This window comes from Treponema primitia, from assembly GCF_046533075.1.
Classification (GTDB): domain Bacteria; phylum Spirochaetota; class Spirochaetia; order Treponematales; family Breznakiellaceae; genus Termitinema; species Termitinema primitia_B.
The window spans coordinates 1-49,576 of the sequence record NZ_JAJQRB010000038.1 but is presented as its reverse complement, the minus strand read 5'-3'; the positions used below and the strand labels follow the sequence as shown (position 1 = coordinate 49,576).

The following is a 49,576-nucleotide window of genomic DNA, read 5'->3' as shown; positions in this document are numbered from 1 at the left end:
AAAGAAGAAAAGAAAAAAAAGAGGGAAAAAAAAAAAATATTAAGCGGGGGGGGGGGGGGGGGGGGGGGGGGTAATAACACTGTTGTATTCATTATCTTATCAAGGACATTTTTCATGGCATGGTTTTTCATGGTTTCTCCTTTTGTAGGTTTATACGTTTGGCCCCCTAGGGAGGTCTGATTGGGCCGTTTGGGGGCCACACCGGTATATGATTGCCGATTTATGGGTACTTGTCAAGGTGAAGGAAAAATGAGGAACTTCCTCATTCCCCTTCGCCTTCTGCGCCTTCGCGGTCATATTGCACATACCTAAGTTCTGTCATATTTCCCCGGGAAAAAATATCCGGTAAAAATTCTTGTCCGCCGCCGCTTCCAGTTCCTCAGGATCGCCGCCCGGTGTGTCCGCTTCTTTCCGTATTCCCGCGGCGCCCCGCAGTATAACCGGCAGATCCGCCCAGCGCGAAAACGCCTTGCCCCGTAAGGGCTGGTAGGGGGCGTCGGTTTCCAGGAGCAAATGGTCCAGAGGCAGGGCGGCGCAGGAGCGTATCGCCTCTTTATGGTTCAGCAGGATAGGCGCGCCGAAGGAGAAATAGGCGTTTACCCCCCGGCGTAGTAGGGCCTCCCCCTCCCCCAGGGTTCCTGAGTAGGAGTGGAAGACCACTGCGGGCAGCTTTTTCAAGGCGCCGGTATGGGCAAAGACCTTATGCATAGCCCGGCGTACGTGGAGCACCATGGGCAGCCCGTACCGTAAGGCGGTTTCCAGGTGGGCCGCGAAAAGCTCATCCTGAACCGCCTCGGTGGCGCGGAACGCCTCGCTGTAGAGGTCGAAGCCGGTTTCCCCTATGGCGTTCAGCGCGGCCCCCGCAGCCAAGGTTCCCAGCAGATCCAAAAGCGGTGTGAAGGAACCGTTGTTCCCGGCTGCGGGTAACTGGGGGTGTACGGCAAAACAGAGGGCCATAGGAGCGGCGCCTTCCTGACGGGCGCCACGGGCAAGCTCCCGGTGGTACGCGAACTGTTCCCCGTTCCAGGCGCTGGCAGCGCAGGTAATTCCCAGACTACGGCGTTCATTTTCAGCGTCGGAGAAACGCCCGGCGAGATCGAAGGGATGGGCATGGGCATCGAAAGCCATGGGAGGAGTGTAATACGCAAAGTAAAAACAATGAAGGGATCATAATCCAGAGCAAAAACATTTACTATTTTTTAAGAAAAATTTGACCACTAAGGCAAAAAAGGCGAAAAAAGGGAAGGAAAAGAATGTATATCTTCTTTTCCTTCTGCGCCTTCGTCGCCTTGGCGGTTAAAATTATTCGTTTTTGACTAAAGCGTTTTACCACTTTCCGCCCTAAGTACCTGTAGAAGGTAGGTATGGAATGGTCTCAAAACAACGGTTAAACGCTGTGAGAGCTGAAAGATTAGCAAAAAGACTTTATCCGGAAGAAGAATGGGTACAAGAGTATGATGGGAAGTCCTTTGGGGTAAATCTATACATTGCAAAATCAAGAATTGTACAAGAGAAAAAAACAGACCTTGAAAAAGAAATTGTTCAGGCAAAATTACTTATCAGAATGGATAATAGTGTCTATTTGTTACCCGAACCGTCCAAAAATACTCTAAGGCAACCTGTAAGTAGGGCAGATGCTATAGTCAATGGCTTTATTATGGAATTCAAAACCATAACAGGAAGTATTGACAGGATAGAAAAAAACTTCAGAAAGTCCAGAAAGCAAAGTGATAATGTGTTCTTAAAAATTGAAAATCCGGAGATAACTATTGAAATGGTGAAAGACAAGCTTACCTCAACAATAAATGATAAAAACTATCATGGGGGGTATTTCGGGATGATATATATTTTTCTGGAAAAAACAAATAAATTTTATTATTACACAGTTGATATGTTTAAAAAATGACCGGGGGGACACTGGAATGCCCCCCCGTTAGCTACCGATTTTCCGCAAAAAGCGGTTCAGTAAGTGATTTAAACAATAACCCCGCCCAGGCATTTTGTCAAGGCAAATTGGTTGGAAATTTACGTAAATTTGAGGAAATTTTATAAAAATTTAACCGCTAAGGCAAAAAAGGCGAAAAAAGGGAAGGAAAAGAATGTATATCTTCTGCGCCTTCGTCGCCTTAGCGGTTAAAAATCTTCGTTTTTGACTAAAGCGTTTTACCGCTTTCCGCCCTAAGTACCTGGAGAAGGCAGCCAGATTGTTGAGTTAAAAGCCGTATCCGGTACACGCCAAACCTTGGGAACCGAGTTTAAGAAAGGTTATAGACAAGGGGCATACCTTATGCGGCGGTGTCCCGGCATACAAGGTCATTCGGTATCTATACGCCTCTTTTCCCACCTCTCAACCGGGAATGTTAAGGCAAAAATAGCCGGGGAACTAAAGAACCGCCTTGATCCAGGCTCTTTTATTTGTTATTTCGAAAATACAGGTGAGCTATATACATGGACCTATGAAGAATTGCGGGCTCTAATCGGTACCTAAAAAATCACCCAGCCCCGCATAAGCGGAACTGGGTTCGGCGGAAGAGGCTACAAAAGAACACGCTTGCGCGTGGGAGGCCTCCTCCGGTGGCATCTGTAATACTACTACATTTCCCCCGGTTTGTCAAATGTCACGGTACCAACCTTAAATTAACCACCCCGGAAAACCTTTATATTATACTTTACATCTGATAAATTTTGCATTATCCTATACTTAGGCATAGGAGAAATCATATTGAAGTTTACCAAGGAAATCGTTTCGGCGATAAATAATTTTATCATTGAAAATATTCCGGTCCATCAGCATGACATCCTTACGCTGGTGATGAAGCACTTCGGCCTCTCCAAGCCTACGGCGGCAAAGTATCTCAAGAGCCTGCTTGATGAGGGGGTCATTCAAAAAGAACGGAAGGGCCGGTATCCCAACTACCAACTGGTGTATACGGTGTTTGAATACTCCTATGACGTGGATGATTCCCTTGACGAGGATGTTCTGTGGCGGAAGGATATTTCCCCCCATTTGCAGGGCGTTGCGCCGAATGTCCGCCAAATCTGTCAATATGGGTTTACCGAGATGGTAAACAATGCCATCGAACATTCCGGATCAAAGAGGCTGACCATAACCCTGGACCTCAGTGCCCGGGACATTGCATTTACCATACGGGATTATGGCATAGGTATTTTTATCAAAATTAAAAATGATCTAGCCTTGGAAGACCCGAAACATTCCATTCTGGAACTGGCAAAGGGCAAGTTTACATCGGACCCATCGAAACATTCCGGGGAAGGTATCTTTTTTACATCCCGTGTTTTTGATGAATTTGCCATTCTTTCGGGAAATCTGACGTTTTTGGGACACACGGATGATGATTGGCTCTTCGATGATCTTCCGGGACGCGATATTGAGGGAACAGCAGTAATTATGCGTATACCGAAAAACACTTCCCTGCAAATTGCCGATGTATTCAATGAGTACACCGACCCCGATAAGCAGCCGGGCTTCCACAAGACCGCTATTCCGGTACAGTTGATGCAGTATGAAGGGGAATCTCTTATATCCCGTTCCCAGGCCAAACGGCTTATCACCCGGTTTGATCGTTTTTTAGAAGTAGTTCTGGATTTTTCCGGGGTAGCTATGATTGGTCAGGGCTTTGCGGATGAAATCTTCCGGGTCTTTGCCAATGCCCATCCCACGGTACATTTAACGCCGATACATTGCAGCGAGAATGTGAGGAACATGATCCGGCACGTTGGCGGGAAAGCGGAACAGGACAGGTAAACCCGCCCTTCACCCTCCCCTCTTTTTTCTATATAATCTCCCCCATGGCAAGCCTTCTTATCAAGGAAATTTTGGCGACCCCCCCGGCTTCCCAGGATGTGACGGTTCGGGGCTGGGTCAGGACAAAGCGGGACCTGAAAAATCTGGTCTTTGTGGAAGTGAACGACGGGTCCGGCTTCAACGGCATCCAGTGTACCTTTGACCGCGGCAGCGCCGGCAGCCTGGGGGAAGAGCTGGAAGCGGCCTTAGGGGCGGTGAATACCGGGTCCTCGGTGGAAATACGGGGCAAGCTGGCCCCATCCCCGGCTTCGGGGCAGGCGGTAGAAGTGGCCGCTTCGGATCTGAGTATCATCGGGGACGCGCCGGCGGAAAGTACGGGAAACATAGCCGCGTACCCCCTGCAAAAGAAGCGGCATTCCCTGGAATTTCTCCGGGAGATAGCCCACCTCCGGGCCAGGACCAATACCTTTGGCGCAGTAACCCGGGTGCGCAGCCGTCTGGGTTTTGCGGTGCACCAGTTCTTTCAGGAACGGGGTTTCCAGTACATCCAAACCCCTATCATCACCGCCAGCGACGCCGAAGGGGCGGGGGCCATGTTCCAGGTAACCACCCTGGACCTGGAAGCCCTGGCCAAATCCGGCAAGGCCCCGGACTATACTAAGGACTTTTTTGGCAAACGGAGTTACCTCACCGTTTCGGGCCAGTTGGAGGCGGAAACCTATGCCACCGCCCTGACCCGGGTCTATACCTTCGGCCCCACCTTCCGGGCGGAAAACTCGAACACCACCCGGCATTTGGCGGAATTCTGGATGATAGAGCCCGAAGCCGCCTTTGCCCACCTGGAAGACAATATGATCCTCGCGGAGGACTTCCTCAAATACCTCTTCAACGCCGTGCTCTCGGACTGTGCGGAAGACCTTGCCTTTTTCGATGCCCATGTCGAAAAGGGAATCATCGATACCCTCAAATCGGTCATCAATTCCAAGTTCACCCATATGAGCTACACCGATGCTATGGCGGAACTGGAAAAGGCCGGATCAAATGCGGCGTTCGAGTTCAAACCCTACTGGGGCTGTGACCTCCAGAGTGAACACGAAAAATTCCTCACCGAAAAAATTGTCAAAGGACCGGTGATCGTCACCGATTATCCCAAGGAGATTAAAGCCTTTTACATGAAGATGAACGATGACAATAAAACTGTGCGGGCCATGGACGTCCTGGTCCCCCGCCTGGGAGAGATCATCGGAGGGTCGGAACGGGAAGATAATCTGGACCGCTTGGAAAAAAGAATACGGGAGATGGGAATGGATACCGCCGATTACAGTTGGTACCTGGACCTCCGCCGTTACGGTACGGCCCCCCACTCGGGTTTCGGTATGGGCTTTGAGCGTCTCGTCCAATACGTTACCGGTATGGCCAATATCCGCGACGTAATCCCCTACCCCCGCGCCGTAGGCCAGGCGGAGTTTTAGTCGTTCTCCGCGTACCAGTGAGGGTGCAGGAAATCAAGCTGACAATCATCACCCGGATTCAGGCCTGCGGCCCTGCGGCCCTTCTGCACCCGTACCTCAGTGCCGCTTACATCTATGGCGTAATCAACAATTTCGCCTAAAAAAGCTTTTCGTTTAACATGCCCCGGAACACCGCCTTGGGAAACAAAATTGATCTCCGACGGGCGGCTCGCCAACACCAGATCCCGTTGTCCTCCCAGGGAAACATCGGGTAAATATTTAAAAGTAATGTCCCCACTCTCCCCTACCTTTATGCCCCTTTCGGTAACATGGGCCTGGATAAAATTGGAAAGGCCGATAAAACTGAATACAAACCTGTTCGCAGGTTCGTTATACACCTTGAGCGGGGTGTCAATCTGCTGAACAATACCGAGCTTCATAACCAAAATCCGATCCGAAAGGGCCATTGCCTCAGCCTGGTCGTGGGTAACATAGATAACCGTAAATCCGTAGGCTTTCTGCAAGTCTTTTATTTCAAAGCGCATTTCTTCCCGCAAATGGGGGTCCAAGCTTGAAAGCGGTTCGTCTAAAAGCAACACCCCCGGATTAATCGCCATCGCCCGGGCAAGGGCAACCCGCTGCTTCCCACCGCCGGAAAGATCAACCGGGCTTTTTTTTGCATCATCCCAGAGATTGGTATGCACAAGCGCCTCTTTTGTACGTTTTTCGATTTCCTGGGAGGAAAGCCTTTTTAAACGCAGGGGAAAGGCGACATTTTCAAAAACCGACATATGGGGCCAAATAGCGAAGGCCTGGAACACCATGCCAAAGTTTCGTTTTTCCGGGGGCAGGTAGTAACCCTTTGCCTTTGAACTCATTATTTTATCCCCCACATATATTTCGCCGTCATCAAGATCCTCAAATCCGGCTACCATTCTGAGGGTAGTAGTTTTACCGCAGCCTGAGGGGCCAAGCATGGAAAAGCACTCCCCCTCGTTAAGTTCAAGGTTCAATTTATTTACGGCAGTTACTTCGCCGAATTTCTTTGTAACATCAACCAGTCGTACATACCCCATACCATACCGCCTTTAGCCCTGAGATAGATGATCGCTGCCCAGGACTTTCTTAATAAATGTCTGCCCCAGCACAATAATAATAAGCGCAATTCCCGCAAGGGCTGCGGAATACACCGTTTCTCCGTCTTCGTTCAGGGTGTAAATTGCCACCCCGAGGGTCCTTGTCGCAGGCGAGTAGAGCATGACAGATACGGTAAGCTCCCGCAGAGCCGGAAGGAATATCAGGAAAAATGCCGAAATCATTCCGGGCCGCGCTAAGGGCAGCACAATATCACGCAAAGTCCGTCCCATGGTTGCGCCGCAGGCCCGGGCCGCCTCGGTAAGCGAATCATGAATCTGCTCAAGGGCGGCGGAATTTGCCTTGATTGAAAACGCCATGTAGCGCGCTATATAGGCCACAAGGATAATCCAGACCGTATTGTAAAGGTTGACGCCGAACTTACCGCTCCACGCCAAAATTACGCCGAGGGCAATAACAGAACCGGGCACCGAAAAGGGCAGCACCCCGAGGAATTCCAAAATACCCTTCCCGCGCACTTTCATTTTTACCAGCACGTAGGATATGATAACTCCGGCAAACATCGTGATAACCGCCGCAGAAAATCCTAAAAGCACCGAATTACGGATTGCATCCCTCGTTAAGCGCCAGCCGAAAAGCACATATTTATAATTGGCTAAACTCAAATTTGCGGCGGTAAACGGCAGACCGTAAGTTCTTAGTCCGCCCACCAGGAAAATTGTTACGGTTGGCAGTACGATGGTAAACAAAATATAGACAATACAGATTATCAAGAGAGGATAGCGCAACCCCCGCAGTTTTAGTTCCATTGGACGGAAACTCTTACCGCCGATTATCTGATACTTACCGCTTCCAAGCACCTTGTTCTGCAGCCATAAAATACAGGCCGCCGAAATTATCAGCACCGATGCCAGTACCGTCCCTGTTCTGATGGACTGCATACTGCCGGCGCTTGAATTTATCTTCTCGTAAATCATCGTAGGGATATTGTAGATGCCATGCTGTACCCCAAGAACCGCAACGGTACCGAAATGGGCCATGGAATAGAGCATTACCAAGAGAGCCCCCGCCAAAATGGAAGGGCGCACCAAGGGCAGGGTAATCTTTCGTGTTATCGTCAGAAGCCCGGCGCCTGAAATACGCGCGGACTCCTCAAGGGTCGGGTCCATCCGTTCCAGCGCGCCGGACACCTGAATGAACACGAATGGGAACAGATACATACTCTCCACGAACCACATGCCCTGATAAGAGTAAATATTAAAGATCGGCGCACTGAAATTGAGTACGTCCATAAAAAAGCGGTTGATATAGCCGGAGCGCGGATTCAGAAGCATCTTCCAGGCCAACGCCCCAATAAAGGAAGGGAACATAAAGGGTACAAGAAAAAGAACCTTCATTATCTTTTTGAAGGGCAAATCGGTACGGGTAACCAGCCACGCAAAGAAGGTACCAATGATTGTACTGAATAGGGTTGTTCCACTTGCTATGATAAGCGAATTCACAAGCGCATGATACGTATCGGGATTGGAAAAAACATTAATAATATCTTTTATGTTAAAACTTCCGCCGCCAAAAAACGCATTAACTAAAATTAAAAGCACCGGAAAAGCAACAAAAACTACCAGTATCGAAATCGAGAAAAAAAGGATAATTTCGGTTATTCCTATGGGCGGCTTTTTCAACATATTCGGCTGTATGGTACTCATGAAACTCCCTCCGTATGCAATTTTGTCTCGTCAAACCAGGTAACGGTGTTTAAATTCACGGCGCATTCATCACCTTCTTTCAAAATCAAATTCTCCTGCAGCGCATTGTGGGTATTCAACTGAGTACGGATAATCCGGGACTCCACATCGACAAGATAATCCATATCGGCGCCTAAAAAGCTGGCCCGGACTATCTTCCCTTTAAGGCCGGCTCCGGTACGGCTTATATTCACATCCGTGGGGCGGAACGCGGCGATCAGCTTTTCCGCATGGGCTGTCGGTTTGTTATTGGTAACGAACGGTTGCCCCCCCACCATAAGTTCGCCGCCGCTCTGTTCAACGGGCAGAAAATTTGAAACGCCCAAAAATTTGAACACAAAATCATTCGCAGGGTTTTCAAAAACATCGGCAGGGGAACCCACCTGCATTACATGGCCCTTGTGATCCATAATAGCGATTCTGTCCGAAAGTGCAAGGGCAATTTCCTGATCATGGGTAACATAAAAAATCGTAATTTTGAGTTTTTTTTGCAGTTCCTTTATTTCAAACCGCATTTCTTCACGCAGATTCGCATCAAGATTATTCAGCGGTTCATCAAGGAGCATGAGCGAAGGATTGGCAACCAGGGCCCGCCCCAGGGCAACGCGTTGCTGCTGTCCGCCTGACAGTTGGGAAGGCATGCGCTGTTCAAGTCCCGTGAGGTTTACCAATTCCACTATCTGCATGACCTTCTCTTTTATAAGCGCAGTTGTTTTCTTTGCTATTTTAAGGGGATACGCAATATTATCAAAGACCGACATATGGGGCCACACCGCATAATCCTGAAACACAACGCCTAAATCGCGCAGATTAGGCTGCACGGTCTCACCCGTCCCGCCGTCGGATACCAGCCTGTCGCCAATAAATATTTTGCCCTTTTCCGGCATTTCAAACCCGGCAATCATCCGCAAAAGCACGCTTTTACCGCAGCCGGAAGGGCCTAAGAGGGTAAAACATTCGCCGTCATTGATTGTCAGGTTTAAGCCCGTATACACATGATTACTGCCGTAAGATTTGTATAGATCTTCAAAACGTATTTCAGCCATAACACCCCCGTTTTTTTGATAAAAAGAGAAGCGCCCGCAGATTCAAAGCAGTTTTTTCAAACCTGCGGGCACAATCATTATTATTTTTGCATAATAGCCTTGAATGAAGCAATACGATCTTCACGTTCGGACATCATCGAGATGTAGTCAATTTTGATACTGTTCGCCACCGCATCATCCACTTTCGGCAAATTATATTTGCTGGGAACAGTAACATCCCGGCGGGTGGGCAGGGTGCCGTTATTGGCAATAATCTGCTGAGCCTCTTTTGTCAGCATAAAATCGACAAACTGCTGGGCCGCCGCAATGGACTGGGTGTCTTTCAAAATAGCGACCGGGCTTGGAATGAGCAGCACCTCCGGAGGATATGCAATAGCAAGGGTCGCCCCCTTATCAATCTTGTCAAAGGTAATGTAATCAACGCCTAAACAACCGGCAAGTTCTCCCGAAGCGGTATCGTCAATTACCTGCCCCGAACCTTTGCCAATCGTAGCGCCATTTGCGCGAATGTCCCTGAAAAAACTATCGCTGAACTTTTCTTTTAACAGAGCCACGCTTACAAAGGATGTGCCTGAAAGCGCGGGGTCGGCAATTGAAAAAGCGCCTTTAAATTCACTGCCCAAGAGATCGCGCCAAGAGGTGGGAGCCTTTGTTACCTGAGTGGTGTTATACACAATACCCAGGGTACCAAGACGCGCGGGAACAAAATAATCTTCGGCGCCCTCCAGCGGGTTCAGTATCTGATCAATCCCCTTAGGCTTGTATTGTATCAGAATACCATCGGCTTTCATTTTGAAAAAATCCGGCACCTCGCTGGTCCAGATGATATCCGCCATTATGCGCCCACTCTCACGCTCGGCGGCGATCTTTGCCATAAGCGATCCGGCGCCGGCCGACTGGTAGTCCATATCAACCCCGGGATTCTGCTTGACAAACTCCGCCTTAAGGTCGCTGATAAGCGATTCCTTCATTGAAGTATACACGATGAGTTTCCCGCTTACGCCTTGTGCGCCGCCGCCGCTGGCCACTTCGGCTTTCTTGCTGCATGCGCTCATCAGCGAAATTGCCGCAAGGGTAATCAGTATAGCTGACACAACCGCAGTACTTTTAGTCATTTTCATAAATTCCTCCATAAATTACATTAATAAAAGCATGATATACATACCGGGATCTGTCAAGGACGCGCAACACAGTAATTTTCACCTTTTTTTCTCCAAACCTCTTGTATTATTCATGAACCTTGTTATACTATTTGCTAGTGTTTCTGCCTCGTATTGTTTTTTTATTAGTACTTACCCTTGGGCTTTCCTCTTCTATACCCTCTTTGGAAGCGGAAGAGATGGTTCCGCCCAGTCCAGCCCAGGACGCGCCGGATATTGTATCCCTTTCCGCGGTACTTATGGACGCCGCCACCGGAACGGTGCTGTACGCGAAGAACGGAAACACGCCTATCCCTCCCGCCTCGCTGACAAAACTCATGACCATCCACATTGCCCTGCAGGAGGTTGACGCAGGCCGGGCTTCCCTGGACGAAATTGTGGAGCTTCCAAGCGAAAGCTGGGCGGTGAATCAGCCCCCCCGCTCAAGCCTGATGCACTTAGCCCAGGGGCAGATCGTAAGCCTGCGGGAACTGCTCCTGGGGCTGGCTATACCCTCGGGAAACGACGCCGCCGTGGCAGTGGCCCTGCGTTTCAGCCCCACGGTACCGGACTTTGTAAACCGCATGAACGCTGAGGCCCGGAGAATGGGTTTGACCTGGACCAGATTTGTGGAACCCTCGGGGATTTCCGAAGACAATATGACCACCGCCCTGGAATTCGCATCCTTTTGCAGGGAGTATATAAGCCTCCATCCGGACAGCCTCCGGGATTTTCATTCGGTCCTGGAATTTTCCTATCCCCGGGCCGTCAATGTGGCGCCCGAATACCGGAGACAGGTAGGTACCTGGCGTCAATACAATCACAATTACCTGCTCACCGACTTTGAGGGTGTGGACGGCCTTAAAACCGGGTACATCGACGAGGCAGGCTATAACATCGCCCTTACCGCCGCCCGGCTGGAAACCCGGTTTATCGCCCTAATCCTGGGCGCCCCCGCTTCTTGGGGCGGAGACCGGATCCGGGACGCCGACGGGAGGAAGCTCCTAAGCTGGGGTTTCGATCATTTTAAGACCCTGTATCCTCCGGAACCGGAGATTAATCCCGCCCGGATATGGAAGGGCGTATCCAAGTGGGAAGCGCCGATCCCCGCGGAATCCATCCCCTTTACCACGTTTATCGACCGCGGTGAAAACCTCAGCTGGGAAGTACGCTTTGAGGACCCCCTCATCGCGCCCCTTCCAAAGGGAAGCGCCTTGGGCAGCCTCATTTTAAGCGATGATAAGGGTGAACTCCGCCGCATCCCCCTGGTTAGCCCAAGGGAAATAGAACAGGGGAATATCTTTAAGCGCGGCTGGGATTCTGTACGGTTGTTTTTCCGGAGTGTCTTTTTTAAAAAAGCGGATTAGAATTCGCTGTCTTTTATCATCAAATCCAGTTCCAGTTCCAAGGTCTTGAGCGCGTCCTCCATCTCCCGGATACGCCGGATAGAGTACTGTACCCTTCTATCCCAGAGGCGATTACAGGCCTCGTTAACCACTTCCTTAAATGAGGATTTATCGGAAAGAATAGCCGTTTCACCACTGGGCTTATCCGTAGGATTCATATCTTTCATAGTATACCGCTCCCGCTGCAAAACCGCAAGGGTCATAGGGGGTAAATGTCAATAAGCAAGAATTGTTGCAAAGATCAATTTTTTTTCTTGACAAATATAGTATGATACATTTATCTTAAATAATTATTCGTAATTTTCGTAGGGTTAGAAAAAACAAAAACACAAAAATCTTGACAGAGAGATCTAATCCTGTTAAAGTAGGCAATAGTGGGACGTAGGATGTCGTATGCGTGTGAATGAATCTCGGCTCGCATAAAGAGGTTTTATGGTAGAAAACAAGCTCATTGAGGCAGTGGGTCTTTCCAAGGCTTTTGACGGCGTATCGGCTCTAAAAGAAGTCAATTTTGAATTAAAAGCTGCGGAAGTACATGCCCTGATGGGAGAAAACGGTGCAGGCAAATCTACGCTATCCAAGATTATTGCGGGAATTCTGACCGCAGATTCAGGTACGGTATCGGTAAGCGGCCGGCAGGTTAGGTTTCTTAATCCCCGTGAGGCGGTTGCACAGGGGGTTACAATCGTTTCGCAGGAATTCAGCTTGATACCGGACTTTTCGGTTGCCGAAAATATTTTTCTTGTTGATGATGCGTATTACAAAAAGGGTTTTATTTCCAATAAAAAAGCCATGATAAAAGATACCTATTCTCTTTTGAAGTTATTTGATATGGATACTTATATTGATCCCCATGTCCGTGTGGCGAATATCTCTGTCGCTCAGATGCAGGTTGTTGAAATTCTGAAGGCGATATCAAAAAAAGCAAAGGTCATCATACTTGATGAACCGACAGCTTCCCTGTCGTCCAATGAAATCAACCGCCTTTTTGATCTTGTGCGCAGATTAAAAACGGAAAATGTCGGGTTCATCATTGTGTCGCATAAAATTAACGAAATCTATGAAATATCGGACCGCATCACGGTTTTGCGCGATGGCAGTCTGGTACTGGGGGGCGTGGAGACTAAGGAGCTTGCCCAGGCAGATCTGATAAAAGCCATGGTCGGCAGGGAAGTAAACAATATCTACGGCGTAAAGCCGAAAACGGCAAAGGAATTCCTGAACAAAAAAGTTGTTTTTGAGGCAATTGATATCTGCGATAACAGGGATTATGTCAAAAACGTTTCCTTTCAGGCGCACGAAGGAGAAATTGTGGGAATTGCCGGCATGGTCGGGGCCGGCCGGACAGAGCTTGTGCGCAGCCTTTTCGGCGCGGACAAAAAATCTAACGGTAAAGTTCTTGTTAACGGCCGTGCCGTCAAATCAAATGAAATCCGCCAGTGTATGAAAAACAGGATAGGCTTTGTGCCGGAAGACAGAAAATTCGACGGCCTTTTTCAGGAGTTGAGTGTCTCCTTCAATATGTCCGTTACGGATTTAGTCATGAATACTGCCATGCTGGTTAACCGGAAAAAGCAGGAAAAAAAATGCAGACAAAAGGTGGGCGAACTCGGCATCCGGGTAAACAGTCTTGATGCGCCGGTAAAAAGCCTCAGCGGCGGAAATCAGCAAAAGGCGCTGCTGGCAAAATGGCTCCTGCTGGAACCGGATGTCCTTATTGTGGACGAACCCACGCGCGGCGTTGATGTCGGCGCAAAGGCGGAAATATATACCCTGCTGCGCGGATTAGCGGCGGCGGGTGTTACAATTATACTGGTATCTTCCGAGATTCCGGAAATTTTAGGCTTATCTAATCAGGTGCTTGTGATGCGTGAAGGCAGGGTTACCGGTAAACTTGACGCCATGGAAGCGAATGAAGAACTGATTGGGTATTATGCAACCGTTGGATAAGGAATAGAAATTATGGAACGACAAGGAATGCTGGGGCGCACACTACGGGAATACAGAAGCGAGATCGCCATGCTGGGAGTATTTCTGCTGTTTTTCGTTATTATGAGCCTCTCATCGGAATATTTTTTTACCACACGGAATCTTATGAATGTAATGTCCCAGGTATCTTCAAACGCCATGCTTGCAATCGGCATGACAATCGTTATCATAACATCGGGCATTGATCTTTCTGTTGGCGGAAATCTCGGACTTTCGGGAATGATAGGCTGCATGGTTATGGTGAGTACGCGTAATGTTTTTCTGGGGATTGCCACGATTCTGCTTGTGTCCTCCGCGGTTGGCCTTGTGAACGGCCTTCTTATCGGGTATTTAAAAATGCCCGCATTTATTGTAACCCTGGGGATTATGCAGGTTTGCCGCAGCCTTGACTATGTTATATCTAACGCAAATACGGCGTCCAAGTTTCCCGCTGCGTACAGTTTTCTGGGAAAAAGCAGGATAGCCGAATCCTTTCCCATTTATATCATTTTTATTCTTGGCATCTTCTGCATCTTTGGCTGGATAATGTCCAAATGCAAATTCGGACGTTTTCTCTATGCCATAGGCTCAAACGCGGAAGCGGCCCGGCTTTCCGGCATTAATGTTAAGTTCAATACCATGCTTGCCTATGTATGCTCCGGCCTCATGTGCGGTTTTGCCGCATGGATGATGACATCACGCCTTATGGCCTGCGACCCTACCTATGGCTCGGGCAACGAAATGGACGCAATTGCCGCAGCGGTCATCGGCGGCGTGAGTATGAGCGGCGGAAAGGGGAAGCTTGTGGGGACAGCCATTGGGGTTTTGCTGGTAGGATTCCTCCGCAATGCGCTGAATATCCTGGGAGTTAACCCGTTCTGGCAGGGGAGCGCCATAGGCGCAGTTATCATTATCGCCGTACTTGCAGAAAAACTTTCTAAGATTCAACTCGGGAAAAAGCGGCGCCTTATGGCGGCGTAAAAAAATATAACGGAGAAAAACATGAAAAAGTTACTGATTATTTTGTGTGTTTTCATAGCCATCATCATGGCAGGCTGTACGGGTAAGGGCTCGTCGTCCAAATCGGCTTCCGCCCAGCAGGCAGTTAAGGTGGCCTATTTGACGCCCTCACTGGATGTACCTTTCTGGCGTTATATGCGTCACGGAATAGAAGATGAGCTTAAAAAGCTGATTCCCGGTGTGGAGGTAACAACCTACGATTCCAAAGACTCGGCAAGCACACAGCTTTCCAACGCCCAGGACGCACTTACGAAACAGGTTAAAGCCATCGTCATATCGCCCACGGACAGCGCTTCATGCATCGCCGTTCTTGACCTGGCGAAAGAAGCGAAGGTTCCGGTTGTCATCTGTGATATAGGCGCGGATTCAGGCGTCTATGCTTCCTTCATTTCGACGGACAACGAAGCGGGAGCAAGGGAACTGGGAGCGTATATTGCATCGAAGCTGCCCGCGAACAGTGAGGTATCGCAGATAGCGCTGAACCAGGCCAGGATTAATGGGGTTCTGCGTAAAAACGGCTTTGCTTCAGCGGTATCGATAAACGGTATCAAGGATGTTGATTTCAAGCAAATGGAAAAGGTAAATCGTGAGGAAGGCGAGAAATTCGCCCAGGACCTTATCACGGCGCATCCTAACCTGAAAGCAATCTTCTGCCATTCGGAAGATCCCTCCATGGGCGCCCTTTCGGCCATCGAATCATCCCGGCGTACGGATATCCTGATAGCGGGTTTTGACTGTTCCCCCGAAGTTGTAGACGCCATACGCGCAGGCAAGATTGCTGCGACGGCGGCACAACAGCCGGTATTGATGGGCCGTTATGCCGCACAGTGCATCGACAAGCTCCTGAAGGGCCAGCCGGTTGATAGGGAAATCAAGCTGGGTACGCTGCTTGTTACGAAGGACAACATCAATGAAGTTTATAATACTTTGAAGGAAGTCGCTCTTTCAGAATAAACTATAATTAACTCCCCCGCCCTTCTGAGAGGGGCGGGTTTATACAAACCCCAGCCGGAACAGCGTGTTAGCCGTGCGCCAGAGGCATTGTTCCCGGTCGGCGCCGCTTATGGGAAGGGATGCATATTTTGCGATCTCCGTCGCCACGTTGGCGATTTCGTCGGCGGCAAAGAGTATACGGGCGGCTCCAAAAGTTTTAATAGCGTGAATAATATGGTGAGGCGCCGTCCAGGATGTTTCCAGATACACATTGGGACATTCGTGCGCGGCAAGGAACGCCTCATCGGCATAAATGAGCGTACCGGAATGCGCAATCGCACAGGGCACATCGGGAAATTGTTTGCAGCGCCGGATAACCAACGAAGGTAAGGACAGGGGCGCGCCGCCGCCGGTATGAACCATCATGGGTATATTCAATTCCCCGCAGATCCGCCACATCATTTCCGCCCGCGCATTCAAGGGTGAACAGCCAAAGGCCATGGGGTGCAGTTTCATGCCGACAAAGCCAAGTTCTTGTACGCAGCGTTTAGCCTCGTTGTAAAAGTCCGCCTCGTGCAAATAGGGTGTCATGGTAATCATGCCGAAGATCCGCCGCAGGTTGTCTTTGGCAAGAGCGGCGATCCTATCGTGATTTTCCTTAATCTCGTCCAGGTAGATGTGGCCGTACATTCCCTGCAGGATGGTAGCATCCACTTTGTTGGCGTCCATCATTGTCATAATTTCCGCTTCGGTTCGGACTTCCTCAAAAACAAGGTCAATTCCCAGATGCGCGTGAGCGTCAATAATCATGGCGATTTCCTCCATTTGGGGATTTCATTTTAGGGATTTCATTTCGCGTCTATGGTAATTGCCGCTTCGGAAATATCCCGGCCCTGGCCATCGGTAGTATCGTAAGCCCGGATAAAGGTAGCCATAGCGATAAACGCTAAAAGGATGAACACGAGTTTACGCATGGAGCCTCCCATTTCGGGTACGAAACATTTTTGTAATTTTTTGTGTAATTATCATTTTACCCCAAATCATCTTCATTTTATCCTTATTTATTAAGAAATTCAAGGGGATTAACGGGTTTACCGTTCTTGTATACCGCAAAATGGAGGTGGGGACCCGTACTGTAGCCGGTGCTGCCCACTTCCCCGATTTTCCCGCCCTGGTAGATATAGGATCCCTGGGTTACCGAGGTGGTATTCAGGTGAGCGTAGAGGGTTTGGAACCCGTTACTATGGGAGAGGATGATGTATTTGCCATAAACCGAATTCAGTCCCACCGTGGCGACCTTTCCATCCAGAGAAGCCTTGACGGGGGTACCCAATCCGGCAGCCAGATCCAGCGCCGCATGGTAACGCCGGGCGCCGCTGATGGGATCGTTCCGCCAGCCGTAGGGGGAACTAAGCGCTCCCCGGATGGGGTAAATAAAGAGTTCCCCCAGGGCAAGCCTGAGATCCTCGGTACGCATCCTGGCCCCGGGGATAAAGAGCTGCTGACCGGCGCTGATGGTATCATTCTGGATATCATTGGCGTCCAGGATCGCTTCCAAGGGTACCCCCATGCCGACGGAAATCTTGGAAAGACTGTCCCCCTGTTTTACCGTGTAGGGTATACCGTTCATATTCGGGATACGAATCGATTCTCCCTCCCGGAGCCGGCGGACATTGGAAATTCCGTTAGACGCAATGATGGCGTCCATGGAAATTGAGCGGGCTGCGGCGATCTTCGATACCGAATCCCCCCGCTGAACCGTGTAGCTTTCCCAGCGGAAATTCTCCGTCAGATCCAGGGGCATGAACTCAGAATCCTCGTCGGCAATCGAAATAGCCCCGGCGATCCCTGCATAGGAGGCAAGGTTTGCCCGCATGGCCGGATCAGCCCCGGGGGACAGGGCCATAACCGGAGAATTCTGCAGCCCCAGGATAAGGGCGGAAAAAAGGGCGATTCCCCCAAGTACGCAAACCGGGGCGGGAGAAGCCCAGAAGGTATTTTTCAGCCGGTTCGGAATTGGGAAAGACCAAGGCTTTGCCGCAGCCTTGGGTTTCACGATCCCTTCAAACCCATCGGACTCAGCCCTACGGCCCTTCAGAAAACCGGGAAACCGGGATTCCTGTTTTTTCCAAGATCGCTTAATATGGGCAGGGTTCTGCTTAATCGCATCGATATATTTATAGGGTTTATAGACCGCCGGACTTCTGAATTTTGGAAAAGAAATCAACGGATGATTCTGGCGGCGCTGAATAGATTGATCCATAACTATATACTGCATATATAGGTTTATCGACATAATTAAGTTGAAGTATTATACTTCCGTTAATTATGGTGAATCCCGGGAAGGCCGTTTTTTTGGCATGTATCGTTGCCCTGTTGATGAAGGTTCTATTGTTTGATTTTATGATTACCGATGGACAATCCATGATGCCCGCCATACGGCCGGGAACTATCCTGGTGGTTGTCCGGACCGCATACGGTATCCGTTTGCCATGGTCCGGGAAATACCTCCTGCGCTGGTCTAAGCCAAAGACCGGGGATGTGGTAGTATTTTTTACCCCCAAAGGCGCCGTGGCGGTAAAACGATGCGGCGCCCTGCTTGGGGAGGATACTTTTTTTGCCCTGGGTGATAATAACCGGGAATCCTATGATTCCCGTTTTTACGGTCCCGTTCCGGTGGATCACATTATAGGAAAGGTGTTAGGTATTAAATGAAAAACAGAAATGATAAACAGGGAAACCTTCCACCGGAGATACCCCACAAAAAACGGTTCATCATTTTTCTTTCCGTTTTTGCCTTCCTCAGTGTCGCTGTTCTGATACGTTACGCAGTACTCATGCTCCGGCCCGCCGATACGGAGAACACCGGTAACACAAAGCCCTTTGTGGAACGGGGGCCCATCCTGGACAGGAATGGCCGTATCCTGGCCCTCCAGACCCGGCTGGGCAATATCACGGTGTGGCGTCCCGATATTATCGATCGTGATGTTTTAAGCCGGGACCTGGCCCCGATACTGCAAATCCCCGCGGAAACCATCGATGCGCGTATTGAATCATCCTCCGCGGATTTTATCTACCTTAAAAAACAGGTGGAACAGTCCACCCTCCGGGAAATCGAAAACCTCAAAGCCGAAGGGCGGCTTCGGGGGGTCGGTGTGGAGGCCATTGTGGGCCGCATCTATCCGGAAAAACGGCTGGCAAGCCAGATCATCGGCTTTGTGGGAAATGAAAATAACAACGGCCTTGCGGGGATAGAATATGCCCTGGAATCGGAGCTTTCCCCCGCATCGGTCAAGGCCAAGGGCGGTTCGGGGAATCAGGTTTTTCTCACCATCGATTCCAACGTCCAGCATATTCTGGAAGAGATCGGCGAACGGATACGCCGGGAAAGCAGGGCTGAGGCGGTGATGTTTATGGCCATGGATCCCCGCACCGGGGACATCCTGGGCTCCGCTTCACTGCCAAACTTTGATCCCAACGATATAAACTCTTCGGACGATATTTCCCGGATGGATCGCCCCGCCATCTGGGCTTATGAGCCGGGCTCGGTCTTCAAGGTGTTTTCCATGTCTGCCCTGATGGAGTCCGGATCGGTCAACAGCGGTACTGTTTTTGTCTGCGACGGCCATTACGAGCGGATTAGCAACCGGGGGGAACGGGTGGTGATCAACTGTCTCGGCGCCCATGGAAGGGTAACTATCCGCGATATCATCATCAAGTCCTGTAACGCCGGGGCCGCCTATGCGGCGGATCGCCTGGGGGCGGATGCTTTTAACGAGCTGCTGCAAAACTACGGTTTCGGCGCCCGGACCGGCGCGGGAAACCCCGGGGAAACCGTGGGCTACCTCAGTCCCACAAGCCGCTGGTCGGAACGGTCCAAACCAACCATCGCCATGGGCCAGGAGATTGCCGTTTCCGCCCTGCAGATGGTCCAGGCCGCCTCCGCAGTGGCCAACGACGGGGTCCTGGTACCCCCCCGGATTGTCTCCCGTATCGTTTCGCCCAAGGGGGAGACCATACGCTCCTATGAGGCTCCGGAAGGCCGGGGTCAGAGCCGCCGTATCCTCAAGGCGGAAACTGCCCGGGCCATGCGCTCCTACATGGTGGACGTAACTTCCGACATCGGTACGGGCTGGCGGGCCAATATACGGGATCTGTCCCTGGCGGTAAAGACCGGTACCGCCCAGCTCATCGACCCAAAAACCAACGCCTATTCACCCACGGACTTTATCGCCAGTTGTATCGCCCTACTCCCCGCGGAGTCCCCTTCGCTGATCCTCTATCTGGCTATCATAAAGCCCAAGGGCGATTCCTACCTGGGGGGCCGCATTGCCGCTCCGCCCATCCGGGAAGCTGCGGAAGCTTTGGTGGATTACCTGGGCATACCACGGGGCCGGAACCCCCAGATCAGCCATCCCGGTTCCGTAAGCCTGCCCCTGCCTATCAGCCCCGTGGTGGATGCGGTGGTTCCCAACTTAGAAGGCTATTCCAAGCGGGAACTCCTCCCCATGCTCCTCCGGGAGGATCTCCACATTGAAATCTCCGGTGACGGCTGGGTCCGCCGTCAGGCGCCTCCCCCCGGAAGCCCCCTAAACAGTGATACGGTCATCATACTTGAACTTGAATAGTATTTGGGAAGCCAATCTCCGGATCATCGAAGCCCAATACCCCGGCTTGGCGGCACAGTTGCTGCAAGCTCCGGGGGAAACTCTTAGTGAAGGGGATATACTCGTTGAACCCGCCGCGTCCGGGGACCCCACACTCATTGTGCGGGGCATCCACATACACTCCCCCCGGGACCCGGTTCGGGAAGGCCGGCGGCTGGCCGAAAACCCGGACGGAGACGGCCCGCTCATAGCTCTGGGTTTTGGCCTGGGTTATGCCGCCGAAGCCGCCGCCCTGGCAGAGCCGGACCGCCCCATCATCGTGGTGGAACGCTATCCCCTCATCCTGAAAAAAGCCCTGGAGTACCGGGATCTCACTGCCTTTCTTACAAAGTACAAGATCCTGTTTGTACTGGGCGGAAACGGTGAAGCCCTAAACGCCGCGCTCCGGCTCCTGAAGGACAGCAAAATCGCCATAATCCGGAACCGCGCCCTGATCGGCCTGGATGCGGAGTGGTACGCCGGAGCCGAACAGCGGATAAAAACATGGTCCTCCCGGGAGGATGTGAACACCGCCACCCTCAGGCGCTTTGGAAAACGTTGGGTCCGGAACCTGGCGCTGAACCGGGAGGCTATTCGGGATCTGCCCGGGGTATCCCATCTGGCGGGCTGTCTCGCCCCCCTATCGGCGCCGGTACTCCTGGCCGCAGCAGGCCCCTCCCTGGACCGCATCGCCCCCCTGCTGCCGGAGCTTGCGGAACGGGCGGTAATAGTGGCGGTGGACACCTCCCAGCGTTTTCTCCTGGCCCATGGCGTGGCCCCGGACTTTACCGTGGTGGTGGACCCCCAGTACTGGAACGCCCGCCACCTGGACCGCGCCCCCGCCCCCACAACCTGCCTTATCGCCGAATCTGCGGTCTACCCGCCGGTGCTCCGGTGGAACCATCGGAACGCCGACGGTTCCCTACCCTTTGCCCGGGCCTTCCTCTGCGCCTCCCTGTTCCCCCTGGGCCGCTTTATCGAAGACCGGCTTGACCCAAAGGGCAGCCTGGGCGCCGGGGGCTCGGTGGCCACCACCGCCTGGGATTTCGCCCGTACCCTTGGAGGCAGCGGCATCTGGATAGCCGGCCTGGACCTATCCTTCCCAAACCTGAAAACCCATTTCCGCGGCGCCCTCTTTGAAACCCGTTCCCTCGCGGAATCCCTCCGTTTCAAGCCGGCGGAAACCTGGTCCGTCCATGCCCTCCGGGACGGCCATCCCTTCCGGGCCCCCTCCGCACGGGACGGCGAGGTCCTCACGGACAAGCGCCTATCCCTTTACTCATCCTGGTTTGAAAGCCAGTTCCGCCTCTACCCTGCGGCCAAAAGCCGCAGCCTCTCCCCGGACGGACTAGCCATCCCCGGTTTCCCGGTCAGCCCCGTGGAAGAACTCCTCGCCCTCCCCCCCCGCCGCGCGGAAATAAACCGGCTCCTCCAATCGGTCTTTGCAAAAATTGAGGGTGAATTTAATTCACCCGAGGAACGGGAAAAGCGGCTTGCCCGGTACGAAGGGGCCTGCAAAACCCTGACCCGGGGCTTGGAACGGATCAAAGCCCTGGCGGAAGAAGCGGCTGCCCTGGCGGGAAAAACAACTGCCAAGACGGCCGCCGACAGGGACCGGGTCTTGAAACGCCTGGGGGAGATAAACCGGCTGATCCTGGAAAGCGAGGTAAAAGACGTAGCGGGCTTCCTCTTCCCCCCCCTGGCCGAACTGGAAACAGGCCTGAGGACCCCCGAATCGGACCCCTACGGACGATACCTGGAACTATCCGCAAAGCTCTACCACTCACTGGCGGAAACCACAGATTACAATCTGGGGTATTTACGGTGAACAACGGCGTGCCTGGACATCGGCAATGATACTTATTTTGCCACGCAAGGACGCTAGGCATACCATCATAAACTTAAGAATTTTTAACCGCGAGGTCGCAGAAGGCGAAAAAAGATGAAGAAAAATTAAAGGAAAACACCCCCCTCTTTTCCCCTTCCTTCTGCTTTCTAATTGACCGCGCAAGCGGTCTCCTCTGCGCCTTCGTGGTTTTTTATTATTCTTAAGCTTATGATGTTGCGCCAGGCACAACATTTTAATAGGAGTCCAAAATTACCATCGCCCCGATGCTATTTATTAAACAATCCTATCTCATACCCAATAGTAAAAAGAACCTTGCTCCGTGAAATTTCCATATCCGGCATAAAGCGCCACTTCGTTGAATAATCATTCCACATACCCCAAGAGCCTTCACTGGGTTCAAATTGATGATTGGCTAAATCCTTGGCATAGCGTACATCAACAAATAATGCGCCAGGGCCTAAATGATAACCGACATCACCACCAACCATGATTCCATAATTCGTGCTTGATGGTTTAAAAATTCCTTTCCATTCACCTGCTTGTAATGTCCCATCGAACTGCAACTCCCCAAACGAAATACCTAAATAAGGGCCAATGAAACCGGAAAAAACAAATTTTTTCGGCCTAACTGTAAATTTTGCAAGAAGGGGTATCATGAATGAATTATAAGAAAACGTACCGCTGCTATACCGAGGATCATTACTAGTACTAATATTCCCCCCGTCTGTCGTTTCAACTACACCACCGCCGGTAGTATTTACCTTGGCTTCATCATGGGTATAGATAAATTCAACCCCTGCTCCAAACCAATTAGTTATTTGAACTGAAGCTGAAAAAGCCGCATTAAAACTATATGAAGCTGCGGGGTTAATAAAAGTAAGCGCGGAATCCGAAGAATCAACTTCATCATACGAGTTATAGCTGCCACCGGCTCTCAGTCCAAAATAAAACCATTTGTATTTCCACAATTCCTCAACTGGTTTCACGGAATCCCCATTAATAAGTGCAGATAACCTTTTGTCAAGTTTAATATCATATCTTTGTAAACCTTGAACCACTGCTGTCTCCACAGATAATGCTCGAATATTAAGGCGGTATCCATTAATTTCCGGTTTAATGCTGCCAACTATTATAATCTGTGCTCCAATTTTTTTTCCGATGGACTGGGCTGATTCATCGCTGACTTCACCGGACATCTGATAAGCAAGTTCCTGTTCAATCAATGTTATATTTTGACGATCCACCACGGTAAAGTTTCTATTATTGACTAAATATGTCGATAATTCATCTGAGATATAGTTAGCGAGAGTTTTGGAATCCGCTTCTATATTAACTACAAAAACTGTTGAACCCCGTGGTAGACTTTTGTCTAAATAGTCCGAGCTTTTCTGAAGCGCAGTATCTAAATCAACCGTCTGTGCATAAAGTCCCATAGAAGCCATCATAAATGTAAAAAATGCAAATGCAAATTTTTTCATAAATTCTCCTACCTTTAAGTACATGTATAAATTTTCATACACATTGCTAATAGTAAATATTTTATAAGTTTATTGGCTATTTGTGACAATGTCAAGCTAATAACATAATAAATTATTCTCTATTGGAATATAAGATTAAAATTCAAGGTAACGTATGACCGAGCATGAATTAAGGAAGATACTGAGCGCCAACTTGAAACGTTATCGTAACTATCACAAGTTCTCTCAAGCTGAATTGGCAGAAAAGCTTGATATATCGATCCCTTTTTTAAGCGATGTTGAAAACGGTAGAAAATGGATATCTCCATTAACACTGGTAAAATTCGCCGCCGCCTTGAAGATTGAACCCTATGAGCTGTTTAAACCGAAGGATTCCTTATCGCCAGATGTGGCAACCGTCCTCTCAAAGTGGAGCGATGAAGTTGCCGATGCGGTTACTCAAACCCTTGATAATATCCGGGGCCATTACCTTTCCCAAGGCGATATTCCGCCGAAAAAATGACCCTTTGCCCCTGCAACAATGCCTGGTACCCTTTTAGCTAGTGTCCCTCACGCGAGGGGCACTACCAGTAGCGGGGTAATCACTTTTTCTATGAAAACAAGGTGACATAAAAATGCCTGGCACCGTTTGAACGCCCGGACGGACTAGCCATCCCCGTCTTCCCGGTCAGACCCGTGGAAGAACTCCTACACCCTCCTCTCCCGCTACCACTCCCTGGCGGAAACCACCCAATACCACCTGGATATCCTTGCCCGGTAATACTAAGTGTAAAGGTTCAAAAAAATAAAGCCGATACTTAAGTAACCGGGGTTAGAACCTCAAATTAAAGACGGTGCGCAGCAGGCTTTATGCCTGGACGTCCAGGCGCATCGTCTTTTTTATTTTTAAACAGCGGTCTGCCAAATTGATAATTATTATACTTGACATTATTATAATCTAAAGTATAATAATTATAAGTATAATAATATGGAATATCCAATTACATTCATAGACCGGGAAGAGGAACTTCAGGCTCTTGACTGGGAATATAGGCGGCCGGCGGCATCCTTTGTGGTTCTCTATGGACGCCGGCGTATTGGGAAAACCGCCCTTATCCGGGAATTTCTCAAGGATAAGGAGGCGGTCTATTTCCTTGCCACCGAAGAGAGTGAAGACCAAAACCGGGACATGCTTAAAAATCTGATCGCCGGATTTACCGGGAATCCCCTGCTTGAAGGGGCGTCCGTAAAGGACTGGACCCTGATCTTTGAAGCATTGGCGGGCTTTGAAACGCCGGGGAAAAAGATCCTGGTCATTGATGAATTTCAGTACCTGGGCAAAACCAATCCCGCCTTTCCCTCCATAATGCAGAAAATATGGGACACCCTCCTGCTGAACCGGGATATCATGCTCATCCTCTGCGGTTCCCTGATATCCATGATGGAGAGTCAGACCCTCGCCTATACCAGCCCCCTCTACGGCAGGCGGACCGCCCAGATCAAACTCCGGCAAATCCCCTTCCGGTACTATGGCCAATTTTTCCAAGGAAAAAGCCGGGAAGAATCAGTTAAACTGTATGCCCTTACCGGGGGAGTTCCGCGGTATATCGAATTATTCCGGAGCCCGGGGGATATATTCGGCGCCATCAGAAAAAATATTCTTTCCCGGACCAGTTTCCTCTACGATGAACCGAATTTTCTGCTTCTCCGGGAACTGGGGCAGGTGGGTAGTTATTTTTCCATCATTAAAACTATTGCTGCGGGGAATCACAAGATGGGGGATATCGCAGCGAGTCTTGGACTAAAGCAGACCGGGCTTACCAAGTACCTCACCACCCTTATAAACCTGGATATACTGGAACGGGAGGTGCCGGTTACCGAAACCCAGCCGGAAAAGAGCAAGCGGGGTCTTTACCGCATCAAGGACAATTTTATTCTTTTTTGGTTCAAGTTCGTATACCCCGCCTTAAGCTACCTCGAATCCGGAAATGAAGCCCCGGTGATGGACCGTATCCGCGCCAATTTTATTGATGGCCATGTGAGCTATGTCTACGAAGCAATTTGCCGGGAAGAGTTTTTCTACCTTAATGCTCCGAATAAGTCATTCCGGTACAATAAAATTGGCCGCTGGTGGGACAAGAATCATGAAATAGATATGGTCGCCCTGGATACCGAGGGACAGGACATCCTCTTTGGGGAATGTAAATTCCGTAAATCGAAAACCGGGATCAACGTATTCCTTGAGCTCCTGGAAAAAGCCCGGAAGGTGGACTGGAAACAGGGTGAACGGCGGGAGCGGTATGCCCTGTTTTCCATAGGCGGATTTACGGAAGAACTAATAGCCTTCGCAAAGACCCGCGAAGATCTACTCCTATACCAATAAGACTGGGTATACTATAATCAGGTAAAGTGATGGAATACGAAGTCAAAGACCTGGCGCCGGAAAGTTTTTTCTCTCAGTCCGTGTACCTGCCGGACCGGCAGTTTGTCATTGCCGCGCCGGAGATGGCTATTACCGCCGCCATGAAAAGCATCCTTCAGGAATGGGGGTTCCGGACTGTCCTGAGCGAAGGGGAACCCAGGGAAGACTACTCTCCGGAAGAAATCCCCGCCGGGGGCTCGGCGCCCATAGCCCCCAAGGAAAGCGTCGATGCCGAACAGCTAAAGAAGGCTGAAGTTTTGTATATGAATTTTCAGCGCTATGTGGAATCCCTTTTTGCCCAGATGTCTCTGAATAATCCCCCTCAGCTTAATGAAATGGCGGAAAAAATTAAGGATCTCTGCGATGCCATCAGGAAGGATCGCCGGTATCTGCTGCGGGTGCTGAGAAACGCCGGCCCCGAGACGGAGCAAAACTATCTGACATCCCATACGGTTAGGTCCACCATCCTGGCCATCATCATCGGTTCCTACCTGAAACTTACCAGCCACCGGCTCATTGAAATGGGGGTGGCGGCCATGCTCCACGAAGCGGGGATGCTCAGGCTCCAATCCCGGGTCTATATGAACAAGGGCGCCCTGAGCCGGGATGAGCAAAAGGCCATCCTCTCCCACCCGATACTGGGATTTAATGTGCTCAAATCTTTTAACCTGCCCCTTTCGGTGACCATTGCCGCCCTGGAACACCATGAGCGGGAAAACGGCGAAGGATATCCCCGGCGGCTCACGGGTGATAAGATAAGCCTCTACTCTAAGATCATCGCCGTGGCCTGTACCTACGAGGCGCTGACCAATAACCGGCCCTATAAAGAAGCTAAGGATGGTTTTGCGGGAATGCTGGACCTCCTGAAGAACGAGGGTAAGCAGTACGATGATACGGTTATCCGGGCCCTGGTTTTTTCCCTTTCCATCTACCCTATCGGGCTCTACGTACTCCTTTCCAACGGTAAGAAAGGCCAGGTGGTGGATGTGAATCCGGAAAATCCCCGGTACCCCATGGTTCAGCTCCTGGGAGTTCAAACCCCGGACGGGAAAACAAAGATCCTGGAAACTTCCCAGGGCGGTATCCATATCGTCCGTCCCCTGGTCAGGGATGAACTGGGATGATGTTTTTAATTATTCTCCTGCTTCTTATCATAAGCGGCGTTTTTACCCTGGCGGAGAGCTCCCTCATTTCGTCCCGGAAAGCCCGGCTGCGATCCAAGGCCGATGGGGGAGATAAAAAATACCGGCTGGCCCTGAAGGCGGCGGAGAATCCCGAATCGCTGCTTTCCGCCCTCCGGATCGGAATCATCCTGGCAGATATTTTTGCAGGCGCCCTGAGCGGAATCCCGGCGGCCGGGATATTTGAAAAGTTTTTCCCCATGCTTACCGGGTCCGTCATCCCTGCATTAACTACAGCTTTACTATTTACCATCCTGTTAATTTTACTGCAAAGTTCCCTTGGAAAACCCATAGCCCGGGGTAAGCCGGAAATTATCCTTGTCCATATACTCCCGCTTATCCGCTTTCTCAGGGTTCTTTTTACCCCCCTGATCTTCCTCGGCTCCCGCCTTGAATCGGATCCCGTGACGGATCAGGGGATGACCGAAGATGAACTACGGATAGCGCTCCGGGAAGGGGAAAAGTCCGGTATTGTGGAAAGCGAAGAACGGACCATGGTGGAGGGGGTCTTCTATCTGGGGGATCGCCACGTGGGGGCCTTTATGACCCACCGCTCGGAGATCCAATGGCTGGACATCAATGCGGACGCAGAAAAGGTGCGGAGCATGGCGGTGGAATACCGGAAACAGCAATTTTTTCCTGTGGCATCCGGCGCTATCGATGAGATTGTCGGAGTGGTCTCGGTCCAGGACATATTTCTGACCTTCCTGGAAAACACCTGGGTAGGTCTGAAATCCCTCATGGTTCCCCCCCATTTTGTCCCGGAAACCATGTCATCCATCAAAGCCTTCGAAGCCTTTAAGCGCGGTGAATCCAATATCCTCTTTGTGATCGACGAATACGGCGGTTTTGCCGGGGTACTTTCGGTACGTGACCTTATCGAAGAAATCGTGGGCGAACTTTCCGCTTCGACCTCTGCGGATGACGATATTCTGGCCCAGGGTGACGGCGCCTATCTGGTCAGCGGCAGCGTCAACATTGATGATATCGCAGAAATACTACCCATTGCCGGGTTCCCGGCGACGCCGCAGGAATACCATACCCTGGCGGGTTTTATCCTGGAACTGGGGGGGGAGATTCCCCGTACCGGAGCGGTTTTTGAATGGAATGGGTATCGGTTTAAGGTGGTGGATATGGATGGGAACCGGATTGATAAGGTATTAATCGAACCCATAGGGTAAACGGGGTTTATATACCCTGTGTAAAAACGCCGGTGGGGGCGGGGAATCCCCACTGCGGGATGCCTGTAGAGTCTGCCTATGGAGCCCCGCAAGCGGGTCTCCTCCGGCAGGGAATTCCAGAATATCCCGCAGCGTGGATTCCCCGCCCCCACCGGCGCCTGTGCGCAGGGTTTAACTCCGTTCACCCTAACTACGCCTTACGAAATGACTCTACTCAGGAGAACCACACTCCGTTTACCCTACTTTATAAAACCAATATTTTTTATTAACTCCATAAGCTGTTTTGCTTTCAACATATTTAATTTATGTTGCAACGATTTATCTGCAACTTGATATGTTGATGTCCAAATCTTCTCAAAACCTCGCAAGCCTTCTACAGCCCAAACAGTTTCTCCTTTCGTGCGAGATGCACAAACAATAATATTGCATTTGTACTTGTTTGCCAACATTTTCAATTCTGTTTCTACCCCAGTGTTTGGATCACCTTGACTTCTGATACCGAAAATTATTCCATTGATTTCGACGACCAATATAAAATCATCAAATTCTGGAACCGTGTCTCCTTCATAACTCTGATAGATCGTCTTACGCCTTGGTTTATAATATTTGTCAAGTATTAACTTTGCAAATTCACGAATGGTTGCACTCTTGCCCTTATTAGCACTATGCCAAAGACATATAACTACCTTGTCCATATTCATCTCCTAGCGTTGCGTAAATATATCTTCCCCTTCTCCATCACCTGCTTGGTTTTTAGAAATAGTTCCGCCATTCTTTTTATAAACAGATCCACCAACTAAATATATACCGCCACCAACAAAGTCAGCAATATTTTCAGTTATCGTACCGCCGTCTATTGTACAGCCTGTTTTCTCTGCTGTCCTAACATAAATCCCAGCTCCATATTCTGCCTTATTACCTTTTATCGTTCCGGCTTTTATTGTTACTATACCACCACCACCAATATAAATTCCTCCTCCCGCTTTCGCGGAATTGTTTATTATTTCACCACCCGACATAGTAAATCCTGAACTACTATATATTCCACCACCTTGGGTACCTGACACATTATCAGATATTGTCCCGCCTCTCATTTCAAACACAACACCACTTGAACTTGCATCAATACCCCCACCTCTACTGTAGCTGGCATCACCTGTAGATCTATTCCCTGTAATAGTACCACTTATCATTAACAATTTACTATTATCTGCAAGCTTTATACCACCACCGGCGCTGTTTGTAATACTATTATTTGAAATTTCAGCGCCATCCAATGTCAATGTACCAAACCTAATATATATACCGCCACTGGAATTATTACAAATTTTTGTTCCCTGTCCCAAAACCACAGTACCACCCACTATATATAATCCAGTAGAACCATCTGAAATTTCAAGATTCAGAATTTTTACATTACATTGTTCCAACCACAAACCTGACAATATACCTCTTTCGCTGTCTGTACTGCCTGCTTTGCCTTGTAAAACGATTTCCGTATTACCGCTGTTCCCAATCGTTATCTCACCAGAAATCTTTCCAATTACAGTAATAGTTTTCACTGCGCCCCTTGATGCCAGTTCAAAAGCTTTTTGAACCGTTTTTAATGACGCATCTTCGGTTCTTCCATTATTCGTATCATCACCATCTGCCCGAACATAATACGAGCGGTTTACCTCTTGAGAAAAAACCGACACTATTGCCAACGATTGTAAAACAAAGGCAAACATAATCAAAAAACCTATCCTTTTCATAAAAGGTCTCCTTAATTTTTATATCCTACCGGATATATTTTTTGTCGTTTGGGGAACCGCATAGGTTTATGGCAATCCCCGTCGCTTTTGCGCCATCGATTTTCAGAAAATTCTTCAATTTTATGAAAATATATGTACGACCAAGACGATCATAAATGATTATAATGTATGTGTCAAGTGTCTCTACTTCAAAAAAAGAGACGCTAATAGAATACAAATTATGGATTTGGACCAGCTTTTTGTCTTTAATGTAAAGAAATGGCGCAAAAATAGAGGGTTTTCTCAAAAATCACTGGCAGAACGGTGTAATGCGGCCCATTCGTATATTCGGCAAATCGAAAGTGGGAGTGGACACCCTTCCTTTGCCTTTATCGGGAAGCTGGCCGATGCTCTGAATATTGAGGTCTACCAGTTATTTTACGATGAAACGGTGGCACATATCGAGAATCCTTCCCAAGCCGAGCATATTGAGTCAATAAAAACGGATTTTCTGGAAAAGATGGCCTACGAACTTGATTCCGTTATTGATAAACTGAAAAATTAAGGTAAAATATGCCTTATTTACTTAAAATCCCACCTCACAATTGGCATGTATCCTCTCGGTAAAGCCATGTGCCTTTCGAATGGTTCTCGGAAAGCACGCAATTAATCGAGGGACCTATCTGAGAGAAAAACCATGAGGCCTCCCAGTGGCTAAACTTGCCCCACAAATCAAAATAAATAGCCTTGATAAGCAAGCAGGATATTAAGCGTGCTGAGTCCCGTCCAGATGGTTTAACCCATGGAGGGCCTTCACACCTACTACAAATTCCGGCAGTATGCAATTCTACGGTTAGAATTTATAAGGTATAGGAGGATGAAAAAATCAAAATTTTTTTTACCAATTTTACCATATTTTATTCCCTTGGCAGGACCCCATACCTCGTTCTGTGTATTCCTGAAACTAAGCTAAGTGGTCCAACAGGAAGGTTACACTCCATTATGTGAAACAAAGGCCCCTATGGACCCCCTAAGCGGCTCGGGAACGCACTCACACTGCGTTATCGGGGGTGACAGTGGAGAAAATATCAGGAGGACCCTCTGGGGGTTCCTGATATTTTCTCCAGCTGGCAGGACCCCATACACAGTTTTAGTGCGTTCCCGGTAACCTATTCGGGGTCCATAGGGGGAGGCGCCTGTACCTTTCCTGCGTATAACTCTTTTGGATATACCACTATCCCCAGCTTCTTCTCCAGCTTGACCAGGGTTCGCATTTCACCTTCGTCTCCAAAGGTAGCCATGATGCCCTGTTTCCCGGCACGGGCAGTACGGCCAGCGCGGTGGATATAGGCATCGGGATCATGCAGGGTGTCCAGGGCGATTATGTGGGTTACATCCGGGATATCAAGGCCCCGGGCGGCAAGATCGCTGGCTACCAGAACCGAGGACCGGCCATGGCGGAAATCGTCCATGGCTTGTTTGCGCATCTTTTTGTCCATGTCTCCGTACAAGCCCAGGGCGGGAATGCCATGGTACTGAAGTTTGGAAACGATGTTCCCTACCTGGGCGCCCCGGGCGGTGAAAACCAGCGCCTTCTTGGGACGGAGGGCGGCTAAAAACGAACGGAGAAGCCCTATTTTGTCCCGTTCCTCGCAGTAAAACGCCCAGTGTTCTATCTTATCCCGGAGTATTTCATTTGCCCGGGTTTCTTCAACAGAAACACCCTCTCCCATGAGGGGGAGAAGCCGCTCACGGCATTTATCCGGCAGGGTGGCGGAACAGGCGATGGTCTGGGGACTCCCCCGTATCAGGGAGACCAGTTCCCGGGTTTCATCGTAAAGCTCATCCGCCGTAAGCCGGTCCGCTTCGTCGAAGACCAGGAAGCTCAGATTCCCCAAGCGCAGCTTTCCCATTTTCGCCAGCTGCAAAACACGCCCGGGATTCCCAACCAGCGCCCGGGGCTTGTCCTTTTTCAGGGTTTCTATCTGCCGGCTTAAAGCGGTGGCTCCGATAAGGAGGCTGACCTTAAAAGAGGCTGCGCCGGAAAGCAGAAACTCCGCTTCCTGTTTAATCTGGGCGCATAGCTCATAGGTGGGGGCCAGGATCAGTACACAAGAATCAGGCGCAGCGTTTTCCATCAGTTTCTGAAACAACGGAATTAAATACGCAAAGGTCTTCCCGGTTCCGGTGGGAGAGCTGAACAACACCCGCTCTCCCCGAATTAAGCGGGGGATCACCCGGCGCTGTATCTCCACGGGCGCCAAAATACTCCGCTCCTTTAACCTGCCCATAAAAAAGGGGCCCACCCCGAGCCCCGCAAACCCGCTATCTTCACTATTCATGCTTTACTCACTTCTTTCTATATTCTTCATACAAGGCTATCATGGAATCGATAAACCGCCCCACAGAATAGCTGCGGGATATTTCTTCGGAACGCTTACCCATACGGGCCCGGGCAGCGGGATCAGAAAGAACTTCCACCGCCTTTTCCCAGAGGAACTTATCATCCTTGATAGCCCAGCCATTATCGCCGTTTATAACCATATCATCAATACTGATATCCTCGGCAGCCACCACCGGGAGACCGGAGGCCATGGCCTCAATAAAGGTGATGGGATGTACCTCGCTGTGGGAGGCGCTCATGAACAGATCCGCTGCGGCGTAGATCAGTTTTATCTCATCCGGCCAGTGGAGATAGCCGGTAAAGACCAGCCCCCGGCTGATCCCCAGTTCATTGCCCTGGGCTTCCAGTTCCCGGTGATCCGGACCGTCCCCCACCAGAACCAGTTTAGCCTTAGGACGGCGGGCCAGGATCTCCTTGAAATTTTCCAGCAGAATAAAGACATTTTTTTCAATCCCAAGACGGCCCACAAAAACTATCATCTCATCATCCGGGGCAATGTTGAACCGCTTTCGCAGATCCGCTGCGCCCTGGTCTACCCCGGCGGACCGTTCCCAAAACTGACTTAACTCTATGCCGTTTGGCACGACCCGCACCGGCCGGTGGTATTTAATCTTTTCCAGATAGTTCTTTATCTTGTTCGAAGGAGCCACGATACAACGCTGGCTCCGGAGTATATGCCGGAGATAGGCGGAAAGGTTCTTCTTAAAAAACAGCTCCACCAACAGGGGGGCATAATAAATATAGTCCGGATAGTAGGTGTGGAGGGTATGAATCGAAGGGATACCCAGCCTCCGGCTCACCCGGCGGGAGGCCAGGTAAAGGCTGAATTCGGAATGGGTATGGATGATATCCAGATTCAGGGGCTTGGCAATATCGATGACCTGCTGTTCAATAAAAAACCCAACCCGGTGCTGGGGTTCGTTGGGGAACTGGAAGGAGGCGACCCGGAAAACCCCCTCCTCCGGCACGGCATTGGGATGTTGAACCGTAAATACATAGACCCGGTGGCCCCGGCGTTCCATTTCTGTCTTCAGGGCCCGCACCACCGTAACAACCCCGTTTACCTGAGGGGTATAGGTATCGCTGAAGATGCCAATATTCATAATCCTCTGCCTCCAATTACACCCTAGTATAGCACATAAAGGGATTTACCACCCGAACCCCCCGGATAATCTGGCCGTGGTTCATATCCTCAGAAAGGACGGTACCACAGTTAGCGGAGGAAGCGGCGGCGATGATGAGCCCATCCCAAAAAGAAATTTTGGAAAGGATACTGATATCAATACCTTGCTGAATAATATCAAAATCAAGCTGGACGATTTCCATGTCCCGTAAAGAATACAAAACGTCCTTTGCTGCAAGGGGTTCTATTTTCAATTTGGTGGTAATAGCATTGTAGACTTCCTGTAGAACCTGGGTTGATATAACCGGCTTTTGGGTATTCTGAATTTCCTCTAAAACCCGCCGGGCAGTTTTTTGCTTTTCCACTTCACGGCTGTCCAAATTATATACCAGGATATTAGAATCAACGAATATTTTTTCTACGGCAGATCTCACGATCATATAGTTCCCCCCGGTTCCATTTCCATCCATTGGAATTACCATGCGCCTCATCCGCAATCCTGAAGAATTCTTCAAAAATTCCGGTAGACGCAGGTTTTACCGTCCTTGCAAGCAAATCCCGAACCAGGGCATTAAAGGACATGTTGCGCCGCTTGGCATATTCCCGGCCCTGCGACAGGGTCTCCTCATCAATAGCCAGGGTGATATTTTTCATCGCTTCCAACCTCTATTACACATAATACGTGTATTTGTGCAATTTGTCAATCGCCTTCGCGGTTGGATTTTTCTTCCTGTCAATTGCCCCTTTCTCATTTAAGGCCTTTAGCATATAATGATAATAACCGGTAAGAGGTGATTAATGGCCTTCAGAAAGCATATCTTGGAAAATTTGGCCGAGGTCCTCTTTGTATTTTTTATATTCCTCATAATGGTTTTGCTGAGCTATTTTTTTGCCAGCTCCATAGTGGAACGGCATATTTCCCAGAACGCCGAGGGAATGACCGCCACTGCGGAGGAAAAACTGCAGGCCCGGCTTCAGAGCGCCCAGGCCAGTATAGTCCAAACCGCTATTTCAGTCGAAGGCCGGCTGGAAATCGGGCAGACCCCCGGGCAAATTGAGGACTACTTCTTTACCATTAGAAACAGGCTGGCGGAAAATCTGGAAATCCTGAATGGATTTATCGATTTCTACGGTTTTGTTTCCGGGGAATTTGTCTCCGGCACCCTGTGGAGGCCCGGGGAGAGCTATATACCCCAGGAGCGGCCCTGGTATATAGCCGCCATGGAACAGCCGGGAAAACCGTCCTTTACTGGGCCATACATTGATGCGCATACCGGCGTCATGGTGGTTAGCGCATCGGTGACCCTCCTGGACCGGGATGAAAAAATCCTGGGGGTAATTGCGGTAGATGTGCGGCTCTATGAAATTGCCGACTATGTGAGCTCCCTCCAGTTTTCCCGGGGGGGCTACGGGCTGCTGGTGGACCAGAATTTAACCGTTGTGGCCCACCCTAATAAACTTCTTGAAGGCCAAAGTCTGGAATCTCTGGGAGGAGACCACGTAGGCCTAATGGAAAAGATGCGGGAAAGCCCGGACAGCATATCCATGTATTCCATGCGGAACAGCGATGGGGTCCGGGTGATAGCCTTTTACCGGAAAATGTTTAACGGCTGGTATATCGGCATTTCCACTCCCCGGTCCAGTTATTTCCGGGATGTGTATATCATGGCATGCGTCCTTTCGGTGATTGGGTTCTTCATGATGGTCATCCTTTGTTTCTTCCTTATCCGTTTAAATATTGCAAAGAGCCGTTCGGATGAGGAAAACAAGGCCAAAGCCTCCTTCCTGTCCAAGATAAGCCATGAGATACGGACCCCCATACACTCCATCATGGGGATATCGGAGATAATCCTCCGAAAGGACATTTCCGAAGAGGTCTATGAGTATGTTTCGATCATCAAACATGCGGGGGACAAACTCCTCTCCTCCATCAATGATATTCTTGATTTTTCACGGATCGAATCCGGCCAGGTTAGTGTAGCCTCCCGGAAGTATCAAATCGCTTCCCTCATTAATGATGCGGTCAATGTGGTTTGCCTGCGCATGGCGGATAAACGGATCGACTTTTTTGTGAACATGGGCCGCGCTATCCCCGCAGAACTTTTCGGGGATGATGACCGGATCAGGCAAATCCTCAACAATCTCCTGGACAACGCGGTAAAGTATACCCAGAAGGGGTATATAGCCCTGGGTATACGGGGGGAAAGGCTTGAGCGCGGACGGCTAAAATTGATCTTTGCCATTGAGGATACGGGTATCGGCATTTTGCCCGGGGATATTGAGAACCTGTTCCGGGAATTCCTCCGGGTGGATGTGCGGGGCAATAAGATCGGCGCCAGGCAGGGACTTTCCATCGCCAATTCCTTTTGCCGGGATATGGGGGGCGCTATTACGGTGGAAAGCGAATACGGCAAGGGTTCCATCTTCACCGCTTCGGTGATCCAGACCTTTGAGGATGATCGGCCGGCAGCCCAGGTATCGGCCCCTGAAGCGAAGCGGGTGCTGGCGTTTGAGGAACGGCCCTACCATGCGGCATCCCTCACCGGGGCTTTCCGCAGCATAGGTATTGATCTGGCGTATGCCAAGGACCCGGGGGAACTGCAGCAGGCCCTGGCGGGGAAGGGATATGACTATGTTTTTGTCCCTTCAAAATACGCCGCCGATTGTATATCCTCTTTGGGGGACGGCGATCCTTCCACCCCCCTTGTTATTATGACCGAGCCCGGGGATTCCATCTCGTACCGGAACAGGGGAACTATCCGCCTGCCCATCTATTCCTGCACCCTTGCCAATTTTCTGAACGAGGTTGAAAGCTCTCCGGCTCACCACGATCGCCGTCCGGGCTTCTCCGCTCCCGGGGCGCGGGTACTGATCGTGGACGATATATCCACCAATATCCGGGTTGCCGCAGAATTGATGGCCCCCTATGGTATGCAAATTGACTCCTGCTTCTCGGGCGGGGAAGCCCTGGAACTGGTGCAAAAAAACCGGTACGACCTTGTTTTTATGGACCATATGATGCCCGGAATGGACGGCATCACCGCCACCGCCCGGATCCGCAGCCTGCACAGGAAGGGCGATACCTACTATCAGGAATTACCGGTGATCATATTTACCGCAAACGCCATTTTTGGGCAAAAGGAACTGTTCCTGAAAAACGGGCTCAATGATTTTCTGGCAAAACCCATTGACGTGCAAAAATTAGACGAAATCCTGCGGAACTGGATACCCAAAGAAAAGCAGGTGGAGGGCGCCCTCCCGGTAACCGATGACCGCTCGACGAAAACGGAGCTAAAGGCTATTGCAGGGGTGGACCTTAAACGGGGGATAGATAATACCGGGGGCTCGACCGAGGCCTACAAAACGATCCTCGCCATATTTTGCGCGGACGTGAAGGAACGGCTGCCCCTGCTACGGGAGACTGCGGGAGCCGGGGATCTTTCCGCGTATATCACGGCGGTCCATGCCCTGAAGGGGGCATCCCGGAGTATCGGCGCCAGGGAAACCGGGGATATGGCGGCGGAGCTTGAGGAGGCCGGAAAGGCCGGGAACCGGGAGTTCATTGACGGGAAAACCGACCCTTTCCTGGACCACCTGGAGGGCCTGGTTTCCCGCATTACCGCCTCCCTGAAGGAGGAATCTTCCCCAACCGGCGGGACGGTTCCTGCGGATCTTGAGCTTGGGGTCCTGCGGGAGGCCCTGATTACTATGGATACCGCCTGCGTGAACAGCCAATTGCAGAAATATGCCGAAATGTCCCTGGATGATAAAACAAAACAATTTATTACTGAAATAGAAAATTGTGTGTTACTATTTGAATATGAAAAAGCTGTGGAACTGATAGATAGCCTTGGTAAAGGAGACCGCTAAAAATGACGGTTGAAGGTAACCCCGTTCCCACCGTGCTGGTGGTTGATGATGTTGAAATAAACGTCCTGATCCTTAGTGAAATCCTTGATGATAGCTACAACATTATCACCGCCGGCAACGGGGTTGAAGCTCTTGAGGTTCTGCATAAAACCGAGGTACTTCCCAAGATCATCCTTCTGGATGTATTCATGCCGGTAATGAACGGCTATGAGATGCTCAAAATCATAAAGTCCGATGAAACCTTCAAACGTATACCGGTGATTTTTATTACCACCTCGGATTCGGAAATTGATGCCCTTGAGGCAGGGGCGGTAGATTTTATCTCCAAGCCCTTCTTCCCGGAGATTGTCAAACTCCGGGTTAGGAACCAGATTGAGTTGAAAAATTACAGCGACAGCTTGGAAGATATGGTGGCGAAAAAAGCTGCGGAGCTGGAAATCGTATCCCAGGAAAAATCAAAACAGGAAAATTATTTCAAATTACTCCTGGAGAATACCCAGGAAATAATGTTTCTGCTGGATCATGATCTGCAGCTTAGGTACTGTTCCGATATGTTTATCGATCTGGCCATGCTGTCGGATACTTCGGTCTCCGGTATGCCCTTCCGTGATATCCTCGTACAAACGGTGGATCCCGAGACGGCGGAATTTCTGATGTTCGCTATTAACGATGCCGTAGTGGACCAGCATTCAATTGTGGTGGATCGCTTGATGGATATAGGCCATCGCGACCAGGGACGGCATTATTCTATTTACCTTACCCCCATGCTGGATAAAGAAAATTGTACCGAAGGGGCGTTGGTTATTTTTAACGACATAACCGAGATACTCCAGGCAATGGAGCAGGCGGAGGCAGCGAGCATAGCCAAGTCATCTTTCCTGGCAACCATGAGCCACGAAATCCGTACCCCCCTTAACGCCATCATCGGGTTTTCGGAAATCCTGCTGCACAAACAACTTCCCGAGAGCATTCAGGAAGATCTGGGGAAAATTTACAGTTCCGGCGCCGTTCTTTTGAGGATCATCAATGATATTTTGGATATCTCCAAGATCGAGGCGGGGAACCTGGACTTGACCCGGGTAAGCTATTCGGTTTCCAGTTTGATCAACGATACCATTAACCTCAATCTGGTGCGGATAGGTGCAAAACCGATAGAATTTAGCCTTGAGATAGACGAAACCATACCCATGGGCCTTTTTGGGGATGAACTGCGGGTTAAGCAGATCCTGAATAATCTGCTCTCCAATGCTATTAAATACACCCAGGCGGGGAATGTCACCCTTCAAATATCCTGGGAACCCCTGGAGGAGGGTTTGATGACCCTGATCTTCAAGGTGAGCGACACCGGACAGGGTATACGGGAAGAGGATATGGAAAAACTCTTTTCCCAATACCAGCAGCTTAACGCCAAGGCTAACCGGGCTATAGAGGGGACCGGGTTGGGGCTCTCGATCACCAAAACCCTGGTGGAAATGATGCACGGAAGTATTGGTGTGGAAAGCGTTTTTGGGGAAGGCAGTGTCTTTACCGTTTCCATACGCCAGGAAATAGTTGATGGAAATCCTCTGGGCAAAGAGACGGTGGAAAACCTGAAAGAGCTGCGGTTTAGCGCGAAACGGCAATTGCGGCTGACCCGGACCCTGATTCCCGAGGGGAAGGTGTTGGTGGTGGACGATATGCAAACCAATATTGATGTGGCCCGGGGGCTGATGCTCTCCTACGGGCTCTCCATTGACGGGGTTAAGAGCGGAGAAGAGGCCATAGAACTGATCCGGGCCGGAAAAACAAAGTATGATCTGGTCTTCATGGATCACATGATGCCCGGTATGGACGGGATCGAGGCCTCCGGGATTATCCGTACCATTGACACCGATTATGCCCGGAATATCCCCATCATAGCCCTGACGGCCAATGCCCTAGCGGGAAACCGGGAATTGTTTCTGCGAAACGGCATCAACGACTTCCTTGCCAAACCTATTGATATACAAAAGCTGTCCGGTATTCTGGAAAAATGGATATCCCGGGAAAAACAGATACGAAATACGGTTTTGGAGTCCAAACCGGAAATAGAGGATTTCCCCTTGATAAGCGGGATAGACACACGGGTTGGGGTGGCCAATACCGGCGGCACCGTGGACGGGTATAAGATGATCCTGGAGATTTTTTGTATTGACGCAGCGGAACGGATACCCCAGATAAAATCTGCCATAGAAGCAGGGGATTATCCCCTGTATACCACGGCGGTCCATGCCCTGAAAGGGGCTTCCCGTTCCATAGGCGCCATGGAATTCGGGGATTTGGCAGCCCACTTGGAAGAGGCGGGCAGAAAGGAAGATAAAAAACAGATAACTGCGCAAACCGGGGAACTGCTGGAACGACTTACCATGCTCAGGGACGCCATTACCCTGGCTTTGGAGGCGGATAGCCTAAAAAAGGAAGCCGGCGGGGCGGATTCTTTCCTCCCGGAGCTGAGTATTTTACGGGACGCCCTGGCCAATATGGATACCGAACTGGTGAATAAACAGCTGCTGAAATGCCGGGATATGTCCCTGGACAGCAAAGAAAGGGATCTTATCGGCGAGATTGAGCAGGATGTACTCCTCTTTGAATTTGAGAAAGCGATTGTCCGTATAGATGCCCTGGGCTGAACTTTCCGGTTCTGTCTTAGGACCCGGGTCCTTAAGGAGTATACATATCAAAATTAGCCAGAGCGTTAAAAACAGTATTTATGCTTTTTATCACGGCTTCATACTCAAAGCTGATCATCAGAGCTGCTATTTCATCAATCGTTCTGTTTATTATACCCCCGAAATTTCCCTTATCCAATTCCTTCACCAGGCTTTCCACCAGGTCGCAATTACCCGCTAAACAGGCTGCGTTCAGGCCGGTAAACATATAGGATAAATATTCAATAACTTCAGTCTGACCGGCATTTTTTCGCAGTTCCGGTTTCTTCGTCGGCCTATTTTCATCGAGGAGGAGGCCTGATTCCCTTACCGCTTGTCGAGAACGTAAAACAGCGGCTACCTTATCGTTCAGAATAGCCGGTTTGATCGGCTTAATGATATAATCCATGGCGCCGGCGTTTACGGCCTTGTTGATAAATTCTTTGGTGGCAGAACCGGTTACAAAAAACACCGGGAGATCCTTCTGTTTGGACTTATTCCGGATATAATCCAGGAGTTCAAACCCGGATACAACGGGCATATTAATGTCCAGCAGCGCCAGATCAATCGGGATATGATCCACCAGGTATTTAGCCATGGACCCGTCCTTACAAACCCGCACATCATAATTACTACGAAGTATGCTCCTGATGATGGCAAGATTTACCGCCGTATCATCCACGGTTAATATCACTTTTTTCCCTTTAGACTGATCCATATAATCCCTCCTATGCTCCCGAATCTGCCAAAAAAGCCTGTATTCTTTCTATCATTATCATAAGATTCTCAGTAAAACTATCCAAATTCCGAATTATGGTTTCTATATCCAGTGTTTTTCCGGCCATTTCCAGGACACGGGCTTCCGCAGAAAGAGTATTTGCGCCTATACTGGCGGCAATGCCCTTAATACCATGAACTGCGTTAATAAACAGGGGCATCTGTTCAGCGGAGGGTGGGGATGTAAGACAATTCATCTGGGCGGCCGCATCCAGACAAAAAATCTGCAGGATACTCCGGTACCCTTCTTCCGTCCCCCCGGTAAGGATTATCCCTTCGGCGGTATCCACCCCTTCAATTTCTATACCCTTCGTTTCCACAGGCAATTCCTGCAGCGTCTCCTCCCCCCGGTTAAACGCCCGTTTTGATTGGGGCAGCCATTTATCCATAAGTTTATCCAGTTTGGAGATTTCAATCGGCTTGGCCAGGTAATCGTCAAACCCGTGCTCAAGGAACATCTCCCGCATACCGGTAACCGCATTGGCGGTTAAGGCGATAAGGGGAACCGATTGGAACCGTCCGCCTTCCATGGCCCGGATAATCTCCGCAGCTTCAATGCCGTCCATTTCGGGCATCATGTGATCCATGAATACAATATCGTAGGAGTTTTTCTTGATAAGCTCAATAGCTTCCTTACCACTTGAGGCGGTATGGATCTCTGTCTGATAAATAGACATGAGCCCCTTTGCCACATTCAGATTGGTAAGAATATCATCAACTACCAATATCTTCGCTTCCGGAGCGATATAAGAGACGATGGTCTTTTTATGGTCGGTACTGGTCAAGAGGCCGTTGAGTACATTGGCGATGGGTACGGTATAGGCGGGCATGGTAAGAATAGGAAAATGATAAAACGGAGGCAATTCTTCCAAGTCCGCAAGGATTACAAGGATGGTCTTTAGCCCCAGCCGTTTTAACAGGTCCGCGGCTTCTTCCGCCGCATCCGGGGAAATAAAGGCGTGGGAATAGGAACCGGATTCCAACTCGGTAAACAGGCCCTTCAATTCCCTGGCCTTTGTCACCTGTACTCCAAGATTCCGGAGGGATAGGGAAACAGACCAGCGGTAGGGCGGCCGATGGTCATAGAGGAGAACCTTCCTGGCCTCCGGAACTTCCACCCCGGCGATAGGAACGGGGTTCAGCGCCTTCTGGGGAATACGGGCGGTAAAGACGGTACCCGCGCCAAACAGGCTTTCTACGGTAATGTCCCCGCCCATGAGACGGCAGAGATTCAGGGATATGGCAAGTCCAAGGCCGGTCCCCTCTATCCCCGGGCTCCGGTGGGTATTAAGCTGGTTGAATTCCTGGAAGAGTTTAGACATGTCCTCCGGTTTAATTCCGGTCCCGGTATCGGAAATCCGAAAGACAAGGCAGATGTTCCTTTCTTTCCCTTCGCCGGTAAGGGAAAGGGTGATCTGTCCTTCATTGGTATATTTAACTGCGTTGGAGAGGAGGTTAAGCAATATCTGCCTAATCCGGAGTTCATCTCCCAGAAATTTATCCGGCAGTTTACTGTCGATATTGGCGAGAAACTGGATGGGCTTTTCCGTATTGATCAGTCGCAGCCGGATGATATTCAGGGTATCGTTAAGGAGGGAGGAAAGGGAATAGGGCGCCGGAACGATATCCAGCTTCCCCGACTCGATCTTGGAGAAATCCAGAATGTCGTTGACTATGGCAAGCAGATTGGTTCCCGCATTCTTGATACTCAAGGCATCGACATACACTTCCTGGGATATGTCCCTTCGGAGTATCAATTCCGCCATTCCCAGGATAGCGTTCATTGGGGTACGTATCTCGTGGCTGGTATTGGCCAGGAAGATGCTCTTTGCCTCCGCAGCTTTTTCCGCTTCGAACCGGGCGGCAGCCAGGGGAGTACTGTCGTGCATGTTGATAAAGTAACCGTCCTCTCCCATGAATGTGTCGAAGATTACATCAAAATACCGCTTCCCCCCGTTAAACTGTACCTCCCAGCTTCCTTTATAATATCCGTGGAATTCCAATGTTTTTGCCAGCATTATTTTAAGCTCTATTGATTGGAATAGATCGATAATAGGCCGGCCTATAATCAGGCGGGAATCTTCAATACCGGTAAATTCCACCATGGTCTTGCTAAGGTAGGTAACGCGGAACTGCCTATCCATAATGACTATATAGTTTGGGGTAGTAGCCAAAAGGGTTATAAAGGTAATCCTGTCCCTATTGGAGCGGCGGCTCTTTTCCGAGGCGATCCGGGTAAGGAGATAGATCAGGAGGGAAACAAAAAATTCTATGATCCAGCGGACCATGATATCGCTTAAAGTAACGATCCGGTCGGGGTTCATCTGGGGAATGCGGAAATATACCAGGATCGCCATCACGGCATTGGAGACCAGAATATACCCCAGGAGGCTGCTGCTTTTAAGGTACATGCCCGCCAAGCAGGTAATACCGATAAGGGCGTAAAAAAGGTAATCAAAGCGCCCCATACAATAGGACGCCGTAGTATACAGGGTAAAGAGGAACAGGGGCAGTACAAAGGCTATATCGATAAAATTTCTCAGCCGGCGGAGAATCAGAATAACCAGTATTGCCGCACCGTTAGCGACAGCGGAGATGGCTGCTTCCCGGGTATGCCCACTGTTCAGGGCATCGGCGATCCGGCTGATCGCAAAAGCCACCACGGTGATCAGGGCCAGAAAATCCGTCCATCTTTGATACCCCATATCCTTTTTTTCAGAATCGCTTATGAAGGATGGGGGAAAATATCGTTCTTTTTTAGCCCATTTCATGCCACTGGGCCCTCTTTTCATAACGTTTTTTCCCGGGAGCGTTTATAGATACCCCGGCGGGGATCACCTCTATATTCAGGCTGGTATCATAAAAGGCTTCGCCGTCCAGGCATACCAGCAGGGGATAGTCAGAATGGATATGGATCTTTCGCCCCCGCCTCCAGATAAATTCTCCGGGGAATTGCTGGTATTTTCCGCTGATGTAGGGCGGGATCAGGGCGAGGGTTCTAAGGGGTTTCAGTGAGGGGCAGAGCACTATATCCAGCAGACCGTCGTCGGGAACAGCGGTAATCACCGGGTTTTTATTACGCCCATAACAGGGGCTGTTGGCAATATTGACGCTTCTGTAATATCCGCTCAAATCTTCCCCGTCCACGGTTATGGTATAACACTGGTTCCGTATGGCCGGATTAAAACCAACCTGGAGGCTTGCATGAGCGAAGAGAAAATTAAAGATCAGGGCGTCAATATGGGGAAAATGGCTGGAATACAGGGAAATAGATGAATACCGGTCCATGACTTTTTTGATGATCGCGGACTCCATGCCTATGGTACAAAAATTGAGGGCAAAGTTGCTCCCGCAGGACATAAGATCCGTGGGGATAGCCTCCGCAGCGATTTGTTCGGGAATATTCCGGAAAAGGGACTCATTATTATCCCCAAAGGCCCGGACCAGATCATTGGATATCCCATAGGGGACTGCGGCAAGTTCCATATTGGCCAGCCCCATAATCCCGTTGAGGCAGTCAAAGAGTATCCGGTTCCCCCCCACAGCATACACCCTAAGGGTTTGGGCGGGATCAAGCCCTTCCCTGAAACTGCGGATAAAACCTATGGCATCCCGGGGATACCGGGAAAGATGAATAAAATAGTGTTTCTTACCCTGAAAACAGTCTTTTATAGCCTCGGTAAACTTTTCTAAATAATCCTGCCCCCGGTATTTCCGGCGAAGCGAATTGTGGTTGATGATAAAAAGGTGCTTCATATTTTACCCCCCCCCCCCCCCCCACGGCGGGGAGTGAATTTTTTTCCTGCACCAGCCGGTCAAATTGGCCGGCAACCGAGAAAAAGATATCCGTAATGGCGGGATCAAACTGGGTCTCCCGGCCATCCATGATTATGTCTACCGCCTGTTCGTGGGTCAGGGGAGCCTTGTACGGTCTTTCCGAAATAAGGGCATCGTATACATCCGCTATGGCCATCAAGCGCCCTCCCAGGGGTATTTCTTCATGCTTTATGCCGTAGGGGTAGCCGGTACCATCCCATCTTTCATGGTGGGTACCTGCAAGGATCTTGGCGTAGGTCAGGAAACTGCTCTCCGGGGTGTTTTTTTGTATTTCTTCAATAATTTGAACGCCAAAGAGGGTATGATTCTTCATAACATCAAATTCATCAACAGAGAGTTTACCCGGTTTGAGCAGAACATTGTCCCGAATGGAAATTTTGCCCACATCGTGCAAATGGGAAGAGTGGAGGAAAAAATCCCTATCCCAGCTTTCCAGTTCTTCCCGGTGCAGCTTTTGGCCGATCATGCCATCCAGAAGGATTTCCAGGTAGCCCCGGGTCCGCTCCACATGCCCTCCGGTAATCTCGTCCCGGTGTTCCACCAGGTTTGCCACGGTTTTTAATACCGAATTTTGCATATCCAGTACGGTTTTAGTCTTTTCCTTAACCATTTGCTGGAGGTTGGAGTTATAATCGATTAGTTTCTTGGTTTGCGACTCTATCAGAAGGTGCAGTTCAATCCGTTTCAGGAGCAGGGGAGGCGAAAAGGGCTTGGAAATGTAATCTATGGCTCCCAGGTTCAGTCCCTCCAACTCGCTGGAAGAATCGCTCCGGGAAGTTAAAAACACAACCGGGATATCCACAAACTGGGGAATAGACTTGATTTTTTTCAGGACATCGTAGCCGTTCATGCCCGGCATTTCCACATCCAGGAGTATTAACGTGGGCTGCACCCTTTCAAGGAGGATAAAAAGCTTTTCCCCGGAGGGAATGGTGATGATATCGTATTGGGGGGCCAGGATGCTTTTTCCCAAGGCCAGGCTGGTAACATCATCATCGACCAATACGATTTTTCCGGACATAGGATCCATAACATTCCCCTTATCGTATATCCCAATGATGTTGAATCCTTTTTAGGAATACCTAAAAATATACTCGCTTAGTATAGAAGGTCAAGCCCTCTTTTCGCGTAGATTTTTATGATAAGTACGGTGGATCTTCCTCTGAGCTCATGATAGAATTATCTGAAACAGGAGAAAAAATTGAAAGAACAAGCGCTTTTAGGAGATGAAGCGGCAGCCCTTGGGGCAATACACGCCGGACTTTCGGCAGCCTACGGGTATCCCGGTACCCCCTCCACCGAAATTATGGAATATCTTATCGAAAATGCTGCGGGTAATGCCCATATTCCGGAAGCGTTTCATGCGTCTTGGTGTACGAACGAAAAGACCGCCCTGGAGGCGGCCCTGGGGGTCTCCTTCGCGGGCCGCCGGGCCATGGTGACCATGAAACACGTGGGGCTCAATGTGGCATCGGACCCCTTTATGAACAGCGCCCTCCTGGGTATCAAGGGCGGGCTGGTAATCGCCGTGGCGGACGATCCGGGGATGCACAGTTCCCAGAACGAGCAGGACTCCCGCTTTTACGCCGCATTCGCCATGGTCCCCTGTCTGGAGCCCCGGAACCAGCAGGAGGCCTATAGCATGACCAGGGAAGCCTTTGACCTTTCCGAGAAATTCCAGGTTCCGGTACTGCTGCGCATGACCACCAGGCTTTCCCATGCCCGGGCTCAAATTAAAACCGAGCCGATACGGGCGCAGAACCCCCTTTCCAAGGCCGGGGACAAAACCCAGTGGATGCTCCTCCCCGCCTATGCCCGGCGGAACTATGTCGCCCTGATCGAAAAACAGACGGGGTTCCTGGAATGGTCCGCCGCCCACCCCTCCAACAAACTGGACCTGGATGGCCGGGACACGGGCCTTGGGGTGATCACTTCCGGCCTGGGGGGGAACTACTACGAAGAAAATCTGGAGGATTTTGTCAAATCCCGATCCGGTAAGATTCCTGCGCGGCTCCACATCGGGGTATATCCCCTGCCCATTGACTCCATACGCCGGCTCTGCGAAAAGGCGGAACGGGTTATCGTTATTGAAGAAGGCCAGCCGGTGATTGAAGAACGGCTCCGGGGTATACTTCCACACAGTATTACTATCAATGGAAAACTTGACGGGACCATAAACCGTACCGGGGAGCTGGACCCCGATGTGGTGCGCCGGGGCCTGGCCCTCCCCCCCCGGCCGGGGGCGCTGAGCGCCGGAGCAGTAACCCTGCCGAATCTGCCGGGCCGTCCCCCCCAGCTTTGTACCGGCTGCCCCCACGGGGACAGTTACGAGACCATCAAAAAGGCGGTTCAGGAACTGGACCCCGCCGAGGGACACCCAAATACGGCGATCAACGCCGACATAGGCTGTTACGCCCTTGGGGCCACCCCGCCCTACTCGGTACCCGAGTCCATAGTCTGTATGGGCGCTTCCGTAGGTATGGCCCGGGGCGCGGCGGAGACGGGTATCAAGTACGCCATCGGCGTCATCGGGGACTCCACCTTCCTCCATTCGGGGATCAGCTCCCTGATCGATGCGATCGCCGCGGATACCCCCATGACCCTTATCATCCTGGATAACTCCATCGTGGCCATGACCGGCTGCCAGCAGACCATGGTAGGATCAGACAAATTCCGTCCCCTCATCCTGGGCCTGGGCCTCAAGGGCGAACACCTGATTGAACTGGAAGCCAAGCGGCAGTTCCTGGAAGAAAACGCAGCAAAACTAAAAAAAGAGATTGAGTACCGCGGCCTTTCGGTGGTGATCTTCCAACGGGAATGCCTGGAAGCCTTCCGAAAACGAAAGAAAAGCGAGAAGTCAAAATGAGGAATATTAAAGGAGCTATACTATGAAGCGGGATATAATATTGGCGGGTGTCGGCGGACAGGGAGTACTTTCCATTGCCGCCATTATTGCCCAAGCGGCGGTGAGCGATGGGTTTTCGGTGCGTCAGTCCGAGGTGCACGGCATGGCCCAGCGGGGGGGCGCCGTACTGGCCCACCTGCGGCTCTCGGACACAACTATTGCCTCGGATCTGGTACCCCAGGGCGGGGCTGACCTTGTACTGTCCATGGAACCCGTGGAAAGTCTCCGTTATGCGGCATGGCTTGCGCCGGACGGCGCCCTGGTCAGCGCGGCGGAACCCTTCATCAATATTCCCGATTATCCTGATATGGCAGTAATACTAAAGACCATCGCGCTCTTCCCCGTAAACCGTATCGTCGAAGCTGCGGAACTTGCCAAAGAAGCGGGACTGGCCAGGGCGGTAAACATGGTCATGGTAGGGGCAGCCTCCACCTTCCTCCCCCTAAAGCCGGAAACCCTGGAAGCCACGATTAGCGCCATGTTCGCCAATAAAGACTCCTCGGTTACGGAGGCAAACAAAAAGGCCTTTAACCTGGGCAGGACAGCTGCCGCGTGAACTACCAATACTGGCACCGCAAAGTTGAGATCATGCCCCGGCCGGAACTGGAGGTCTTCCAGCTTGAGCGGCTGCAGGCCCTGGTAGATTATGCACTGCGGACCTCCTTTTATGCCCCCAAACTCAGGGCTGCGGGAATTAAGGGTTCCGATGATATAAAGAGCCTGGATGATCTTAAACGCATCCCCTTTACCACCAAGCACGATTTGCGGGAGGGCTTTCCCTACGGATTTCTCAGCATACCTAAGGAGGAGGTGATCCGCCTCCATGCCTCAAGCGGTACCACCGGAGCGCCCACCACCATCTATTTTAACCGGGACGACATTACCCGCTGGACCGGCTATGTTGCCCGGAGCATTTACGGGACCGGGTGTAACCATACCGACGTGTTCCAGAACATGATCTCCTACGGCCTTTTTACCGGCGGCATGGGTTTCCACGCCGGGGGTGAGGAAATAGGAATGCTGGTGATCCCCTCGGGGAGCGGGAACACCACCCGGCAGGTCCGGCTCATGCAGGACTTTGGTACCACCGTGGTTCACGCCACCCCGAGCTTCCTTCTCCACGTGGAGTCCATCATGCGCGCCGAAGGGGTCAGCCGGGACAGCATAAAACTCAAACGGGCCTTTGCGGGGGCGGAACCCTATTCGGAGGATACCCGGCGGCGCATTGAGGAGCTTCTCCAAATTGATGTGTACAATTCTTACGGCCTTTCGGAGATGAACGGCCCCGGGGTGGCCTTTGAGTGCCAGTGCAAGAACGGCCTCCACCTCTGGGAGGACGGCTATATTGCGGAAATCATCAACCCCGATACCCTGGAACCGGTTCCCGACGGCGAAACCGGTGAGCTGGTCATGACCATACTATGCCGGGAGACCACACCAATACTGCGCTACCGTACCCGGGATCTTACGGGCTTCTACACCGAGCCCTGTCCCTGCGGCAGAACCCACCGCCGCCTACGCCGTATCACCGGCCGCAGCGATGATATGTTGATCGTCAACGGGGTAAATATTTTCCCCAGCCAGATCGAAGAGGTGATCATGGCCATGAAGGATGTGGGGAACAACTACCTTATCGAAATAGAAAAAGACGGGGTTATGGATAAGCTCACCGTCAAAACAGAAATAGGCCCGGATATCTTCATGGACGATTCCCGTCCCCTAAACGCATTGAAGGAACGTATCCGCAAAACCATCCAGGCGTCTATCACCATAAACCCCAGGGTGGAGCTCCACGAATCGGGCAGCCTCCCGGTGTCGGAGGGCAAGGCCAAGAGGGTCTACGATAAACGCCCCCGGTGAAGCCATGCGCTGACTGGGTTTCCGAAAGCACACAATTGATCGGGGGGCCTGTCAGGAAGGAAACGTATGGGGCCTCCCAGAGGGTCCCTCCATACG

The 49,576-nt window shown here is 50.5% G+C and carries 41 protein-coding genes; 21 read left to right on the top strand and 20 right to left on the bottom strand.

Annotated elements, in window-relative coordinates:
• On the top strand, positions 1 to 180 hold a 180-nt coding region (locus LQZ19_RS07240), incomplete at its 5' end, for a hypothetical protein (RefSeq protein ID WP_411046998.1).
• Positions 181 to 318: 138 nt separating this feature from the next.
• Here the strand turns inward: LQZ19_RS07240 and LQZ19_RS07235 are convergent.
• On the bottom strand, positions 319 to 1,128 hold the full coding sequence (locus LQZ19_RS07235; protein WP_411046997.1) for a TatD family hydrolase: 810 nt from the start codon (positions 1,126 to 1,128) through the stop codon (positions 319 to 321).
• Between the two features lie 241 nt (positions 1,129 to 1,369).
• On the opposite strand from LQZ19_RS07235, the gene LQZ19_RS07230 reads away from it, so the two are divergent.
• From LQZ19_RS07230 to asnS, 3 genes are all read left to right on the top strand, one after another.
• Positions 1,370 to 1,906, top strand: a complete 537-nt coding sequence (locus LQZ19_RS07230; RefSeq protein ID WP_411046996.1) for a CdiA C-terminal domain-containing protein — start codon at positions 1,370 to 1,372, stop codon at positions 1,904 to 1,906.
• A gap of 816 nt (positions 1,907 to 2,722) precedes the next feature.
• Positions 2,723 to 3,766, top strand: coding sequence for an STAS-like domain-containing protein (locus LQZ19_RS07225; RefSeq protein ID WP_411046995.1), 1,044 nt, complete (start codon positions 2,723 to 2,725; stop codon positions 3,764 to 3,766).
• A gap of 44 nt (positions 3,767 to 3,810) precedes the next feature.
• Positions 3,811 to 5,238, top strand: coding sequence for an asparagine--tRNA ligase (gene asnS, locus LQZ19_RS07220; protein WP_411046994.1), 1,428 nt, complete (start codon positions 3,811 to 3,813; stop codon positions 5,236 to 5,238).
• Here asnS and LQZ19_RS07215 read toward each other — a convergent pair.
• The 4 genes from LQZ19_RS07215 to LQZ19_RS07200 all read right to left on the bottom strand — a co-directional run bounded on the left by LQZ19_RS07215 (position 5,235) and on the right by LQZ19_RS07200 (position 10,224).
• Positions 5,235 to 6,293, bottom strand: a complete 1,059-nt coding sequence (locus LQZ19_RS07215) for an ABC transporter ATP-binding protein (RefSeq protein ID WP_411046993.1) — start codon at positions 6,291 to 6,293, stop codon at positions 5,235 to 5,237. The two genes, asnS and LQZ19_RS07215, sit on opposite strands and share 4 nt — an antisense overlap.
• A gap of 12 nt (positions 6,294 to 6,305) precedes the next feature.
• Positions 6,306 to 8,018 (bottom strand): ABC transporter permease, encoded by a 1,713-nt coding sequence (locus tag LQZ19_RS07210; RefSeq protein WP_411046992.1) that lies wholly within the window; start codon positions 8,016 to 8,018, stop codon positions 6,306 to 6,308.
• Positions 8,015 to 9,103 carry an ABC transporter ATP-binding protein gene (locus LQZ19_RS07205; protein WP_411046991.1) on the bottom strand — a complete coding sequence of 363 codons (1,089 nt, stop codon included), beginning with the start codon at positions 9,101 to 9,103 and terminating at the stop codon, positions 8,015 to 8,017. The genes LQZ19_RS07210 and LQZ19_RS07205 overlap by 4 nt, the downstream gene beginning before the upstream one ends.
• 80 nt (positions 9,104 to 9,183) lie before the next feature.
• Positions 9,184 to 10,224, bottom strand: a complete 1,041-nt coding sequence (locus LQZ19_RS07200) for an ABC transporter substrate-binding protein (RefSeq protein WP_411046990.1) — start codon at positions 10,222 to 10,224, stop codon at positions 9,184 to 9,186.
• Positions 10,225 to 10,361: 137 nt separating this feature from the next.
• Between LQZ19_RS07200 and LQZ19_RS07195 the strand changes: the two genes are divergently transcribed.
• Positions 10,362 to 11,609, top strand: coding sequence for a D-alanyl-D-alanine carboxypeptidase family protein (locus LQZ19_RS07195; protein ID WP_411046989.1), 1,248 nt, complete (start codon positions 10,362 to 10,364; stop codon positions 11,607 to 11,609).
• On the opposite strand, the gene LQZ19_RS07190 is transcribed toward LQZ19_RS07195, so the two are convergent.
• On the bottom strand, positions 11,606 to 11,806 hold the full coding sequence (locus tag LQZ19_RS07190; RefSeq protein ID WP_411046988.1) for a hypothetical protein: 201 nt from the start codon (positions 11,804 to 11,806) through the stop codon (positions 11,606 to 11,608). The two genes, LQZ19_RS07195 and LQZ19_RS07190, sit on opposite strands and share 4 nt — an antisense overlap.
• 274 nt (positions 11,807 to 12,080) lie before the next feature.
• On the opposite strand from LQZ19_RS07190, the gene LQZ19_RS07185 reads away from it, so the two are divergent.
• Genes LQZ19_RS07185 through LQZ19_RS07175 form a run of 3 tightly spaced genes read left to right on the top strand, consistent with a single transcriptional unit; the run spans position 12,081 to position 15,590 of the window.
• Positions 12,081 to 13,598: a sugar ABC transporter ATP-binding protein gene (locus tag LQZ19_RS07185; RefSeq protein ID WP_411046987.1), complete on the top strand. Its 1,518-nt coding sequence runs from the start codon at positions 12,081 to 12,083 to the stop codon at positions 13,596 to 13,598.
• Between the two features lie 12 nt (positions 13,599 to 13,610).
• Entirely contained in the window at positions 13,611 to 14,597 is a 987-nt protein-coding gene (locus LQZ19_RS07180; RefSeq protein ID WP_411046986.1) for an ABC transporter permease, read from the top strand.
• A 21-nt stretch (positions 14,598 to 14,618) separates the two neighbouring features.
• The gene (locus LQZ19_RS07175) at positions 14,619 to 15,590 is read left to right on the top strand and encodes a substrate-binding domain-containing protein (RefSeq protein ID WP_411046985.1); all 972 of its coding nucleotides are present in this window, start codon (positions 14,619 to 14,621) and stop codon (positions 15,588 to 15,590) included.
• A 39-nt stretch (positions 15,591 to 15,629) separates the two neighbouring features.
• Here the strand turns inward: LQZ19_RS07175 and LQZ19_RS07170 are convergent, their stop codons facing one another.
• The 3 genes from LQZ19_RS07170 to LQZ19_RS07160 all read right to left on the bottom strand — a co-directional run bounded on the left by LQZ19_RS07170 (position 15,630) and on the right by LQZ19_RS07160 (position 17,832).
• Entirely contained in the window at positions 15,630 to 16,379 is a 750-nt protein-coding gene (locus LQZ19_RS07170; protein ID WP_411046984.1) for an amidohydrolase family protein, read from the bottom strand.
• A gap of 38 nt (positions 16,380 to 16,417) precedes the next feature.
• Positions 16,418 to 16,543 carry a hypothetical protein gene (locus tag LQZ19_RS07165; RefSeq protein ID WP_411046983.1) on the bottom strand — a complete coding sequence of 42 codons (126 nt, stop codon included), beginning with the start codon at positions 16,541 to 16,543 and terminating at the stop codon, positions 16,418 to 16,420.
• An 83-nt stretch (positions 16,544 to 16,626) separates the two neighbouring features.
• Positions 16,627 to 17,832, bottom strand: coding sequence for a peptidoglycan DD-metalloendopeptidase family protein (locus LQZ19_RS07160; protein ID WP_411046982.1), 1,206 nt, complete (start codon positions 17,830 to 17,832; stop codon positions 16,627 to 16,629).
• 65 nt (positions 17,833 to 17,897) lie between these two features.
• Here LQZ19_RS07160 and LQZ19_RS07155 point away from each other — a divergent pair, with 65 nt between their 5' ends.
• The 3 genes from LQZ19_RS07155 to LQZ19_RS07145 are packed head-to-tail and all read left to right on the top strand — an operon-like array spanning position 17,898 to position 22,043.
• Positions 17,898 to 18,284 carry a S26 family signal peptidase gene (locus LQZ19_RS07155; RefSeq protein ID WP_411046981.1) on the top strand — a complete coding sequence of 129 codons (387 nt, stop codon included), beginning with the start codon at positions 17,898 to 17,900 and terminating at the stop codon, positions 18,282 to 18,284.
• Complete coding sequence (locus LQZ19_RS07150) at positions 18,281 to 20,197, top strand: penicillin-binding protein (protein ID WP_411046980.1); 1,917 nt, start codon at positions 18,281 to 18,283, stop codon at positions 20,195 to 20,197. Before LQZ19_RS07155 ends, LQZ19_RS07150 begins: the two co-directional genes overlap by 4 nt.
• The gene (locus tag LQZ19_RS07145) at positions 20,190 to 22,043 is read left to right on the top strand and encodes a motility associated factor glycosyltransferase family protein (RefSeq protein WP_411046979.1); all 1,854 of its coding nucleotides are present in this window, start codon (positions 20,190 to 20,192) and stop codon (positions 22,041 to 22,043) included. The genes LQZ19_RS07150 and LQZ19_RS07145 overlap by 8 nt, the downstream gene beginning before the upstream one ends.
• Before the next feature lie 287 nt (positions 22,044 to 22,330).
• On the opposite strand, the gene LQZ19_RS07140 is transcribed toward LQZ19_RS07145, so the two are convergent.
• Positions 22,331 to 23,542: an outer membrane beta-barrel protein gene (locus tag LQZ19_RS07140; protein ID WP_411046978.1), complete on the bottom strand. Its 1,212-nt coding sequence runs from the start codon at positions 23,540 to 23,542 to the stop codon at positions 22,331 to 22,333.
• Positions 23,543 to 23,696: 154 nt separating this feature from the next.
• On the opposite strand from LQZ19_RS07140, the gene LQZ19_RS07135 reads away from it, so the two are divergent.
• From LQZ19_RS07135 to LQZ19_RS07120, 4 genes are all read left to right on the top strand, one after another.
• Positions 23,697 to 24,044, top strand: a complete 348-nt coding sequence (locus tag LQZ19_RS07135) for a helix-turn-helix domain-containing protein (protein ID WP_411046977.1) — start codon at positions 23,697 to 23,699, stop codon at positions 24,042 to 24,044.
• Between the two features lie 465 nt (positions 24,045 to 24,509).
• Positions 24,510 to 25,904 (top strand): ATP-binding protein, encoded by a 1,395-nt coding sequence (locus tag LQZ19_RS07130; RefSeq protein WP_411046976.1) that lies wholly within the window; start codon positions 24,510 to 24,512, stop codon positions 25,902 to 25,904.
• A gap of 29 nt (positions 25,905 to 25,933) precedes the next feature.
• Positions 25,934 to 27,067, top strand: a complete 1,134-nt coding sequence (locus LQZ19_RS07125; protein WP_411046999.1) for an HD-GYP domain-containing protein — start codon at positions 25,934 to 25,936, stop codon at positions 27,065 to 27,067.
• Positions 27,064 to 28,305, top strand: coding sequence for a hemolysin family protein (locus tag LQZ19_RS07120; RefSeq protein WP_411046975.1), 1,242 nt, complete (start codon positions 27,064 to 27,066; stop codon positions 28,303 to 28,305). The genes LQZ19_RS07125 and LQZ19_RS07120 overlap by 4 nt, the downstream gene beginning before the upstream one ends.
• A gap of 239 nt (positions 28,306 to 28,544) precedes the next feature.
• Here the strand turns inward: LQZ19_RS07120 and LQZ19_RS07115 are convergent, their stop codons facing one another.
• Together LQZ19_RS07115 and LQZ19_RS07110 are read right to left on the bottom strand one after the other, a co-directional pair.
• Positions 28,545 to 29,000, bottom strand: coding sequence for a hypothetical protein (locus LQZ19_RS07115; protein WP_411046974.1), 456 nt, complete (start codon positions 28,998 to 29,000; stop codon positions 28,545 to 28,547).
• A gap of 9 nt (positions 29,001 to 29,009) precedes the next feature.
• Positions 29,010 to 30,059 (bottom strand): right-handed parallel beta-helix repeat-containing protein, encoded by a 1,050-nt coding sequence (locus tag LQZ19_RS07110; RefSeq protein WP_411046973.1) that lies wholly within the window; start codon positions 30,057 to 30,059, stop codon positions 29,010 to 29,012.
• A 220-nt stretch (positions 30,060 to 30,279) separates the two neighbouring features.
• On the opposite strand from LQZ19_RS07110, the gene LQZ19_RS07105 reads away from it, so the two are divergent.
• Entirely contained in the window at positions 30,280 to 30,603 is a 324-nt protein-coding gene (locus LQZ19_RS07105) for a helix-turn-helix domain-containing protein (protein ID WP_411046972.1), read from the top strand.
• 604 nt (positions 30,604 to 31,207) lie between these two features.
• On the opposite strand, the gene LQZ19_RS07100 is transcribed toward LQZ19_RS07105, so the two are convergent.
• From LQZ19_RS07100 to LQZ19_RS07085, 4 genes are read right to left on the bottom strand one after another with little or no spacing between them, the layout of a single operon-like run.
• Entirely contained in the window at positions 31,208 to 32,380 is a 1,173-nt protein-coding gene (locus LQZ19_RS07100) for a DEAD/DEAH box helicase (protein WP_411046971.1), read from the bottom strand.
• Between the two features lie 7 nt (positions 32,381 to 32,387).
• Positions 32,388 to 33,545, bottom strand: a complete 1,158-nt coding sequence (locus tag LQZ19_RS07095; RefSeq protein ID WP_411046970.1) for a glycosyltransferase family 4 protein — start codon at positions 33,543 to 33,545, stop codon at positions 32,388 to 32,390.
• Positions 33,546 to 33,561: 16 nt separating this feature from the next.
• A complete protein-coding gene (locus LQZ19_RS07090; protein WP_411046969.1) occupies positions 33,562 to 34,005 on the bottom strand; it encodes a PIN domain-containing protein in 444 nt (147 codons plus the stop codon).
• Positions 33,968 to 34,219 (bottom strand): hypothetical protein, encoded by a 252-nt coding sequence (locus tag LQZ19_RS07085; protein WP_411046968.1) that lies wholly within the window; start codon positions 34,217 to 34,219, stop codon positions 33,968 to 33,970. Before LQZ19_RS07085 ends, LQZ19_RS07090 begins: the two co-directional genes overlap by 38 nt.
• Before the next feature lie 213 nt (positions 34,220 to 34,432).
• Here LQZ19_RS07085 and LQZ19_RS07080 point away from each other — a divergent pair, with 213 nt between their 5' ends.
• On the top strand, positions 34,433 to 37,435 hold the full coding sequence (locus tag LQZ19_RS07080; RefSeq protein WP_411046967.1) for a hybrid sensor histidine kinase/response regulator: 3,003 nt from the start codon (positions 34,433 to 34,435) through the stop codon (positions 37,433 to 37,435).
• Between the two features lie 2 nt (positions 37,436 to 37,437).
• Positions 37,438 to 40,083, top strand: coding sequence for a hybrid sensor histidine kinase/response regulator (locus LQZ19_RS07075; protein WP_411046966.1), 2,646 nt, complete (start codon positions 37,438 to 37,440; stop codon positions 40,081 to 40,083).
• A gap of 31 nt (positions 40,084 to 40,114) precedes the next feature.
• On the opposite strand, the gene LQZ19_RS07070 is transcribed toward LQZ19_RS07075, so the two are convergent.
• Genes LQZ19_RS07070 through LQZ19_RS07055 form a run of 4 tightly spaced genes read right to left on the bottom strand, consistent with a single transcriptional unit; the run spans position 40,115 to position 45,745 of the window.
• The gene (locus tag LQZ19_RS07070; protein ID WP_411046965.1) at positions 40,115 to 40,819 is read right to left on the bottom strand and encodes a response regulator; all 705 of its coding nucleotides are present in this window, start codon (positions 40,817 to 40,819) and stop codon (positions 40,115 to 40,117) included.
• A 10-nt stretch (positions 40,820 to 40,829) separates the two neighbouring features.
• Positions 40,830 to 43,649, bottom strand: a complete 2,820-nt coding sequence (locus LQZ19_RS07065; RefSeq protein ID WP_411046963.1) for a hybrid sensor histidine kinase/response regulator — start codon at positions 43,647 to 43,649, stop codon at positions 40,830 to 40,832.
• Positions 43,636 to 44,634 carry a diacylglycerol/lipid kinase family protein gene (locus LQZ19_RS07060; protein ID WP_411046962.1) on the bottom strand — a complete coding sequence of 333 codons (999 nt, stop codon included), beginning with the start codon at positions 44,632 to 44,634 and terminating at the stop codon, positions 43,636 to 43,638. Before LQZ19_RS07060 ends, LQZ19_RS07065 begins: the two co-directional genes overlap by 14 nt.
• Positions 44,528 to 45,745, bottom strand: a complete 1,218-nt coding sequence (locus tag LQZ19_RS07055; protein ID WP_411046961.1) for an HD domain-containing phosphohydrolase — start codon at positions 45,743 to 45,745, stop codon at positions 44,528 to 44,530. Before LQZ19_RS07055 ends, LQZ19_RS07060 begins: the two co-directional genes overlap by 107 nt.
• Before the next feature lie 171 nt (positions 45,746 to 45,916).
• On the opposite strand from LQZ19_RS07055, the gene LQZ19_RS07050 reads away from it, so the two are divergent.
• Genes LQZ19_RS07050 through LQZ19_RS07040 form a run of 3 tightly spaced genes read left to right on the top strand, consistent with a single transcriptional unit; the run spans position 45,917 to position 49,480 of the window.
• Positions 45,917 to 47,581, top strand: a complete 1,665-nt coding sequence (locus LQZ19_RS07050) for a thiamine pyrophosphate-dependent enzyme (protein ID WP_411046960.1) — start codon at positions 45,917 to 45,919, stop codon at positions 47,579 to 47,581.
• Between the two features lie 22 nt (positions 47,582 to 47,603).
• Complete coding sequence (locus LQZ19_RS07045; RefSeq protein WP_411046958.1) at positions 47,604 to 48,176, top strand: indolepyruvate oxidoreductase subunit beta; 573 nt, start codon at positions 47,604 to 47,606, stop codon at positions 48,174 to 48,176.
• Complete coding sequence (locus tag LQZ19_RS07040; protein ID WP_411046957.1) at positions 48,173 to 49,480, top strand: phenylacetate--CoA ligase family protein; 1,308 nt, start codon at positions 48,173 to 48,175, stop codon at positions 49,478 to 49,480. The genes LQZ19_RS07045 and LQZ19_RS07040 overlap by 4 nt, the downstream gene beginning before the upstream one ends.
• The last annotated feature ends 96 nt before the right edge of the window (positions 49,481 to 49,576 follow it).

Coding starts and splice junctions, on each gene's coding strand:
- LQZ19_RS07120 (WP_411046975.1), top strand. CDS start 27,064: ATGATGTTTTTAATTATTCTCCTGCTTCTTATCATAAGCGGCGTTTTT.
- asnS (WP_411046994.1), top strand. CDS start 3,811: ATGGCAAGCCTTCTTATCAAGGAAATTTTGGCGACCCCCCCGGCTTCC.
- LQZ19_RS07045 (WP_411046958.1), top strand. CDS start 47,604: ATGAAGCGGGATATAATATTGGCGGGTGTCGGCGGACAGGGAGTACTT.
- LQZ19_RS07075 (WP_411046966.1), top strand. CDS start 37,438: ATGACGGTTGAAGGTAACCCCGTTCCCACCGTGCTGGTGGTTGATGAT.
- LQZ19_RS07105 (WP_411046972.1), top strand. CDS start 30,280: ATGGATTTGGACCAGCTTTTTGTCTTTAATGTAAAGAAATGGCGCAAA.
- LQZ19_RS07190 (WP_411046988.1), bottom strand. CDS start 11,806: ATGAATCCTACGGATAAGCCCAGTGGTGAAACGGCTATTCTTTCCGAT.
- LQZ19_RS07095 (WP_411046970.1), bottom strand. CDS start 33,545: ATGAATATTGGCATCTTCAGCGATACCTATACCCCTCAGGTAAACGGG.
- LQZ19_RS07200 (WP_411046990.1), bottom strand. CDS start 10,224: ATGAAAATGACTAAAAGTACTGCGGTTGTGTCAGCTATACTGATTACC.
- LQZ19_RS07135 (WP_411046977.1), top strand. CDS start 23,697: ATGACCGAGCATGAATTAAGGAAGATACTGAGCGCCAACTTGAAACGT.
- LQZ19_RS07125 (WP_411046999.1), top strand. CDS start 25,934: ATGGAATACGAAGTCAAAGACCTGGCGCCGGAAAGTTTTTTCTCTCAG.
- LQZ19_RS07185 (WP_411046987.1), top strand. CDS start 12,081: ATGGTAGAAAACAAGCTCATTGAGGCAGTGGGTCTTTCCAAGGCTTTT.
- LQZ19_RS07070 (WP_411046965.1), bottom strand. CDS start 40,819: ATGGATCAGTCTAAAGGGAAAAAAGTGATATTAACCGTGGATGATACG.
- LQZ19_RS07100 (WP_411046971.1), bottom strand. CDS start 32,380: ATGAATAGTGAAGATAGCGGGTTTGCGGGGCTCGGGGTGGGCCCCTTT.
- LQZ19_RS07235 (WP_411046997.1), bottom strand. CDS start 1,128: ATGGCTTTCGATGCCCATGCCCATCCCTTCGATCTCGCCGGGCGTTTC.
- LQZ19_RS07205 (WP_411046991.1), bottom strand. CDS start 9,103: ATGGCTGAAATACGTTTTGAAGATCTATACAAATCTTACGGCAGTAAT.
- LQZ19_RS07055 (WP_411046961.1), bottom strand. CDS start 45,745: ATGGATCCTATGTCCGGAAAAATCGTATTGGTCGATGATGATGTTACC.
- LQZ19_RS07090 (WP_411046969.1), bottom strand. CDS start 34,005: ATGATCGTGAGATCTGCCGTAGAAAAAATATTCGTTGATTCTAATATC.
- LQZ19_RS07175 (WP_411046985.1), top strand. CDS start 14,619: ATGAAAAAGTTACTGATTATTTTGTGTGTTTTCATAGCCATCATCATG.
- LQZ19_RS07060 (WP_411046962.1), bottom strand. CDS start 44,634: ATGAAGCACCTTTTTATCATCAACCACAATTCGCTTCGCCGGAAATAC.
- LQZ19_RS07210 (WP_411046992.1), bottom strand. CDS start 8,018: ATGAGTACCATACAGCCGAATATGTTGAAAAAGCCGCCCATAGGAATA.
- LQZ19_RS07115 (WP_411046974.1), bottom strand. CDS start 29,000: ATGGACAAGGTAGTTATATGTCTTTGGCATAGTGCTAATAAGGGCAAG.
- LQZ19_RS07080 (WP_411046967.1), top strand. CDS start 34,433: ATGGTTTTGCTGAGCTATTTTTTTGCCAGCTCCATAGTGGAACGGCAT.
- LQZ19_RS07165 (WP_411046983.1), bottom strand. CDS start 16,543: ATGCGTAAACTCGTGTTCATCCTTTTAGCGTTTATCGCTATGGCTACC.
- LQZ19_RS07065 (WP_411046963.1), bottom strand. CDS start 43,649: ATGAAATGGGCTAAAAAAGAACGATATTTTCCCCCATCCTTCATAAGC.
- LQZ19_RS07180 (WP_411046986.1), top strand. CDS start 13,611: ATGGAACGACAAGGAATGCTGGGGCGCACACTACGGGAATACAGAAGC.
- LQZ19_RS07085 (WP_411046968.1), bottom strand. CDS start 34,219: ATGAAAAATATCACCCTGGCTATTGATGAGGAGACCCTGTCGCAGGGC.
- LQZ19_RS07140 (WP_411046978.1), bottom strand. CDS start 23,542: ATGAAAAAATTTGCATTTGCATTTTTTACATTTATGATGGCTTCTATG.
- LQZ19_RS07150 (WP_411046980.1), top strand. CDS start 18,281: ATGAAAAACAGAAATGATAAACAGGGAAACCTTCCACCGGAGATACCC.
- LQZ19_RS07110 (WP_411046973.1), bottom strand. CDS start 30,059: ATGAAAAGGATAGGTTTTTTGATTATGTTTGCCTTTGTTTTACAATCG.
- LQZ19_RS07170 (WP_411046984.1), bottom strand. CDS start 16,379: ATGATTATTGACGCTCACGCGCATCTGGGAATTGACCTTGTTTTTGAG.
- LQZ19_RS07155 (WP_411046981.1), top strand. CDS start 17,898: ATGGTGAATCCCGGGAAGGCCGTTTTTTTGGCATGTATCGTTGCCCTG.
- LQZ19_RS07160 (WP_411046982.1), bottom strand. CDS start 17,832: ATGGATCAATCTATTCAGCGCCGCCAGAATCATCCGTTGATTTCTTTT.
- LQZ19_RS07215 (WP_411046993.1), bottom strand. CDS start 6,293: ATGGGGTATGTACGACTGGTTGATGTTACAAAGAAATTCGGCGAAGTA.
- LQZ19_RS07130 (WP_411046976.1), top strand. CDS start 24,510: ATGGAATATCCAATTACATTCATAGACCGGGAAGAGGAACTTCAGGCT.
- LQZ19_RS07230 (WP_411046996.1), top strand. CDS start 1,370: ATGGTCTCAAAACAACGGTTAAACGCTGTGAGAGCTGAAAGATTAGCA.